At 41.2% G+C, this 57671-nt stretch carries 30 protein-coding genes and 7 pseudogenes (2 of these 37 only partly in view); 20 read left to right on the top strand and 17 right to left on the bottom strand.

All coding sequences use genetic code 11. The features are described from left to right. Window positions 1–2225, top strand: partial view of a beta strand repeat-containing protein gene (locus ANSO36C_RS29420; protein ID WP_251957636.1) — the 3' portion only. Its footprint begins 445 nt before the window's first position; 2225 of the gene's 2670 nt are visible here — the last part of the coding sequence; its start codon lies off the left edge, out of view; the stop codon is at window positions 2223–2225. Between the two features lie 30 nt (window positions 2226–2255). Here ANSO36C_RS29420 and ANSO36C_RS29415 read toward each other — a convergent pair whose 3' ends face one another. Then, window positions 2256–2399 (bottom strand): hypothetical protein, encoded by a 144-nt coding sequence (locus ANSO36C_RS29415; protein WP_251957635.1) that lies wholly within the window; start codon window positions 2397–2399, stop codon window positions 2256–2258. Window positions 2400–2577: 178 nt separating this feature from the next. Between ANSO36C_RS29415 and ANSO36C_RS29410 the strand changes: the two genes are divergently transcribed. The 3 genes from ANSO36C_RS29410 to ANSO36C_RS29400 all read left to right on the top strand — a co-directional run bounded on the left by ANSO36C_RS29410 (window position 2578) and on the right by ANSO36C_RS29400 (window position 6516). Further along, window positions 2578–3372 (top strand): hypothetical protein, encoded by a 795-nt coding sequence (locus ANSO36C_RS29410; protein WP_251957634.1) that lies wholly within the window; start codon window positions 2578–2580, stop codon window positions 3370–3372. 473 nt (window positions 3373–3845) lie between these two features. Continuing rightward, a complete protein-coding gene (locus tag ANSO36C_RS29405; RefSeq protein WP_251957633.1) occupies window positions 3846–5066 on the top strand; it encodes an MFS transporter in 1221 nt (406 codons plus the stop codon). Window positions 5067–5517: 451 nt separating this feature from the next. Continuing rightward, window positions 5518–6516, top strand: coding sequence for a hypothetical protein (locus tag ANSO36C_RS29400; RefSeq protein ID WP_251957632.1), 999 nt, complete (start codon window positions 5518–5520; stop codon window positions 6514–6516). A 166-nt stretch (window positions 6517–6682) separates the two neighbouring features. Here the strand turns inward: ANSO36C_RS29400 and ANSO36C_RS29395 are convergent, their stop codons facing one another. Continuing rightward, window positions 6683–8902, bottom strand: coding sequence for a bluetail domain-containing putative surface protein (locus ANSO36C_RS29395; RefSeq protein ID WP_251957631.1), 2220 nt, complete (start codon window positions 8900–8902; stop codon window positions 6683–6685). A 528-nt stretch (window positions 8903–9430) separates the two neighbouring features. Further along, window positions 9431–10875 (bottom strand): annotated as a pseudogene (locus ANSO36C_RS29390) (deoxyribodipyrimidine photo-lyase, 8-HDF type). A 203-nt stretch (window positions 10876–11078) separates the two neighbouring features. Between ANSO36C_RS29390 and ANSO36C_RS29385 the strand changes: the two are divergent. Beyond that, a pseudogene (locus ANSO36C_RS29385) lies at window positions 11079–11632 on the top strand (acireductone dioxygenase). Window positions 11633–11716: 84 nt separating this feature from the next. Here ANSO36C_RS29385 and ANSO36C_RS29380 read toward each other — a convergent pair. Further along, the gene (locus ANSO36C_RS29380) at window positions 11717–12514 is read right to left on the bottom strand and encodes a hypothetical protein (protein WP_251957630.1); all 798 of its coding nucleotides are present in this window, start codon (window positions 12512–12514) and stop codon (window positions 11717–11719) included. Window positions 12515–12884: 370 nt separating this feature from the next. Here ANSO36C_RS29380 and ANSO36C_RS29375 point away from each other — a divergent pair, with 370 nt between their 5' ends. Further along, the gene (locus ANSO36C_RS29375) at window positions 12885–13298 is read left to right on the top strand and encodes a TOBE domain-containing protein (protein WP_410174657.1); all 414 of its coding nucleotides are present in this window, start codon (window positions 12885–12887) and stop codon (window positions 13296–13298) included. A gap of 757 nt (window positions 13299–14055) precedes the next feature. Then, the gene (ftsH4, locus tag ANSO36C_RS29370) at window positions 14056–15945 is read left to right on the top strand and encodes an ATP-dependent zinc metalloprotease FtsH4 (RefSeq protein WP_251957629.1); all 1890 of its coding nucleotides are present in this window, start codon (window positions 14056–14058) and stop codon (window positions 15943–15945) included. 194 nt (window positions 15946–16139) lie between these two features. On the opposite strand, the gene moeB is transcribed toward ftsH4, so the two are convergent. After that, a complete protein-coding gene (gene moeB, locus ANSO36C_RS29365; RefSeq protein WP_251957628.1) occupies window positions 16140–17312 on the bottom strand; it encodes a molybdopterin-synthase adenylyltransferase MoeB in 1173 nt (390 codons plus the stop codon). 137 nt (window positions 17313–17449) lie between these two features. Further along, a complete protein-coding gene (locus tag ANSO36C_RS29360) occupies window positions 17450–17908 on the bottom strand; it encodes a M67 family metallopeptidase (protein ID WP_251957627.1) in 459 nt (152 codons plus the stop codon). A 797-nt stretch (window positions 17909–18705) separates the two neighbouring features. Between ANSO36C_RS29360 and ANSO36C_RS34580 the strand changes: the two genes are divergently transcribed. From ANSO36C_RS34580 to ptsP, 8 genes and pseudogenes are all read left to right on the top strand, one after another. Next, on the top strand, window positions 18706–20826 hold the full coding sequence (locus ANSO36C_RS34580; RefSeq protein ID WP_323374534.1) for a beta strand repeat-containing protein: 2121 nt from the start codon (window positions 18706–18708) through the stop codon (window positions 20824–20826). Window positions 20827–20938: 112 nt separating this feature from the next. Continuing rightward, complete coding sequence (locus ANSO36C_RS29345) at window positions 20939–22831, top strand: calcium-binding protein (protein ID WP_251957626.1); 1893 nt, start codon at window positions 20939–20941, stop codon at window positions 22829–22831. A gap of 1131 nt (window positions 22832–23962) precedes the next feature. Continuing rightward, window positions 23963–27577: pseudogene (locus ANSO36C_RS29340) on the top strand (beta strand repeat-containing protein); the annotation flags it as partial. Next, window positions 27574–28272 carry a calcium-binding protein gene (locus tag ANSO36C_RS29335; RefSeq protein ID WP_251957624.1) on the top strand — a complete coding sequence of 233 codons (699 nt, stop codon included), beginning with the start codon at window positions 27574–27576 and terminating at the stop codon, window positions 28270–28272. The pseudogene ANSO36C_RS29340 and the gene ANSO36C_RS29335, both read left to right, overlap by 4 nt. A gap of 1007 nt (window positions 28273–29279) precedes the next feature. Next, a pseudogene (locus tag ANSO36C_RS29330) lies at window positions 29280–31337 on the top strand (beta strand repeat-containing protein); the annotation flags it as partial. A 1192-nt stretch (window positions 31338–32529) separates the two neighbouring features. Then, complete coding sequence (locus tag ANSO36C_RS29325; protein ID WP_251957623.1) at window positions 32530–35145, top strand: beta strand repeat-containing protein; 2616 nt, start codon at window positions 32530–32532, stop codon at window positions 35143–35145. 775 nt (window positions 35146–35920) lie between these two features. After that, window positions 35921–36226: pseudogene (gene dhaM, locus ANSO36C_RS35225) on the top strand (dihydroxyacetone kinase phosphoryl donor subunit DhaM); the annotation flags it as partial. Between the two features lie 60 nt (window positions 36227–36286). Further along, window positions 36287–38512: a phosphoenolpyruvate--protein phosphotransferase gene (ptsP, locus tag ANSO36C_RS29320; RefSeq protein ID WP_410174737.1), complete on the top strand. Its 2226-nt coding sequence runs from the start codon at window positions 36287–36289 to the stop codon at window positions 38510–38512. Here the strand turns inward: ptsP and ANSO36C_RS29315 are convergent. The 3 genes from ANSO36C_RS29315 to ANSO36C_RS29305 all read right to left on the bottom strand — a co-directional run bounded on the left by ANSO36C_RS29315 (window position 38496) and on the right by ANSO36C_RS29305 (window position 39623). Continuing rightward, window positions 38496–38738: a type II toxin-antitoxin system RelE/ParE family toxin gene (locus ANSO36C_RS29315; RefSeq protein ID WP_251960474.1), complete on the bottom strand. Its 243-nt coding sequence runs from the start codon at window positions 38736–38738 to the stop codon at window positions 38496–38498. The genes ptsP and ANSO36C_RS29315 overlap by 17 nt on opposite strands. Window positions 38739–38816: 78 nt before the next feature. Continuing rightward, window positions 38817–39143, bottom strand: a complete 327-nt coding sequence (locus tag ANSO36C_RS29310; RefSeq protein WP_251957622.1) for a type II toxin-antitoxin system Phd/YefM family antitoxin — start codon at window positions 39141–39143, stop codon at window positions 38817–38819. Between the two features lie 90 nt (window positions 39144–39233). Beyond that, window positions 39234–39623 (bottom strand): hypothetical protein, encoded by a 390-nt coding sequence (locus ANSO36C_RS29305; RefSeq protein WP_251957621.1) that lies wholly within the window; start codon window positions 39621–39623, stop codon window positions 39234–39236. Between the two features lie 122 nt (window positions 39624–39745). Here ANSO36C_RS29305 and ANSO36C_RS29300 point away from each other — a divergent pair, with 122 nt between their 5' ends. Further along, complete coding sequence (locus tag ANSO36C_RS29300) at window positions 39746–40048, top strand: hypothetical protein (RefSeq protein WP_251957620.1); 303 nt, start codon at window positions 39746–39748, stop codon at window positions 40046–40048. Here the strand turns inward: ANSO36C_RS29300 and ANSO36C_RS29295 are convergent. Beyond that, the gene (locus ANSO36C_RS29295; protein WP_251957619.1) at window positions 40000–40296 is read right to left on the bottom strand and encodes a hypothetical protein; all 297 of its coding nucleotides are present in this window, start codon (window positions 40294–40296) and stop codon (window positions 40000–40002) included. The two genes, ANSO36C_RS29300 and ANSO36C_RS29295, sit on opposite strands and share 49 nt — an antisense overlap. A 174-nt stretch (window positions 40297–40470) precedes the next feature. After that, window positions 40471–42567 carry a TonB-dependent receptor plug domain-containing protein gene (locus ANSO36C_RS29290; RefSeq protein WP_251957618.1) on the bottom strand — a complete coding sequence of 699 codons (2097 nt, stop codon included), beginning with the start codon at window positions 42565–42567 and terminating at the stop codon, window positions 40471–40473. Between the two features lie 656 nt (window positions 42568–43223). Between ANSO36C_RS29290 and ANSO36C_RS29285 the strand changes: the two genes are divergently transcribed. Further along, window positions 43224–44813: a PstS family phosphate ABC transporter substrate-binding protein gene (locus tag ANSO36C_RS29285; RefSeq protein ID WP_251957617.1), complete on the top strand. Its 1590-nt coding sequence runs from the start codon at window positions 43224–43226 to the stop codon at window positions 44811–44813. A 522-nt stretch (window positions 44814–45335) separates the two neighbouring features. Then, the gene (glgX, locus tag ANSO36C_RS29280) at window positions 45336–47462 is read left to right on the top strand and encodes a glycogen debranching protein GlgX (protein WP_251957616.1); all 2127 of its coding nucleotides are present in this window, start codon (window positions 45336–45338) and stop codon (window positions 47460–47462) included. A gap of 388 nt (window positions 47463–47850) precedes the next feature. Here the strand turns inward: glgX and ANSO36C_RS29275 are convergent, their stop codons facing one another. Further along, complete coding sequence (locus ANSO36C_RS29275; protein WP_251957615.1) at window positions 47851–48333, bottom strand: hypothetical protein; 483 nt, start codon at window positions 48331–48333, stop codon at window positions 47851–47853. A 309-nt stretch (window positions 48334–48642) separates the two neighbouring features. Here ANSO36C_RS29275 and ANSO36C_RS29270 point away from each other — a divergent pair, with 309 nt between their 5' ends. After that, on the top strand, window positions 48643–49269 hold the full coding sequence (locus ANSO36C_RS29270; RefSeq protein WP_251957614.1) for a Uma2 family endonuclease: 627 nt from the start codon (window positions 48643–48645) through the stop codon (window positions 49267–49269). A 211-nt stretch (window positions 49270–49480) separates the two neighbouring features. Here the strand turns inward: ANSO36C_RS29270 and petJ are convergent, their stop codons facing one another. The 3 genes from petJ to ANSO36C_RS29255 all read right to left on the bottom strand — a co-directional run bounded on the left by petJ (window position 49481) and on the right by ANSO36C_RS29255 (window position 52157). After that, on the bottom strand, window positions 49481–49816 hold the full coding sequence (petJ, locus tag ANSO36C_RS29265; protein ID WP_251960473.1) for a cytochrome c6 PetJ: 336 nt from the start codon (window positions 49814–49816) through the stop codon (window positions 49481–49483). Between the two features lie 383 nt (window positions 49817–50199). Beyond that, window positions 50200–50694, bottom strand: a complete 495-nt coding sequence (locus ANSO36C_RS29260; RefSeq protein WP_251960472.1) for a GNAT family N-acetyltransferase — start codon at window positions 50692–50694, stop codon at window positions 50200–50202. A 290-nt stretch (window positions 50695–50984) separates the two neighbouring features. Beyond that, a complete protein-coding gene (locus tag ANSO36C_RS29255; RefSeq protein ID WP_251960471.1) occupies window positions 50985–52157 on the bottom strand; it encodes an RpoD/SigA family RNA polymerase sigma factor in 1173 nt (390 codons plus the stop codon). A 796-nt stretch (window positions 52158–52953) separates the two neighbouring features. Between ANSO36C_RS29255 and priA the strand changes: the two are divergent. After that, window positions 52954–55476 (top strand): annotated as a pseudogene (priA, locus tag ANSO36C_RS29250) (primosomal protein N'). 170 nt (window positions 55477–55646) lie between these two features. On the opposite strand, the gene ANSO36C_RS29245 reads toward priA, so the two are convergent. Both ANSO36C_RS29245 and ANSO36C_RS29240 read right to left on the bottom strand, forming a co-directional pair. Further along, on the bottom strand, window positions 55647–56768 hold the full coding sequence (locus ANSO36C_RS29245) for a THUMP domain-containing class I SAM-dependent RNA methyltransferase (RefSeq protein ID WP_251957613.1): 1122 nt from the start codon (window positions 56766–56768) through the stop codon (window positions 55647–55649). 101 nt (window positions 56769–56869) lie between these two features. Beyond that, window positions 56870–57671 (bottom strand): annotated as a pseudogene (locus ANSO36C_RS29240) (sugar phosphate nucleotidyltransferase) (it continues 87 nt past the right edge of the window).

Below are 57671 nucleotides of genomic sequence, written 5' to 3'. Positions count from 1 at the left end.
GGACATTGACATTTAATGTAATCAACTTCGATAACGTCATCGGCACAATTAACAACGACAGCATTAAGGGCGATGGACAAAATAATCAATTATCTGGTCTGGATGGGGATGACCTAATTGATGGTCGAGGTGGCAATGACCTGATTGATGGTGGTGCTGGTAGTGACGCATTGTTCGGTGGTGCAGGTGATGACACCTTTAAGGGTGGCCAGGGCAACGACAGCATTGATGGTGGAGATGGCACGGATACAGCAGACTATAGCAAACTAGGTAAAACCATTACCCTCTTAGGCGTAGGAACAGTTATCAAAGCCGATGGATTGGGGCAAGACCAACTATTGAAAGTAGAAACGGTAATTGCTGATGCAAAAGTTTCTAACAATACGATAGATGCGTCTCAATCTTTGTCTGGAGTAGCAGCGATCGCTGACTTGCAAGCCCAAACCATCTCTGCCATCAATGTTCCTGTTTTGGGAACATTAACATTTAACGTAGTCAACTTTGATAATGTCATCGGCACCAATGAAGATGACACCGTTAAAGGTGACGGCCAAAATAATCAATTAACTGGTCTGGATGGGGATGACCTAATTGATGGTCGAGATGGCAATGACCTGATTGATGGTGGCGCTGGTAGTGACGCATTGTTCGGTGGTGCAGGTAATGACACCTTTAAGGGTGGTCAAGGTAACGACAACATTGATGGTGGAGTTGGCACAGATACCGCAGACTATAGCAAACTAGGCAAAACGATCGTTCTCTCTGAAGTAGGGACAGTTACAAAAGCTGGTGGATTGGGGCAAGACCAACTCTTAAAAGTAGAAAAAGTTATTGCCGATGCTAGTGTTGCTAACAACACTATAGATGCTTCCGAATCTTTAGCTGGTGTATCGATCACCATTAACCTACAAAGCCAAACTTTGACAGCCAATAACGTTCCTGTTTTGGGAACATTGCCATTTACTGTAGTCAACTTTGATAATGTCATCGGCACCAATGAAGATGACACTATTATTGGTGATAATCAAAGTAATAAATTAATAGGTAATGGTGGCGATGACACATTTAGGGGAAGTCGAGGTAACGACAGCATTGATGGTGGAGATGGCTTTGATGTCGCAGACTACAGCAGCTTAGGTCGAAAAATAACTCTATCAGGTGTAGGATCAATTACTAAAGCTGGTGGTTTCGGAACAGACACAGTATTTAAAGTAGAAAAGGTAATTGCTGATAGCAGTGTCGCCAACAATACTATAGATGCTTCTCAATCTTTGCTTGGGGTCGTTGCCGTTGCTGATTTAGAAGCCCAAACTATCTCTGCCCTGAATGTTCCTGATTTGGGAATGTTGACATTTAATGTAGTCAACTTTGCCAATGTTATCGGCACAATTAACAATGACAGTATTAACGGTGACGGACGAGATAATCAATTAACTGGTCTTGCTGGTGATGACCTAATCGATGGTAGAGGTGGCAATGACCTGATAGACGGTGGACAAGGCAATGACAATTTGTTTGGTGGTGCAGGCGATGACACCTTCAAGGGCAGTCGAGGCAACGACAGCATTGATGGTGGAGATGGTTTTGATATCGCAGACTACGGTAAGCTAGGCAAAAGCATTACACTGTCAGGCGTAGGTAAAATCACCAAATCTGGCGGCTTCGGCACAGATACAGTCTTTAAAGTAGAAACAGTTATTGCTGATGCTAGTGTTGCTAATAACACTATAGATTCATCCCAATCTGTTGCTGGTGTGTCTGTCATCGCTAACTTACAGGAACAAACTATTTCTGCCTTTAACGTTCCTGTTCTGGAGACAATAACATTTAATGTACTTAACTTCGATAATCTCATTGGTACAAATGCAAGTGACAATATTACTGGCGATAGTCAAGATAACCGATTAGAAGGTAGAGATGGTGATGACACTATCTCTGGTGGTTTCGGTAATGACTCCATCATCGGTGGACTAGGTAAGGATACTCTTATCGGTGGACTAGGTGCAGATAAGTTTATTTTCAACAGTTTTAGCGAAGGTATTGACACCATCAAAGATTACAACTTTGGTCAAAGTGACATAATCCAAGTTTCTAAAGTAGGGTTTGGTACTACTAACAGTGGCGACTTTTTCTACGACACTTCTAGTGGTAACTTGTCTTTCTTAGGAAATCAATTCGCCTTCCTTGAAAACTTATCATCTAATGTAAGTATTCAGTTAGTCTAAAATAACTACGAGTTACAACTCCATTACAAATTAAAGCTTTTTACATACAGTTTGTTGTGGAAGCAGTAGCTCGTAGTTTAAAAATAACAAATCTGGTTTGGTACAAACACAAGCAATTGTGTCAGCAATTCCGGCTAATTTTGTGTTGTAAAAGCGGTTTAAAACCAGTAGCATTTTGAATTAAATCGATTATCGCTAGCTAGTAATAGACAAGTTTTTACAACATAAATACTAAATAAAAATATTCTAAGTATTCCAATACATATTAATAGCTATATGTAGAAGTATTGCATTAAACAATACTGAATGATAAATACTGAATATTATTTCAATAATTTAAGGAGGAATTCTTGTGGCATTTGAAATCAATAAATTGTTTAAGTCATCTGTAAAATATCTACCAGCAATTACAGCTATAATCACGGTTCTTCCATTACCAGTAAAAGCGGCTACGTTTTTAGTAACTGAACGCGCTGCTTTGGGAGGGAATGATGAAGTTAATTGGGGAAGTTTAGGTAAAGTATTTAATCCACTGGCTCCTGACTTTTCTGTTTTTTTACCTAACTCTTTTTCCATCACATCCCAAGATGGTTTAAGTTTAGATGTAAATATAGCTCCAAGTAATAACCCTCGCGTTACTCCGCCCTTTGTCTTTCAAACATTACCTTCTCCTGGCATTCGGACTAACTTTGCACTTGGAGATTTTATTCTCTTTGGAGGTATAGACCCAACAGGTTTTATCCCTCTCCCCCCTGGTACTCCTGATCCTGGTACTAAGGGGAACGGCAGTCCTTTGACCATTAATTTTGCCCAACCTGTTTTTGGCGCTGGTACTCAGATAGCTGTAGACACTAGTCAGTTAAAAATTGAAACTTTTATCAGCGCTTTTGATAATGCCGATAACTTATTAGGTAGTTTCTCAATTCCAAATATTTCGTCTTTAGCATTAGATAATTCAGCAGCATTTTTGGGGATTCGTAGTGACACTGCCAACATCTCGCGACTCGTTTTTAGTAGTTCTAATGAGCAATTCGGCTTGGCCATTAATCAGGTAAGCATTTTTGCAGTTCCAGAACCAAGTTATACCTTGGCGATATTAGCTTTTGGTATTTCCGGTGCTGTTTTAAAATTACGCCAACGCACTTGACACTTTCCCTGCGCCGAAAGATTTTTCATTTAATAAGTTAGAGGTTTCGGCAGGGCAAATGTATATAAAGTAGAAGAAATCTTTAATAGCAAAGGTTTAAAAAATTATGTGCGTTTGCCCTGGGGTTTTCGGACATACTCAAACTTATGCAAGTACGTAAATTCCACATAATCCTAGTCCTTAGTCAAATTGAAGTCAATGTTATACAAAGAATTTGAAGTAATCATAGACACTAAAATACAAAAAGCTATACGAAAGCACGAAATGATGGTTTCTTTAATTAGTAGTATTACTGGCTTAATTTTTATCATGGGTTTGTTCCATGCTATTATGCTCAACCACATTGAAATTCAAACGCTTTGCTCGTACTAATTAGTGGTTGCATTCAATGGGTTTTGATGATTAACCATTTCCCGAAGCCCATAAAAATCAATCGAAGGTACACATATTTTTTATTAATGGAAATTGTATTTATGGAGAGTAAAAATAATAGCAGGGCTATATTCGTCTTATTTTTGACTGTATTTATAGACTTGCTCGGCTTCGGAATTATCTTGCCGATATTGCCTTTATATGCTGAACAATTCGGTGCAAAACCTAATGAAGCGACTCTACTTGTAGCTGTTTATTCTTTAATGCAGTTCTTATTTGCACCATTATGGGGCAGCTTTAGCGATCGCTACGGTCGCCGTCCAATTTTGTTACTCACTTTATTCGGTTCTGTAATTGCATACGCAGGCTTAGGCTTTGCCAACTCATTATGGATTTTATTTATTGCTCGTAGTCTTGCGGGTATTATGGCAGGGAATATTTCTACTGCTCAGGCGTACATAGCAGATATTACCACGCCAATTAATCGAGCCCGTGGTATGGGCATGATAGGAGCAGCCTTTGGTCTTGGTTTCATTCTTGGCCCAGCAATTGGCGGTCTTCTGATCGGGTCAGATCCAGACAACGCTAACTTTCATCTACCGTCGTTGTTCGCCGCCGGATTATCTTTATTGGCATTGCTTTGTGCTTTGGTGCTACTTCCAGAATCTCTAAATTCTGAGACTAAAGCCAAAATACAAGTTCATCGCCACCGTCAGCGACGGCTGAACTTGCTACAACTATCACAGCGTCCACAGTTTTGTGTGCTTGTTGGCATCTACTTTTTAGTAACCTTTGCTGTTGCGGCTATGGACTCTACATTGGCTTTATGGTCTAAGCAGCAATTAAACTGGGGCCCTCAACAAACTAGTTATCTTTTTGCCTTCATGGGGATTGTCAGCACAATCATTCAAGGAGGACTGATCGGATTCCTCAAGAAAGAATTGGGTGAAATCAAGTTACTGACTTTGGGGATATTAGGGTTAGGTTTGGGATTACTACTAATTGGATTCTCACAAAGCTTAATTTTATTGTTGGTCGCAACTACACTTGTGGCGTTTGGAATTAGTGTCAGCCAACCCATATTGAACAGCCTGATTTCCCAGATGACAGCCCCAGAAGAGCAAGGGCAAATATTAGGAATTGCCAGTTCTTGCTCTGCGTTGGCACGCATCGGTGGGCCAACGTGGGCAGGGGCTAGTTTTATGAAATTTGGCAGTTCTGCTCCTTTTCTGAGTGGATTTTTAGTAATGCTGATAGCTTTGACTCTTAGTTTGCGAGTGACTAAAACTGCATCTGAAGCAAAGACAGAACGTGTTGCCTGAAATCTAGGACTTAGAGAATGTTTGAAAAGTCCTCTTGACGGTATCAAAAATTTTAGATCCCCCTAAATCCACGCCACGTGCTTCTCCTGTCGGAGACGCTGCGCGAACAAGTCGGCAGAGCCGCCCAACGCAGTGGCTCCCCTTAAAAAAGGGGGACTTTGATTCTGGTTCCCCCCTTAAAAAGCTAGGGCAGGGTGGTTTCATACAACCAGAGAAAAAAACTAAAACTGGGTTTCAAAGCCTCTCCCCCCGTGGGGGAGAGGAATGGAAGTGAGGGAAAAAGCCATGCCACAAAACGAGAAATCAATACTTATGTATTTTTCTTTTTTCGTATGAAACCACCCTGCCCCCTTAAAAAACTAGGGGGTATCTAAAAGTGCCTAAAGTCACAGCGAAACACTTTTTAAACAACTTCTGAATAGTATTGTCTTTTAATTAGGAATTACGAATTATGACAGGTCGCCGAGTATTATTTTTAGGCATATTTATAAGCATCCTCCTCACCTACGCAATTTGGATTGGTGGCAGCATTCCTGCAAGCATAATTAAACTTCCTGATCAAGGATTAAATTGGTACTACTGGAAGCTTCCCAACCCGACCTTTTGGAGTCGAGCGACGGCTTGGGGTATGTACCTTGGGCATCAGTTTAGTATCTGGGGGTGTATTTTGTGGGCGCAGCGATGGCTACGCCCGCCGCAGGCATCGCAGTTGAAATATAAATCAGCGTTGCACCCAATTAATTACCTCATGCTTGCCATTAATGCTACATTCATCGCTTTACACTTTCTCCAGACCTATATTTGGTACGATGCTCTAGCTCAAGATACTTCAATTTGGGCTTCTCAAGGTGCGGTTGTCCTTTTACTGGTATTCGTACTGATTTTAGAAACACCTCGACGCGGCTTGTTTTTTGGCAATTCTGTTCCATTCCATCAACAGTTTTTGCAAATTATCAAGCTGTACCACGGCTACTTTTTCTCCTTCGCTGCTATCTACACCTTTTGGTATCATCCAATGGAAGCGACTCCGGGGCACTTAATTGGTTTTCTCTATATGTTCTTGCTTCTGCTCCAATCGTCGTTAATATTTAACCGCAGCCATGTAAACCATTGGTGGACATTCACTTTGGAAATTACAGTGGTTTTACATAGTGTAGTTGTATCTTTGATGTTAGGACAAAGCAAGTGGCCAACATTTCTCTTTGGTTTTCTTGGCATTCTAGTGCTTACTCAACTCCACGGTTTACCTGTGGGTATTTTGACTAAACGTACTATCTACGGAGCCTTTTTGGTGAGTGTACTGGCCGTTTATGGACTGACAGAACGCGGCTTGGGGAGAATTTACGAAGTAACCTATATTCCTCTGATTGAGTTTGGGCTAGTTGGCGTAATTTACTTAATCTTCCTGCTCATTTTATGGACAATTTCTCGTTTACCTATCAAGACGTAATAAGCTGAAAAAGATCTAATATCAAGTTCGGATAATTAGTTATGATTCCTACAGTGCCCGCCCTAATTATGCAATTTAAATGCACAACAGCTTATGATGTCCGTTAATATAAATTCAAATTTGGACAAAGGTACGAACCAACGCTCTAGTTTTGGTCAGCATGAAGTTAGACAACTGCTAAATTATTCAAGCTGCCTTTATAGCCACTAATCTCAATCACAGCATCCGTAAGGGCAGAGAATCCATTAGTATTATCGTTGAGTGCCAGAAAAGTCTGCCCCTTATTACCTGTACCAAGGGTAAAAGTTGCCGCACCTTTAGCGACAAAAGCAGTTGCAGTCAATATCTGTTGTACATCGAAAAGATTTAGACTCGCAACAGTGCCAAGTTGAACTAAATTAGCAGCGCTAACTGCATACAGTCCATCAATTTTATCTTGAGAAATATTCAAGTCAGTTATTTTATCAAAGCTAGATAGCAGCGAATCACTCAGACTGTTAAACACAAATTTATCAGCGCCAGAACCGCCTGTGAGAATATCACGCCCAGCGCCACCATTGAGGATGTCATTACCATTACCACCAACTAGTTTGTCATTTCCGGCTAATCCAAGAAGTTTATCGTTGCCGTTGTTGCCGGAAATTTGATCGTTACCAGCTTTACCACTGAGTTCATCTGCACCGTTACCTCCGTTTAAGGTAATGTTTGGCACATTTCCGTCTTTGGTGGTTTTGCTAGTTAATTGACCATTGGTATCATACAGATAAGTGGCAACTGCATCAGTAATGCCATCACTGTTGTTGTCAATATCTGCGGAAATTAGTTTGCCATTGCGATCGTAGTTGAAAGTGGTAATCTCATCAGGGATGCCATCATTATTTTTGTCAGCTACCTGTGCAGTCTGTTTGCCGTTAGCGTCGTAACTATAAGCGGTGACTTCATCAAAGATGCCATCATCATTATTGTCAATTTTTTGTGATGTCAGCTTGCCGTTAAAATCGTAGCTGTAGATGCCAACTGCATCAATTACACCATCATTGTTGAAGTCATAGCTGGCGGATGCGCGTTCAGAAGTAGAGGTTTGGACTTCATCAAGTTTGCCGTCGCCGTTGTAGTCTATCCTCAAGGATGTCCTGTTGCCCTTGGCATCAAAAGTAGAGGTGTAGACATAATCCAGTATGCCGTCTGCTTGGTAGTCACGGCTAAAGTGTGTCAGGTTGTCCTTGGCATCATAAGTAGAGATTTCGACATAATCAACTTTGCCGTCTCCTTGGGAGTCTGCCCTCAAGGATGCAAACTTGCCATTGGCATCATAAGTATAGGTTTCGACATAATCAACTTTGCCGTCTCCGTTGTCGTCACGGCTCCGGGATGTCTGGTTGCCCTTGGCATCATAAGTAGAGGTTTCGACTCTATCAACTTTGCCGTCGGCCTTGTCGTCATAACTTATGGATGTCCTGTTGCCATTGTCATCATAAGTATAGGTTTCGACATAATCCAGTATGCCGTCTCCGTTCTCGTCACGGCTATCGGATGTCCGGTTGCCCTTGACATCATAAGTAAAGGTGGAGACATAATCCAGTCTGCCGTCGCTGTTGTTGTAACGGGTTTCAGATGTCCTGTTGCCCTTGGCATCATAAGTATAGCTGTAGACATAATCCGGTATGCCGTCGCCGTTGTAGTCACGGCTATCGGATGTCAGGTTGCCCTTAGCATCATAAGTAGAGGTTTTGACAGAATCAACTTTACCGTCGGCCTTTTCGTCATAGCTCACTGATGTCAGGTTGCCCTTGGCATCATAAGTATAGCTATAGACATAATCAACTTTGCCGTCGCCGTTGCTGTCAGGGCTATCGGATGTCAGGTTGCCCTTGGCATCATAAGTATAGCTATAGACAGAATCAACTTTGCCGTCACCGTTGCTGTCAGAGCTCACTGATGTCTTGTTGCCCTTGGCATCATAAGTATAGGTGGAGACATAATCAACTTTGCCGTCGCCGTTGTCGTCACGGCTCTCGAATGTCAGGTTGCCCTTGGCATCATAACTATAGCTGTAGACATAACTCGGTAAGCCGGCGTCGTCGTCTTTGACGTCACGACTCTCGGATGTCAGGTTGCCCTTGGCATCATAACTATAGCTGTAGACATAATCAATTTTGCCGTTGCTGTAGTTGTAATGGGTTTCAGATGTCTTGTTGCCCTTGGCATCATAAGTATAGGTCGAGACATAATCAGGTATGCCGTCGCCGTTGTTGTCATAATTTATGGATGTCTGATCATAGCGGTAGGTAATAACTGAGTCTATTATCCTATCACCGTTGTTGTCTGTCCTCTCAGATATCACTTTGCCATCGATATCGTAAGTGTAAGTTGTGGTTGAGGTCATAAACTTGTCTTGTGTTCCTTATCTGTTTCATTCCAGTTGTGTACTGCTAAGTATTTTCTTCAAATCGCTATGCTCTGCAAAATTTTTTTATACTTACTTATTGTAGATTGTTAGATGTCTTTTTGCTGCATCAGTTATGAAAATGATAATAAGTTTTAAGTCAATCTTTTTAATCACATTAACGCCGTGTGCAACTTTCTTTCTCTCAAACCTAACCCCCAACCCCTTCACTACTAGCCTTAGAGAGCAAGAATCAAAGCCTAAAATATTTACAGTCATTGTGAGCGATCGCAATGACATTGTGTAATTAATTCTGTCTGACTACTTATTTAGATGCGATCGCCCTATAGCAAGATTATTCTTATGATACGGCGTTGCTGATTAGATGTATGAATCTTGGTGTAGAGACGTTGCAATGCAACTTCTCTACAAGGGTTTTGAAATCACGCAAAATCATTTTTATACCTGAATTCAGCAACGCCTATGATATAATATCAATTCTAAACAAACATTAAAAAATTCACAATTTTACTCACCACTACTAAGAAGTTTTTGCTGTTGATAACGCAGTTTAAATTGCTGTTGTTGTATTTTATGATCCACAATAGGTTCAGGATAGCCAACAGCATGACGTTCTAAAGATGGAATTTTCCCAGTAACTAAATATTCTGTATCTACAGACCGCAATTCTGATACCCATTGCCGAATATATTCCCCTTCTGGATCAAATTTTTGTGTTTGACTAGCTGGGTTAAAAATCCGCACGGGTTTAGGATCCATGCCGCTAGAAGCACTCCATTGCCAACCGCCATTATTGGCAGATAAATCACCATCAATCAGGTGTTGCATGAAGTATTTTTCTCCCAATTGGGGATTAATTAGCAAATCTTTGGTAAGAAAACTAGCAACAATCATTCGACAACGGTTATGCATCCAGCCGCTTTCATTCATCTGACGCATTGCTGCATCCACAATGGGGTAGCCTGTTCTCCCCTCACACCAAGCTTGGAAGTGTTCTTCGTTAGTTTCCCAAGGAAAGTTTTTGAAAGTGTCGCGGAAAGCACCATCAGCTAATTCGGGAAAATTATACATTGCATGTTGATAAAACTCCCGCCAAGCTAATTCTTGTTGCCATGTGCGAATATTAACTGCTGTTTCTTCACTGCGGCTGTTTTCTAATGCTTCTAGCGTGGCTTGCCAAACGGTGCGAATGCCAATTACACCAAATTTCAAAGCCGCACTCAACTGCGATGTTCCGTCCACTGCGGGAAAATTTCGCTGTTCTTGATATTCAGTAATAGCTTTATTAGTAAATTCTTCTAACCGTTCTTGCGCCGCCGCTTCTCCCGGTGAAATGATCAATTCTCCATCCCAAACAAATCCTAAATCTTTTGCTGAAGGTAGCGTTATCGCTCCTGCAAGTTTGGCAATTTCCTGTTCTGCTTCTGTTAACCCCTCAACATTTTCCAGGGTTTCTACTGGTTGAGCTTTCGGTTTGGTAATCCAATTTTTCCAGAAGGGGGTATAAACCGTATAAGGTTGATTGCCACCAGTGCGGATCTCATCTGGGGAGTTGAGAATTTGATCCCAGTTTTGGTAAGAAATTTAATGCCTTTTTCTTTGAGGGCATTTATAATGGTGCGATCGCGTTCTTGCGAATAAGGTTCTACATCCCAATTCCAAAAAACAGCTTTGGCATTTATTGCTTCTGCTAAAGCTGGTATCGCTTGTACAGGATTGGCGTGGAGTATTAACAACTGGCTACCAACTTGAGCATATCGCTCTTGGAGTTTTTGCAAACAGCCAATCATATAAGTTATTTTCACAGGAGCAACATCATCCCGTTCCAAAATATTCGGATCGAGGCAAAACACGCCCACCACTTTCGGACTCTGCCGTTTTGCCGCAGCCAGTCCCGTATTGTCAGAAATGCGTAAATCGCGCCGATGCCAAAACAGAATTAAGTCAGACATTCCATGCTACATATAGTTCACCCGTACTAGCTTAAATGCTAGTGGTACTAATGATCATCATTCTGGCGATAAATTTATTCTGTGAGTGGGTATCGGGGAAGATGTAACTAAAAAAATAAACCCCGGCTTGTCAATCGGGAATAGTGGCTTGTTAGCTCAAAGTTGAGTATACTCTTCTTAACAGTTAATTAGTCCTTTTGGTCATGGCTAACCTACTACTTGATGACGGTACGATTGAGAGCGATTTAGGCGAAATAGTTCGTGAGCTTGCGCCTCTTGGGATTCAACTCAGACATTACGACCCAGGAACATCGCTTCTCTTCCCCAACCTCCTAGACCAGGACGTTTTAACTGAGTCTGAGAAACGTTATTGCGTAGAACTCCATAACAGCGTTTTTGAATTTCTTCAGCAAGAAAATGGCGCTCTCTGGTGTGACTTGCTAAATGTGCATCCAGGTTCCTTCAATCTTCACCACCTGATAGCAACCTACGGACGTTACCATACTCATCCTGCGGCTGAACCCCTCTACGTGTTGGCAGGAGAAATGATTTATGGCTTCGTGCAACCTGATGGCAGTCAAGTACAGCTTTTAGTTCAGGCACAAGACTATCTCTACATCCCCGCAGACGTTGAGCATTGGTGCAGCCCAACTGCATCGTTGAATTTTAAAGGTGTACGCTATTTGCAATAGCCGAAGGTTGGGTTCCAAATTATACAGGTACTCAAGTTAGTGATTCGCTCAACAAGCGGCTTTAAGGATCAATATTTTGCGTAGCACTTAAGCTACTTCGGCTGCGCTCAGTACAAGTCAGTGACCATCGCAGGCATCGCAGAATGTATTTAATCAACTTCCTCACAGAGAATTAACAGCGTTTCCATCTCCTTTGCAAGAGAAATTAACTCTGTCCAAGAGGAACCACTAACTAGATTTTGAGCGTGAGCTAATCGGTTTCGCAACTGTTCAGCAGACTTGAGAAAACGTTCGCCAAACCGTTTTGATTTTAGTCCTAATTGCTGGAGAAGTTCTGGTTGATTTAAAATCAACTCTCGCTTATCACAGAATTGCAGATAATCTAACAAATCGGTGGCTTCGTTTCTTTCCTGACTTTCTCGCCATAGTCGTTGAGCAACTTCTAACCGCTCAGGTTTAAGGACTTTTTGCCAAGAATTTTGAGGATAGTAAATCCGCACCAGCCGCAGCAAATTCATTTCTAGCAACGTTACCAAGCCAAACAGTAGCATTCGCGCGGGTGCTTTCTGCAAGTCGCCACAGGTAACAATACCACTTACCTGATTGCAATCTAAAACAAACAATCGCGGAGTTTGTTGCAAAATAGGGAGCAACTTCATCAGTGGGGTAGAAATAGCAATTAGTTCTTTGGGATGAAACACCCTTTGATAGTCGCCACACTTGCCTTCTTTGCCTTGAATCAAACTAGAGCGTTCTACATAACCGCTAATAATATCTCCCGTCTCAACGCCGATAACATCAAAATTCTGTGCCTGCATCCAATGCAGCACTTCTTTTGCCTCCGCATCAGCTGGCATAGCTTTCAGGGGTTCTGCCACGTATTCAATAGTGATATTATTCTCAAATAAACTCCGCAGGTCTTGAGAACGCGATTTTAGGTGTTTCATCCCCCGGCTGTGAACTCACGTTAAATAATCCTACGGCACTCATGCGATGTCTGCGACGGGCTACGCCTACGCTAGCAGATTTTTCTACCAGATTAACCCTGCGTAAGCATCGCTATTCTAACAAGTACCATAAATCAATATTATACCATTTTAGTTGGTAATAATTTAGACAATCCCAAGTAACGAAATATTTCATATCTAGAAAAAAATAAATATATATATAGTTAACTATATGAGATTAGTTGATTAATTTGCGATAAGATGCCAAAAACGCTGACAAAAAAACGTTATTACTACGACATATCGAATTGAGACTTGGTAAAATTTTACCAAGATAAGCAGATAACCAAAATTGATAATATTATTTATTATGCCAAGAAAAGAACAAGGATGGGTTACATTTCAAACCTCTGAGGACGAGCGGAAGATTCTGGAGGAATTCTGCGAACAGTCTCAACGCACTAAGACTGAGATTCTGCGGGAACTCGTGCGTAGCCTGAATCAGCACTCGTCAGCGCCAATATTACCAATAACTCAGCAGGAAAAACAGGAAGAGACTTATGCTCCAAAACCTGATATGGAAAGTAATATTCAAAAGAAATCATTAAAAGTTAGCTCTCGAAATATTCTTAAAGGTGTTGTTAAACGAGTCATTTATGGAGCAGTTAATAGTGAGGTCACTCTGGAGATTATTCATAAAGTAGAATTAACTTCGATTATCACCAGAGCTTCCGCAGAAGGAATTAGAACTATCAGAGGGAAAAGAAGCTTATGCAGTTATTAAGTCTAACGATATTGTCATTGCTAGAGAATAGGAATAATTTATTTTGGGTGTTAGATATTAATGGAATTAATTAGCATCAATTTTTTGATTTTATAAGGCTACAAAATAAATCGAAAATATAATTGATGCGATGTTTTCTCTGCGAGACGCTACGCGTAGCTTGCTTCCACAAAGTGGTAGGACGGTCTATGCCTACGCAGATGCAAAGTAGACATCTCCAGAAATTAAATATGCATCATCCATAATCCTTGTAGAGAAGTAGCAGTGCTACGTCTCTACATTCATTTTCGGAGATGTAAGGGCGTAAGGCTTTGCGTTCTTAGTATACACTTGCACCACTGATAAAAGTATAATTAGTTCTCTGATTTCAAGTGCTGCTAATCATTTGAGTACGGTAAACCGTATTTACTCGTTAGTTCCCAAAGATTAATTTAATTGTTAAGTTTAGTTACATAAATAAAAAAATGCTGCAAGCATTGCTAGACGGGAGAAATTATGAGATGTGGTATTATCGTTGATGAACAAGACAAACTGAACAACTTTGCGTAGGCGTAGCCTGTCGTAGACATCGCTTAGATTGGGCGAGTATACCAGCATTTTTGACCAGTCTTTAATCAAGTTTCTCAAATTGTTAAGAAAGATGAGGGCGATGAGGGAGCAAAAGGGTAGGGAAAGCAGGGGATAATAACCAATACCCCATTCCCCATCCCTCATTCCTCTGCCCATTTAGTTTTCATTTTAAGGATTAGTAAAATCTATGGCAATTAAAGAACAGCCTAAGTCACCTCGGTTTCGGATCATTGCAAATATATTATTGGGAGTATCAGGTTTATTCCTACTCTTAAATTTATTTTTGCCTGGTTTATTCGCTTCTGGCCCTGCTGGTGTTCCCTATAGCTTATTTATTCATCAAGTACAAGAAGGGGAAGTCAGCCGCGTTTCCGTTGGTCAAAACCAAATTATCTACCAACTAAAAGCAGAAAATGCCGAGCCGCCCCAGGTGTTTGCAACGACACCAATTTTTGATTTAGAGTTGCCCAAACTGCTAGAAGAAAAGGGAGTTGAGTTCGCGGCTACACCTCCACCCAAAAATACTTGGTTTACAACCCTCTTAAGTTGGGTGATTCCACCACTGATTTTTATTGGCATTTGGCAGTTCTTTCTCGCCCGTGGTGGTGGTGGCGGTGGCCCCCAAGGTGCGCTTTCTATTGGTAAGAGCAAAGCTAAGGTTTATGTCGAAGGTGAATCAGCTAAAATCACCTTTGCAGATGTGGCTGGGGTAGAAGAAGCGAAAACTGAGTTAGTGGAAATTGTCGATTTCCTCAAGACTCCAGGGCGCTTTACGCAAATTGGCGCGAGGATTCCCAAAGGTGTGCTATTGGTAGGTCCTCCTGGTACTGGTAAGACACTTTTAGCGAAAGCCGTAGCAGGAGAAGCAGGAGTTCCATTCTTCAGCATCTCTGGTTCTGAGTTTGTAGAATTGTTTGTCGGTGTCGGTTCTTCCAGAGTGCGGGATTTGTTTGAGCAAGCAAAGAAACAGGCTCCTTGTATTGTATTCATTGATGAATTGGATGCGATCGGTAAGTCTCGTAGCAGTAATGGCTTCTACGGTGGTAACGATGAGCGAGAACAGACTCTCAACCAATTACTCACGGAAATGGATGGATTTGCGGCTGGTGATGCAACAGTAATTGTACTAGCAGCTACTAACCGCCCCGAAAGCCTTGACTCCGCATTGCTGCGTCCAGGTCGCTTTGACCGCCAAGTATTGGTAGACCGTCCTGATTTATCTGGTCGTGAAGCAATTCTCAAAATTCACGCTCAAAAGGTAAAATTAGGAAATGATGTAGATTTAAGAGCGATCGCAACTCGTACCCCCGGTTTTGCTGGCGCAGATTTGGCAAACTTGGTGAACGAAGCGGCATTACTAGCAGCTCGCAATCTCCGTGAAAGTGTTGCTCAAGAAGACTTTGCCGAAGCAATTGAGCGGGTAGTTGCCGGTTTAGAAAAGAAGAGTCGCGTGATGAACGAGACTGAGAAAAAGATTGTTGCATACCATGAAGTTGGTCACGCAATGGTCGGGGCGTTAACCACAGGAAACGGTCGTGTAGAAAAGATTTCGATTATTCCCCGTGGGATGGCTGCTTTGGGCTATACTCTGCAATTACCAACTGAAGACCGCTTTTTGATGAATGAAGAGGAACTGCGGGGTCAGATTGCAACTTTGTTGGGTGGACGTTCTGCCGAAGAGGTTGTGTTTAACAGTATTACAACAGGTGCTTCCAACGATTTGCAACGAGCAACTGACTTGGCAGAACGGATGGTAACATCTTATGGTATGAGCAAAGTCTTAGGGCCATTGGCTTACCAACAAGGACAACAATCGATGTTTTTGGGTAATGGCGGGGCTAATCCCCGACGGGCGGTGAGTGAAGACACATCCAAAGCTATTGATAGCGAAGTCAAGGAAATCGTGGAAACAGCTCACGAACAAGCCCTAGAGATTCTCAGACAGAATCGAGACTTGCTAGAAGCGATCGCTACTCAACTCTTAGAAACAGAAGTCATTGAAGGCGAAAAACTGCACGATTTGTTAAGTCAAGTTAAACCTGTAGCTAAGACAACTGCTGATTCTGTTGCATCTTAGAGAGTTGGAATTTTAAACGCAGAGTAACGCAAAGGAAAGCGCAGAGGAACGCAGAAAATAATTTTGCGTTCCTTTGCGTTTAACTTTGATTTTGGTAGGGTACTTAACACCGCAAACTCGCTTTGGTTGCGGCAAGAAACAGAGCGCCGACAGCATTCCTCCTGCCTCCTGCCTCCTGCCTCCTACCTTTCTTGTTAATACTCTGGAACTGAAGGATCTATTTCTCGACTCCAAGCGGTAATTCCGCCTTTAACATTTGTCCCAACAATCCCAGCTTCTTTGAGAATGGTGAGGGCTTTTGCTGATCGCCCGCCCATCTTACAATGAGCAATTAAACGGTGACCATTTAATATTTCCTTCACCTTAGCAACGCCATTGCCATTTTCAATGTCTGGTAAGGGCACTAACACTGAACCCGGAATTTTAGCAATGTCGTACTCATTGGGGTTGCGGACATCTAGCAGTACAAAATCCTTCGCACCACTATCGAGCAACTCCTTTAAATCCTTAACGGTGATTTCTTGCATTTCCATCTGCTGTTTAGCCTCCTCTGCCTTAGCTTGGGGAATTCCGCAGAATTGTTCGTAGTCTATCAGTTTTTCAATCACAGGGCGAATTGGGTTAGGACGCAACTTCAACTCCCGGAATTTCATATCTAAGGCGTTGTATAACAGCAATCGTCCACTTAACGTATTACCTTGTCCCAGGATAATTTTGACAGTTTCCGTTGCTTGAATTAAACCAATAATTCCTGGCAAAATTCCCAATACACCACCTTCTGCACAAGAGGGAACCATCCCTGGTGGTGGTGGTTCTGGGAAAAGGTCACGATAATTTGGCCCACCTTGGTAGTTAAATACAGTAGCTTGCCCTTCAAAGCGTAAAATTGAACCGTAGACGTTAGGCTTATTCAGCAATACGCAAGCGTCGTTAACTAGATATCTAGTGGGGAAGTTATCAGTACCATCCACGACGATATCGTAAGGTTCAAGGATTTCCAAGGCGTTTTCGGAAGTTAGGCGGGTTTCGTATAAATCAACCTGACAATAGGGGTTAATCTCGTGAATGCGGTTTTTTGCCGATTCAATCTTAGGTTTACCTACCCAGGATGTACCGTGAATGACTTGGCGTTGTAAGTTGGAAGTATCGACAACATCGAAATCGACAATCCCGATACGTCCAATACCCGCCGCCGCCAGATATAAAAGTAGTGGTGCACCTAGTCCACCTGTACCGATACACTGGACGCTGGCAGCTTTCAGGCGCTTCTGTCCTTCTAATCCTACTTCCGGCAAAATCAGGTGTCGGGAGAAGCGTTCGTAATCGTCTTTGGTCAACTGGATTTCATCCAGATTGGGATTGAGCATAGCAGTTATGATCTGGGACGGAATATTAATCCTATCGAAAAACTGTATCTCATATAGAGATGGGGAGTAGGGAAGACGGATTTTCATCCGTGGTGGCGGCTAAAACCGCTACGAGTGAGTGTCTTTAAAGTAAATCGTTAAATTATATTTTCAATTGCCTCTACTTGAAACTTATGAGTATCATCAAGGCTCCAGCTTCGGAGTTCTCCAGCTTTGCCGTTTTGGACAGTAACTATTATATATGAGTATCCTTGCCAAGCGTATAGGCGATCGCATTCTGAAGGGATAGCAGGATGATCTGGGTGAGAGTGAAAAATGCCAATAATATTCAATGAGCGATCGCGTGCTTGCTTTTGTGTTTTTAGCATAACTTCGGGTGCGATCGTATATTGTCGTCTTTTACTTTCTGTTGTCCGTTCCCCTGGAAACTGAGCTGCCGCTTGTGTATTCCAAGCATTTTCTGTTGGCATGACTTCTACCACAGTTTTGCCCTCATTAGCAAGATAGCCCAAAATTATACCACAGCACTCATCTGGATAGGTGCTTTCGGCATGGGTGCGGATAGTTTGCAAGTGTTCTTGGCTAAATTTGATCATGTCTGCGTTTAGATTTTTGGCACACATATAAGATATTGCCACACGTAGGCGTAGCCCGCCCCAGGCGATCGCAGCAATCAAAAAAGAAAATATCTATTTTTTGGAGCAGTCTTTCAAGCATCTTTAAAATTTGACTGTCAACTCGAAAAATGTAAAGTTTTTACAAAGTGAAGTATTCATGTACACATTTATTGGTGAGTAACGTGAAGAATATATAAAGATACTTCTTTAAGTATAGACTTCTAAGTAATTATTCAGTATATAGTTATTATCAAGTTATTTAGGTGTTGTTTATTTTCAAACTAAATACCTACAGATAACAGATGACAACAAAAGTGGAGAAAAGTCTTTCTGTATTTTCTAGACAGCAGGGCTTACCCATTGACAAAAAATTAAATATCAAGTCTGATTCTCAGGCATTTTAGCTTTATCTTAGATATTTTTCAGCGCTTTCTATTGAATTAAGAGTGATTACAACAAGCCTGAAATTTCTTTTTGTCGTTAGTTAATAGATACACTGATGAATTCCTACAACACCTAAAACCGTAAAGGAGCATCCCAAATGTATAAAAACATAATTTGTCATTGCAAGCGGTGTTCTATATAGATAGATAAGTGCTACTTGCAAGTTGGATAACAGAGTGAATTTTGAAATAAAAATTGCTTTTTCTCAAGACTGAGATGAAAGTATACCGAAAACGTCAAATTTTCGATGAGTTATTTGTACTGTTTGATGGCACAAATAACAAATTGATAGCTGAAGTTACTGAAAAATCGATTTAGGCAGGTAGAAAGTTATGGCAAATATTAATGGCACCAACGGTAATGATGTCCTTTATGGGACAACAGACGATGACCTGATTAATGGTTTACAAGGCGACGATAAATTAGATGGTAAGGGAGGCAATGATAATCTTGTTGGTGGTTTTGGCAATGATACTCTCTTAGCCTCTAGTACTAAAGGTAATAACACCCTCGATGGTGGGGCTAGTGACGATTACTTAGATGCTAACTATTCATCAGGCAACAACCTGCTTTCTGGGGGCGATGGTAATGATTCTCTCTTTGCCTCTTACGACGACACCGCATCTAACAGCAGCGAGCTGAGAGCATCTGGCAATAACACCCTCAAAGGTGGCGCTGGTGACGATTACTTAAATGTTGACTCTTCATCAGGCGATAACCTGCTCTCTGGAGGCGATGGCAATGATTCTCTCTTTGCCTCTTACGACTACGACGCATCTTTCAGTAGCAATCTGAGAGCATCTGGCAATAACACCCTTGAAGGTGGCGCTGGTAACGATTATTTGAGTGCTGCCAATTCAACAGGTAATAGCTTACTCTCTGGGGGCGATGGCAATGATACTCTCGTTGGCTATGGCGAAGTCTACGCAGGCAATGCTATCTTGACTGGTGGCAGCGGCAAGGATAAATTTCTTTTCGAGGCTAACCCGATCAGTACTACCGTTACCATCACCGATTTCAGTGGCATTGGTAAAGGCTCAAACCCATCAGCGGCGGTGATTGCCGAATTAGAGACCTTGCAATTTACAGGTTCTGAGCAATTAGCTGCAAGAAATCTGCTATTAACTCAAAATGGTAACAACTTAGAAATCACCTTTGACAGATGGCCAGATTCCAAAGTTGTCCTGCAAAACTTTGCCCTGGAAAACCTAGACAATTTAGCCCAGGTTGGCAATATCCTATTTGATGGGCAAACTAGCATCACGGACAGCTTTGATGTCTTCAATGCCAACTCCACTCAAAGCACTATCTTCAACAAAAACACAGTCACCTTCCTTAACGACCTCTCCAACAGTGTCAATGGTTTTGAGAATTCAGACGATGTAATTAATGGTCAGGGAGGTGATGACATCATCGACGGCTTGAGTGGCAACGACATGCTGAGAGGTAATGCCGGCAATGATACTCTCATTGGTGGTATTGGTGACGATATTCTATTGGATAATTCTAATTCTGATTTAACAGGTAATAATCTGCTTGTTGGGGGCGATGGCAATGATAATCTTTCCACCTCTGGCTTATTATTCTCATTCGGCGGCCCCTACTATTACATCTTTTATGGCTATGCCTCTGGCAATAATACCCTCGACGGTGGCGCTGGTGACGATAACTTGAGTGTCAACTTTTCATCAGGTAATAACCTGCTGTCTGGCGGCGATGACAATGATTATCTCTCTGCCTCTGGCTTGTACAACTTTGAACTTCCATTCCCTCGTTATACTATCTTTGGGAATAATACCCTCGACGGTGGCGCTGGTAACGATTCCTTATTTACAGACCATTCATCAGGCAATAACCTGCTCTCTGGGGGCGATGGCAATGATTATCTCTCTGCCTCTGGCACATCATTAGATTACGACTACGGAGCCTATGCTGCCTCTGGTAATAACACTCTCAACGGTGATGCTGGTAACGATTCCTTGATTGTCGACTATTCATCAGGCGATAACCTGCTCTTTGGGGGCAATGGCAATGATTTGCTCTCCGCCATAGATGCTTTAGGGAATAATACCTTTGATGGTGGCAATGGCAATGACATCCTCATAGGTGGCAAAGGTAATGATAGCCTTTATGGAGGGAATGGTAATGATGTCTTTGTTTTCAATAGTTACAATCAAGGCATTGACACTATTTATGACTTCAACGCCACCAATGAACTGATTCAGGTATCAGCTGCTGGTTTTGGTGGCAGCTTATCACGAAGTTCACTTCAGACAAGTCAGTTCACTATTGGCACATCTGCAACGACAAGCAATCAACGATTTATCTATGAATTTAATACAGGTGCATTGTACTTTGACCAAGATGGCAGTGCGGCTGGTTTTACTCAGGTAAAATTTGCACAACTATCTTCTGGATTGTCACTAACCGAAAATAACTTCCTGGTTGTTTAATCTTTATTAGCGTGCCATTACTAAACGGTAGGGAATGGCAGTTGCTATTCTAAACACTTTCCATTCGATTGAAAATTTAAGTGACTAAAAAAATCGATTTAGGTAGAAAATTATGGCAAATATCAATGGCACTAACGGTAATGATAGCCTCACTGGGACAACGAGTGATGACCTCATTAATGGTTTAGCAGGTGACGACACTCTAGATGGAAACGGAGGCAACGATACTCTAGATGGTGGTTTTGGTAACGATCGGCTTTATGTTTTCTCTTCTACTGGGAATAACAGCCTTAGTGGGGATGCAGGGAATGACGACCTTGATATTAACTACTCTAGTGGCAACAATACACTTTCAGGCGGAGATGGGGCTGATTCCTTTTATGCCATTGAAGTCCAGGGTACAAACATCTTGGATGGAGGGAATGGTGATGACATCTTCTATTTGAGCAATTTAAAGCCTGCCCCCTCTTCCTTATTAGTAACTCAAACGGTAAATGGGGGTACAGGTAAAGATACGTTGTTTGGCTATTACGGCAATTTTACTAGAAAAATCACTTCGACTTTCAATGCCACCACTAACATTGGCTCGATTACGGTTGGCACGAATCAAATTAACTACAAAAATATCGAACGATTACAGATCACAGGTACAGCCTACGATGACTATCTAGTAGGTACTAATGGTGACGATTCTTTGTCCGGGGGGGATGGTGGCAATGATACGATTATTGGAGGTGCAGGTAATGATAACTTGAATGCTTTTGATTCAGGAGGCTCAACAGACAATTATCTGCTGGATGGTGGTGCAGGTAACGATTACTTGAATGCCTCTGGTGGCTATTACTTTGTCTTAGGCAATAACACCCTCTATGGTGGCGCTGGTAACGATACTTTGAATATTGACGGTTCAACAGGTGATAACCTACTCTTTGGCGGTGATGGCAATGATTCTCTTACCGCCTCTAGCGACGGCCCCGGCTTCGGAGGATATCCTTATTATAACACCACTGGCAATAATACCCTAAACGGCGGCGCTGGTAGCGATCGCTTGATTGTTGACTATTCAACAGGTGATAACCTACTCTTTGGAGAAAATGGCAATGATTTGCTCTCCGCCATAACCGCCTTAGGCAATAATACTTTTTATGGTGGCAATGGCAACGATACTCTCATTGGTGGTGTTGGCAATGATACTCTCATTGGTGGCGATAACAATGATGCTCTCATTGGTGGCGCTGGTGACGATTACTTGGGTACTTATAATTCAGGAGGCAATGATACTCTCATTGGCGATGCAGGTAACGATTACTTGAATACTTATGATTCAGGAGGCGATAATCTGCTCTCTGGTGGCGATGGCAATGATAGCTTGAATGCCTCTGCTTATTACATTGGCAACAGATCGGGCAATAACACCCTTAACGGTGGCGCTGGTGACGATTACTTGAGTGCTTACTTTTCAACAGGCAATAACCTATTCAATGGGGGCGATGGCAATGATTATCTCTCCATCTCTGGCTCCCTCGAAGATTACGGGTACTATGCTGCGTCTGGCAATAACACCCTCAACGGTGGTGCTGGTAACGATACCTTACTTGCTGACGATTCAATAGGCGAGAATCTACTCTCTGGAGGGGATGGTAATGACATCCTCACAAGTGGCAACGTTAATGATAGCCTAATTGGAGGGGCTGGTACTGATACCTTTGTTTTCAATACTTACAACGATGGTGTTGACAGTATTTATGACTTTAACGCCACTAATGAATTGATTCAGGTATCGGCTACTGGTTTTGGCGGTGGGTTATCACCAAGTTCACTTCAGAAAAGTCAGTTCACCATCGGCACATCTGCAACGACAACAAATCAACGATTTATCTACGACAACAGCACAGGTGGGCTGTATTTTGACCTTGATGGCAGTGCATCTGGGTTTACTCAGGTAAAATTTGCACAACTTTTGGGTGGTGTGACACTAACCGAAAACAACTTTGTGGTTGTTTAATTGTGACTAGCGTTCTGCGGCTCTAAGTATTAGCTTGCGAGGTGTCCAAAAGAGCGCCTCGCATTCCATTCATCAATGCAATGTGTTAACAGGAGTATCTGTTAGATTCTGTTCTTCAACTTTCGGCATAGGTGCGGATGGTTTGCAAAATTTCTCGGTTAAGTCTGATTATGTCTGCATTTGTAATTTTAGTAACATATAGCAATTACTGCACAAATATTACGGCAAATTGCAATCAAACGTGCCACAGATAAAAGTACTGAAAGCAATACTGGGCTTTGTTTTAGGATTTATTTTGTGGTGGGTTTGATCAAAAACTGCTGTAAGATAATGGCAGGCATAGGCGATCGCAGTATTTGGAAATGAAAAATACGGATTTCAAGTTTGTGAATTGCATGATTTAAGTCTGAAAGCTAGGTATGAAGACTGTTTACCTTCTAAATTCTGCTGTATGTCTTTTTCCTCACTTATTTAAATATATGTATTATCTTATACTTTTATTGTTCAAATACGAGAAAAATATAAAGAATGTAAAAGCTCAGTATTTGTATATACATTTACAGTAAATAATGTGAAGAATATGCAAAGATAGTTATTTAACATAGACATCTAAGTAAAATACTATTGACTATAACTATGTAGTTATTTTGAGGCATCAAGATATTCTCTAATTTCAAGCTCACACACCCAAGAAGAATAGTTCACAAGGAGGAGATAAAAATCTCGTTCTCGATCAAGAATTAACTCTTGACTATTTTCTCTTCTAGTAAGACTTAAGCACTGGCAAAAAAATATCAAGGCTATGTTTTAGGCATTCAGTTGTCAGGTTTTTAGATGCTTGCAAGAGTGATTTCTACTCAACAAGGATGATTTATTTAGCCTGGAATGACCGATTATCGTGAATGCAGACGCTCATTAACTTGTATAGTGCTTAAGATTTAGATAGTTGGATAGATGTTACGTAAAACCTACTTAACAAGTAAATATTCCAGAAATATTACTGATCCTCAAGGGTAAAGTCAAAACTATCCCGAACACGTGAAATTTCGGTGAATTGTTTGTGCCCTCAAACGCCGTAAACAGCGGCTTGAGAACTGAAGTTACTGAAAAAATCGATTTAGGTAGAAAATTATGGCAAATATCATTGGAACTAACGGTAATGATACCCTACGGGGTAATTATGATGAAGCGGATACGATTAACGGTCTTGCAGGCAACGATACCATATATATTGAGCGTGGCAACGACACCTTAACAGGTGGAGGCGGCAATGATAAATTTGCTACCTACTACAACGCTTACAACAATACTACTACTGCTATCATTACCGATTTTGGTGGCGTAGGTAAGGGGACAAACCCGACAGCAGCAGTCATTGCCGAAGTGGACACTCTAGAATTTCAGGGTGAAGGTTCTACTGCCCGAAATTTGCTGTTGACCCAAAAAGGCAACAATCTAGAAATCAGTTTTGAAAACGATGCTAATACAACGAGAGTTTTTGATGTCCCAGTTATCCTGCAAAACTTTGCCCTGGAAAACTTAGATAACCTGAGCAAATCTACAGGAGCCACTGTACATTTGGGCAATATCCTGTTTTCTGACCAAATTAGCATCACAGATAGCTTTGATGTCTTCAATGCCAACTCCACCCAAAGCACTATCTTCAACTTGAACACAGTTACTTTTCTTAACGACCTGAACAATAATGTTAGCGGCTTTGACAACTCAGATGATGTAATTAATGGCCAAGAGGGTGATGACATCATTGATGGCTTGAGTGGGAACGACATGCTCAGAGGCGGTGCGGGCAATGACTCTCTCATTGGTGGTGCTGGAAATGATACTCTCCTTGGGGCTACGGGCAATGAATCCTCCACAGGCAATGACTCCCTTGTTGGTGGTACTGGTGATGATATCTTAAATGTTGAATTTTCAACAGCCAATAACACCCTCAACGGTGGCATTGGTGACGATCGCTTAAATGCTGGGGCAACATCTGGCAATAACTTACTTTTTGGGGACGATGGCAATGATTTTCTCTCCACCTCTGGTATTTCTCCTCAGTTTTCATACAACTATTTCCCCTCCTTAGGTAATAACACCCTAGAAGGAGGCGCTGGTGACGATACCTTAAAGGCTCAGTCTCCATCCGGCAATAACTTACTCTCTGGGGGCGATGGTAATGATTCTCTCTCCACCTCGGGAATTACAACTTATAGAGGAAGCCCTAATTTTAAGGACTCAGGCAATAACACCCTCAACGGTGGTGCTGGTAACGATACCTTGAATGCTGGCATTTCAACAGGCGATAACTTGCTATTTGGGGGCGATGGCAATGATTCTCTCTCCATATCTGGCGATGTTATCAACTATAGCGGTTTTGACGCTTATTACCTTTCTTCAGGCAATAACACCCTCAATGGTGGTGCTGGTGACGATACATTGACTGCTTATCATTCAACAGGTAATAACTTCTTCTCTGGGGACGATGGCAATGATTCCTTCTATCTAGACTACAGAATTCCAGATTCTCTTTCCTCTGGTTTGGTGACTCAAACAATAGACGGGGGTAAGGGTGACGATTTCTTGTCTGTCAATTACAGCTTTGCTTCTAGCGGTATCACAACAACATTCAATGCCACTACAAACAAGGGAGAAATTACGACTGGCACATCTCAGGTTGATTACAATAATATTGAGCGATTAAATATTTCAGGTACAAGCTATGATGACTTGATTGTTGGCAATGATGGGAATGATACGCTCTCCACTGGTTCGGGTGGCAATGATACGATCAACGGGGGAGCAGGTGACGATGTATTGTCCATCGATTACACCTATAATTTTGAGGGTATCACATCGACATTCAGTGCCAATGATCTGATCGATGGGGGAGCAGGTAACGATGTGTTGTCTGTCGATTACACCTATCCTTCTGGGGGTATCACAACAACATTCAATGCCACCATAAACATTGGGGCAATTACGGCAGGTACATATCGGGTTGACTACAAGAATATCGAACAATTAAATATTTTAGGTACAGCCTACGACGATAACATTGTTGGCAATGATGGGAACGATACGCTCTCTACGGGTTCTGGTGGCAAAGATACAATCGATGGGGGAGCAGGTGATGATGTGTTGTCCGTCAATTACTATGGTTCTAAGGGGATCGCAACGACATTCAATGCCACTACAAATACGGGAGAAATTACGGCTGGGACATCTCAAGTTGACTACAAGAATATCGAGCGATTAAATATCTCAGGTACAAGCTATGATGACTTGATTGTTGGCAATGATGGGAAAGATACGCTCTCTGGGGGCAGTGGCAAAGATGCGATTATTGGCGGTGCAGGTAATGATATCCTGACAGGTGGGAGTGGTGACGACACCCTAACTGGTGGCGTAGGCAATGATAAATTTGTTTACAACTTGAGCGACAGCTACTACTCTGACGAGAGTAACACTGATATTATCACCGATTTCGGTGGCGTTGGTAAAGGCTCAACTCCCTCTGCGGCGGTAATTGCCTCCTCAGACACCTTGCAATTTGATAGTGTATTCGCTACAGGTAGTATTTTCACTGTTCAAAATCTGCAATTAACTCAAAATGATAACAACTTAGAAATTACCTTTGAAGGTCAGGCTAATAACAACAAAGTCATTCTGCAAAACTTCAACTTAGAAAACCTGGATAATCTGCCAGCAACTTCTTCACGACCAGCTATTGGCAATATCTTGTTTTCTGGACAAACCAGCATTACCGACAGCTTTGATGTGTTTGATGCCAATTCCACTCAAACTAACCTGTTCAACAAGAACACTGTTACCTTCCTCAATGACCTCGACAACAACATCACGGGTTTTGACAACTCCAATGATGTCATCAATGGTCAGGGTGGTGATGACACCATCGACGGCAAAAGTGGTAATGACTTTTTGAGAGGTGATGCGGGAAATGATAGCCTCTATGGCGGTGCGGATAATGATACTCTCGTTGCCAGTGTAGGCAATGATACCCTTGATGGTGGTACTGGTAACGATAGCTTGAATGCTGGTGGTTCAAAAGGCGATAACCTGATCTCTGGAGGCGATGGTAACGATAGCTTGAATGCTGGTGGTTCAAAAGGCGATAACCTGATCTCTGGGGGTGATGGCAATGATTCTCTTGACATCTCTGGCAGCTACAACACCTACCCCTCCTCCTACGGCTTGAGCAACTCATCCCCCTCCGACTCTCGCTCATCTGGCAATAACACCCTCAACGGTGGTATGGGTGACGATATCTTGAATGCTAGCGGTTCAACAGGCGATAACCTGCTCTCTGGGGTTGATGGCAATGATTTTCTTTATATCTCTGGCTACAACTCCTTCGCCTCCTTCTCTGACTCTCGGTCATCTGGCAATAACACCCTCAACGGTGGTGTGGGTGACGATACCTTGAATGGTAGTGGTTCAACAGGCGATAACCTGCTTTCTGGGGGCGATGGCAATGATTTTCTTGACATCTCTGGCTCCTACAGCCCCGATTACTCCTACTACTCCTCAGACTCTCGGTCATCTGGCAATAACACTCTCAACGGTGCTGCAGGTGACGATAGCTTGAGTGCTGGCGGTTCAACGGCGATAACCTGCTTTCTGGGGAAGATGGCAATGATTCTCTTAACATCTCTGGCTACTTTGACTCTCGGTCATCTGGTAATAACACTCTCAACGGAGGTGCAGGTGACGATACCTTGAGTGCTGGCGGTTCAACAGGCGATAACCTGCTTTCTGGGGACGATGGCAATGATTCTCTTAACATCTCTGGCGGCTACTCCGACTCTCGTTCATCTGGTAATAACACTCTTAACGGAGGTGCAGGTGACGATACCTTGAGTGCTGGCGGTTCAACAGGCGATAACCTGCTCTCTGGGGGTGATGGCAATGATTCTCTTGATATCTCCGGCAATAGCAACTACTCCTATGACACTCGCTCATCTGGCAAAAACACCCTCAATGGAGGTGCTGGTAGCGACACGTTGAATGCTAGCGGTTCAACAGGCGAGAATCTACTCTCTGGAGGGGATGGTAATGACATTCTCACAGGTGGCAACGGTAATGATAGCCTTTACGGAGGAGATGGTACTGATACTTTTGCTTTCAATAGTTATAACGAAGGTGTTGACAGTATTTATGACTTTAATGCCACTAATGAATTAATTCAGGTATCGGCTACTGGTTTTGGCGGTGGGTTATCACCAAGTTCACTTCAGACAAGTCAGTTCACCATTGGCACATCTGCGACCACAAGCGAACAACGATTTATCTATGACAACAGCACAGGTGGACTGTATTTTGACCTAGATGGCAGTGCATCTGGGTTTACTCAGGTAAAATTTGCACAACTTTTGGGTGGTGTGACACTAACCGAAAATAATTTTGTGGTTGTTTAATTGTGATTAGCGTTCTGCGGCTCTAAGTATAGCTTGCGAGGTGCCCAAAAGAGCGCCTCGCATTCCATTCATCAATGCAATGTGTTAAGAGAAAATATGTGTTGGACTTTGTTTCTTAATTTTGGGTATGGGTGCAGATGCTTTGCAAGCGTTTTTGGCAAAGTTACATTATGTATGCGTTTGTAATTTTAGTAACATATAGCGATTTTTGCACAAATATTCAGATATTGGCAGGCGTAGATGTAGCCCGCCGCAGGCATCGCTAAAGAAAATATATATTTTTTATTCTTTCTTCAAGCATTCCTAAAGTTAGCTTTTTGGAAGCCTCCACTCAAACTTCTTTGTCAGTGCCGCTTTCTACGAATCAATTCTTGACCATAAACTCTAAAAATGTGAAGAACATACTAAGATAATTTCTTGCCAGATGATTTATCGGCATATAATATAAAGAGTATGCAAAGATAGTTCTTCAGCTATGGACATCTAAGTAAATATTCAGTATTTAGTTAGTATCAGGTTATTTAGATGTTCTCTATTTTAAGCTAGATATTCAGAGGCAATAGCCCACAACAAGGGTGTAAAAATCCCTTTCCTTATCAAGAGTTAACTATTCCCTATTTTTAAAATAGTAGGACTAGCCCTTTGAAGGTGTTGTGTGAGTTTCAGGCATTTAAGCTTGATTTGGCAAAGCTTTTTCAGCGATGCCTCGATTGAGATATGCCTACACTATTCTATAAAGGATGGTTAGAAAAAACCTAAAACGACCTATTTGAGTTCATCCCCTCGTCCATGAATTTGTACATTGCATGAGGTTTTGATACTTAAATAGGTGCTAATTGCAAGCTGGTAAAGAAAGTAGATTTCAAAGAAAGACTACTGTCCTTGAATAGTGACATAAGAGTATGCCGAAAGCGTCAAATTTCGGTGACTTATTGTGTTATGAAACACCACTAATCTAGGGCTGAGAGTTTAAGTTACTGAAAAACTGATTTAGGAAGGTAAAAGTTATGGCAAATATCATTGGAACCAAGGGTAATGATACTTTACTGGGCAGTAACGACGCGGACACAATCAATAGTAAAGCAGGCAACGATATCATCATAGCCAAGGGGGGTAATGACTTGCTGACTGGTGGCGGTGGCAAGGACAAATTTGTTTATAACTTAGGCGACGGTACTGATACCATCACCGATTTTGGTGGCATAGGCAAAGGCGTAAATCCCTCGGCAGCAGTCATTGCCGAAGTGGATACCATCGAATTCCAAGGTGCTGGCTTGAGTGCCCAAAATTTGCTGCTTACCCAGAATGGCAGCAATCTGGAAATCACCTTTGAAGGGGTAGCTGATGCCGAAGTTATCCTAAAAAACTTCAAACTAGAAAACTTGGAGAATCTGAAGGCTTCTGGTAAAAGACTAGCTATTGGCAATATCCTGTTTAATGGCCAAACTAGCATCACCGACAGCTTTAATGTCCTTGATGCCAATTCCACTGATACCAGTCTGGGCATCAAAAACACTGTCACATTCCTCAATGACCTCGACAATAACATTACGGGTTTAGACCACTCAAATGATGTCATCAATGGTCAAGGAGGTAATGACAAAATTGATGGCAAAAGTGGCAACGACTTGCTGCGCGGTGGTGCGGGGAATGACACTCTCATTGGTGGCGCGGGTAATAATACTCTCAACGGTGGCGCTGATGACGATAACTTAAGCGCTAACAGTTTAACAGGGGATAATCTATTAAATGGTGGCGATGGTAATGATTATCTCTCCGTCTCTAGTGACGGCTACAGTGAGGCATCTGGTGGTAATAATACCCTCAATGGTGGTGCTGGTAACGATAGCTTGATTGCTGACATTTCAACAGGGTCTAACCTACTGAATGGCGACGATGGCAATGATTATCTCTCCGTCTCTAATGACTACTACAATCCTGTAGAATCTGGTAATAACACCCTCAATGGTGGTGTTGGTAACGATACCTTAAGCACTGTATTTTCAAAAGGCGATAACTTATTGGATGGTGGTCATGGCAACGATCATCTTTCCGTCAATCTTGCCCTTGGTAATAACACCCTTAAGGGTGGCGCTGGTGACGATTACTTAAGTGCTAACATTTCAACAGGTAATAATCTGCTCTCTGGTGGTGATGGCAATGATTCTCTTTTTGCCTCTAATTTCGAGGGCTATAGGTTTGATAACACTAGTGGCAATAACACCCTCAACGGTGGGGCTGATGACGATTACTTGAATGTTGACTATTCATCAGGCGCTAACTTACTTAATGGGGGCGATGGTAATGATTCTCTCTCCGGTTCTAGCTACGGTTACGGCTACGGAGGGTCTTTTTATAACACCACTGGCAAGAACACCCTTAACGGTGGTGCTGGTGACGATAACTTAAAAGTTGACTATTCATCAGGCGCTAACCTACTTAATGGCGACGATGGCAATGATTATCTTTCCGCTTCTGGCTACGAGTTCGACGATTACAGCAACCAGTACGGCAACGAGTACGGCAGCGAAGCAGTCTATCGCAGGGCATCAGGGGATAACACCCTCAATGGTGGCGCTGGTGACGATAAATTGATTGTTGATTATTCAACAGGTAATAATCTGCTCTCTGGTGGTGATGGCAATGATACTCTCTCCGCATATAGCGCATTAGGTCATAACACTCTTTATGGTGGTTTTGGCAACGATGTTTTAACAGGTGGTTTTGGTAATGACACCTTCTATGGAAATGATGGTACTGATACATTTGTTTTCAATAGTTACAAAGAAGGAATTGATCATCTTTATGACTTCAATGCTACTAATGAATTGATTCAGGTATCGGCTGCTGGTTTTGCTGGTGGGTTATCAGTAGGTTTACTTGAGAAAAGTCAGTTTACCCTCGGAATATCTGCAACGGCAAGCAATCAACGATTTATCCATGACAAAAGCACGGGTGAACTTTACTTTGACCAAGATGGCAGTGCAGGTGCATTTACTCAGGTCAAATTTGCACAACTTTTGGGTGGTGTGACACTAACCGAAAACAATTTCGTGATTGTTTAATTGTGATTAGCATTCTTCTATTACTCTAGACACAGAATGGGAGGTTCTATTTTAACCACCTCCCATTCGATTTTTCAATACAAGATACATCTTCCATAATGAATGTAGAGAGGTGATATGTAGCGTCTCTCCAGGGTTTTCAGGTAACGCATCATTAATTTCTGGAGGTGTCTAATTACTGTTAGGGAGAGTAGATAGTGAGTTTAGTTACTTAACTTACGGTATAAGTGCAGATAATTTGCAAGTGTCTTTGGATTAGTTTAGCCATATCTGCGTTCGTGATTCTGGGCTTAGATACAATATATCACCCAATACGGTTCAGTTAAGCGCTACTTGTACACAATTGTGGGGTTTTGAGACGCGATAAATCGCCGTCTCTACAAGTTGGCTTTGTGAAAAATAGTAGTAGCGCGGCAAGCTTAAAATATTGGGTTCAAACAATCTAGAAAATCCACCAACAATAAAAATATTCTCTGATGACTCAACCCGACAAATGGTTGATAATGTTGGGTTTTGTTCCTCAACACAACCCACACCACTTTTAGTTTTTACCCTTAACCCAAGCGTATTGGAATATAAAGAATATAAAAAGTTCAGTATTTATATATACATTTATTGGCAAATAATGTGAAGACTATATAAAGATAATTATTTAAGTATAGACATCTAAGTAAAATATTGACTATGTAGTTATTTTGAGGTGTTGAGGTATTTTCTAATTTCAAGCTGAGACACCCACGAAGAATAGCTCATAAGGAGGACATGAAAATCTCGTTCTCTATCAAGAGTAAACTTTTGACTATTTTCGACCTAGTAGGACTTATACGCTGGAAAAAAACCAAATATAAAGGGTAAATCTTAGGCATTCAATTGTCAGATTTTTCGATGCTTGTTTAGTAATTTCTACTTAACAAGAATGATTAAAAAGCTTGAAATGACCAATTATCCTGAATGCACACGCTATCAATTTGTACAGTGCCTAAGGCTTAGATAGTCCGAGATAGTTATACAAGTGTCATGTAAAAGCTTGTGAAAGGGTGAATCTTCAATAAAAATTGCTGATTCTCATAGGTGATGTATAAAGTATCTCGAAAACCCTAAATTTCGGTGAGTTGTTTGTGCCTGAAAATGGCACAAACAACTGGTTGAAAACTAAAGTTACTGAAAAAATCTCTTAAGGTAGGTAAAAGTTATGGCAAATATCATTGGAACCGATGGTAACGATACTCTAGTAGGCAGTTACGAGGCGGATACGATTAATGGTAAAGCAGGCGATGATACTATCACAACTTTTGTTGGCAATGACACTTTAACTGGTGGAATCGGCAAGGATAAATTTGTTTTTGACTACGATAGTAACGGTACTAAAATCATCACTGATTTTGGTGGGGTAGGTAAAGGGACAAACCCGACAGCAGAAGTCATTGCCAAAGTGGACACTCTAGAATTCAAGCAAGGCACTGCCAAATATTTACTGCTGACTCAGAATGGCAGCGATTTGGAAATCACCTTTGAACAGGGAAGTTATACCCCAGTTATCCTGCAAAACTTTGCTCTGGAAAACCTGGATAACCTCAGCAAATCTACAGGAGCTACTGTAGACTTAGGCAATATACTGTTTTATGAGCAAACTAGCACCACAGATAGCTTTGATGTCTTCAATGCCAACTCCACCCAAAGCAGTATCTTCAACTTGAACACAGTTACTTTTCTTAACGACCTGAACAATAATGTTAGCGGCTTTGACAACTCAGATGATGTAATCAATGGTCAAGAGGGTGATGACATTATTGATGGCTTGAGTGGGAACGATATGCTGAGAGGCGGTGCTGGCAATGACTCCCTCGTTGGTGGTGCGGGAAATGATACTCTCATTGACGGTACGGGGAATGATACTCTGGTTGGTGGTACTGGTGACGATCGCTTGAATGTTGACTCATCAACAGGCAATAACCTACTTAATGGTGGCGATGACAATGATTATTTATCCGCCTCTGACTCCTTGTACGCAGGATTCGCCGCTTCAGGTAATAACACTCTCAATGGTGGTGCTGGTAACGATACATTGAATATTGACTATTCAACAGGCAATAGCTTACTCAATGGTGACGACGGCAATGATCTTCTCTCTCTTTCTGGCTTCGATTACTACAGTTACTTTGGTGCTTCAGGTAATAACACCCTTAACGGTGGCGTTGGTAATGATAGGTTGACTGCTGACTATTCAGCAGGCAATAACTTACTGGATGGTGGCGTTGGTAGCGATAGCTTGAATGTTGGCTCATCAACAGGCAATAACCTACTTAATGGTGGCGATGGCAATGATTATCTATTCGCCTCTGGCACAACTACCAGATACGGCACCGATCGCTCTTTAGGCGATAACACCCTCAACGGTGGTGCTGGTAACGATACATTTAATATTGACTTTTCAGAAGGCGATAACCTACTCAATGGTGGCGACGGCAATGATTCTCTTAGTGCTTCTGGCAACACGGTTTACTACTACGGAGGATTCTTCGCTTCTGGCAATAATACCCTCAACGGTGGCGCTGGTGATGATACATTGAATGTTAACTATACGCCAGGCAATAACCTTCTGGATGGAGGTGATGGTAATGATTTTCTTAGTGCTTCTGGCTATTACCAAGGGGGGTTAGGGTACACCGAAATTATTTATCCTTTCACATCAGGCAATAACACCCTCAACGGTGGTAGTGGTGAAGATACATTAAATATTGACTATTCAACAGGCAATAACCTTCTGGATGGTGGCGATGGCAATGATTATCTTTCCGGCTCAGGCATCCTCTATAATGACTCCGAAGGGGAAGATATCGTTACATCAGGCAAGAATACCCTCAACGGTGGCGCTGGTGACGATACATTGAATGTTGACTCTTCAACAGGCAATAATCTTTTAAATGGTGGCGATGGCAATGACTATCTCTCTGCTTTTGATGCCTTAGGTAACAATACTCTCAATGGTGGTGCGGGGAATAATACTCTCATTGGTGGTATAAGCAATGACTACCTCAATGATGGTATTGGTAACGACCTGCTGCGGGGTAATGCTGGAAATGATACTCTCATTGGTAGCGTGGGTTTTAATATACTTAATGGTGGCGCTGGTGACGATTACTTGAGTGTTAACTCTGTTAATAGCAATTACATCTTAAGCGGTAACAACCTTAACGGTGGCGTTGGTGACGATTACTTACTTGTTAATAGTTTTACTGGTAATAACACCCTTAGCGGCGGTGATGGCAATGATACTTTGTCTGCCTCTACCACCTCTGATGTTTCTGAATATGGTTATTTTGAAAATTTCCTCAACGGTGGTACTGGTGACGATCGCTTGAATGTTAATTTTTCACTAGCCGATAATAAGCTATTTGGGGACGATGGTAATGATACTCTATCGGCGGATGGTGCATTAGGCAACAACACTCTTTATGGTGGAAATGGTGATGATATCCTCATAGGTGGTCTTGGTCAAGATACCTTTGCTTTCAATAGTTACAATGAAGGCATTGATATTATTGATAACTTCAACATCACTAATGAATTTATTCAAGTATCGGCTTATGGTTTTAATCGCGAGTTATCAATAGGTACACTTCAGAAAAGTCAGTTTACAATTGGGACATCTGCAACGACAATCGATCAAAGATTTATTTATAACAACATTACGGGTGCAGTGTCTTTTGACCAAGATGGCAGTGCTGACGCATTTACTCAGGTAACATTTGCACAAGTATCAGATGGATTGTCACTAACTCAAAACAATTTTGTGGTTTTTTATTAATCGTAATTGTAGACATCGCTACTTACTAATACAGCGACCATCCAGCGAAAGTATTAGCTCAAAACCAAGCGAATAAGTATCAAGTCATTGGTACTCTGAACAAAGATGTTAGGGAAAGGTTAAAGGGAAAGGGAAAAATTCCAGGGAGCATCCCAAATGTGTAAGTTATATCAAACTCAGGTTATAAATTGTCATTGCGATCGCAATGTAGTCGAGCGAAGCAATCCCATATCTTGCGATTGCTTCACTACGCTGTCGCTTCGTACCCTACGGGTTCCGCCCTTGGCGGTACGCAATGACAAATGTATTCTTGCAAAATTGAGATGCTCCCAAATTCCATTTCTTTCCCCTTTCTCTTTTACTCTTTCCCACTTCTGCAAGAAAATCCTACTTCCCGCCACTTATCTCGTTATCTGGGATTCCGTAAGAAAAGCAAAAATCAGGTTGCGTCAAAAATCTTAATCACTCAGCCAACGGCTGGCTAAAGTACTTCCCAAGAAAGATCAGCCTTTTTTAATATTGTGGCGGGATAATTTTGACGGCGATGTCTCGATTAAGTTGTACGATGGAGACAAAATTATCCAAGACATTTTTTCCCCTACTGCTAGCGATGGAGTTTATGAGTGGACACCACGTATTTCCGTTATAGAAGGCTATTTAATTCGTATTTCTAGCTGCAAAGAGCGGAATATTTGCGGGCAATTGCAATTGTAGCAGAATGGGAAAATGAAATGGATAACTAGCTAAACGCAAACCTCTCAACAAGGTTGACGGTGTGGCAGTGATTGGAATTGTTATCGTTTCTCACAGTAAACAACTAGCTTTGGGTGTGCGGGAACTCGCCGCGCAGATGGTTCAGAACCAAGTTCCCATTGCTGTTGCAGCAGGTATTGAAGATCCGGAAAACCCATTGGGTACAGATCCTATTCAGGTTTTATGAAGCGATCTCGCTTCTGTCTATTCTGATAATGGTGTTTTGGTGTTAATGGATTTGGGTAGTGCTTTGCTGAGTGCAGAAATGGCAATTGAGTTTCTACCAGAAGCACAACAGCAAAAAGTGTATTTATGTGAAGCACCTCTAGTAGAAGGCGCGATCGCTGCTGTAGTCGCGGCGGCGGCTGGTAGAGATATTCACCAAGTTATGGCGAAAGCACGCGGCGCACTTTTAGCAAAAGCAACTCAATTAGGTGTTGTTAGTAGGCCGTTGTCACTTGTCACCTCAACAACCGATGTAGAATCACCAACCAGAGAAATCCGGCTGATTGTCAGCAATCGCTTAGGATTACAGGCCCGTCCCGCAGCGCAGTTTGTGGTGACAGCAACCCGGTTTCAATCGCAAATTTTGGTGCGGAATTTAACGAGAAATACTGAGTTTGTCAGAGGTGACAGTATTAACCAAGTTACAACTTTAGGGGTGCGTCAAGGACACGAACTGCTGATTACTGCTACTGGTGCAGATGCAGATGAGGCACTGGCGGCATTACAGGCATTATTCGCTAATAACTTTGGTGAGGCAGCCCGGTCTTGTTGTTCCAACAAAGAGGGACTGCCGAACCCGGAGGGTGAAGATAATGTTGCTTTGAATTCTCCACCAGCATTTCATCATGAATTTACTCCAGCAACTCATGGCGAACTTTCGGGAATTGCAGCTTCTCCAGGAGTAGCGATGTCTACGACGGGCTTCGCCTACGCACCCGTTGTTCATTATCAACCCACTCACATTTCGATTACTGAATATCACGTAGAGGATGTAAAGTTAGAGTGGCAAAGATTAGAAGCGGCAATTCACACCGCTAGACAAGAAATTCAAGCAGTTTTCTCACAAGCATCTCTGCAAATTGGTGACGCTGAAGCCGCCATTTTTGATGCCCAATTACTATTTTTAGAAGATCCAGTATTGTTGGAAGCGGTTAAAGAGCGCATCTTCAAAAACCATCTAAATGCTGAAGCCGCTTGGCAAGCCGTAGTTGATGAAGTAGCAACTTCTTACCGCACACTTGAGGATTCTTACCTGCAAGAGCGAGTTGATGATGTTGTAGATGTGGGGCAAAGAGTGCTGCGATTACTAGTTGGAAATGCAGATGCTAACCTACATCTAGAGGAACCAGCGATTTTAGTGGCGACTGATTTAAGCCCATCAGATACCGCTAGACTAGATCCGAAAAAGGTTTTGGGAATTTGTACTACTTCTGGTAGCGCCACCTCCCACAGTGCAATTATCGCCCGGACGTTGGGTATTCCCGCAGTTTTGGGAATAGATGCCCAAGTGTTGCACTTGGCAGACGGTACACTTATGGCACTTGATGGCGAAAGTGGCAGAGCTTGGATAGAACCAGAATCACATATCCTAGATTTACTGGCAGCAAAGCAAGAAGCTTGGCAAACTGCCCAACAACAAGCACAAGCAACGGCACACCAGCCAGCAATTACTCTTGATGGTCGGCAAGTTAGCGTCTTTGCCAACATTGGTAGTATAAAAGATGTTCAAGTTGCTGTAGCTAATGGTGCAGAAGGTGTGGGACTACTCCGCACTGAGTTTCTTTATCTTGACCGGACAAGCGCCCCGACTGAAGAAGAACAATTAGCAGTGTATCAGGCGATCGCTCAAGTTTTAGATCATCGTCCGTTAATTATACGTACCTTAGATGTCGGTGGTGATAAGCCGCTTCCTTATTTGAGAGTAGGTTTTCCTGAAGCGAACCCTTTTTTAGGCTGGCGGGGAATTCGTTTCTGTTTAGATCATTTGGATTTGTTCAAAACTCAGTTACGGGCAATTTTGAGAGCTAGTGTTGGACACCAAATTAAGATTATGTTGCCGATGATTGCTAGTGTAACTGAGGTACGTGCAACTAAAGTAATTTTGGGTGAAGTGCAGGCTGAACTAAATCAAGCTGGTATTTCCTTTGATGCCGCGATGAAAGTAGGAATTATGGTAGAGGTTCCGGCAGCAGTTGCGATCGCAGATCAGTTAGCAGATGAAGTAGACTTCTTTAGTATCGGGACTAACGATCTGAGTCAGTACGTTATGGCTAGCGATCGCACTAATCCCCGCATCGCAAATTTAGTTGATGCGCTACATCCAGCCGTGTTGCGAATGGTGCAGCAAACGATCCAAGCTGCTCATTCGGGGGGAATTTCGGTAGGATTATGTGGAGAATTGGCAGCAGATATTTTAGCAACACCAATTTTATTAGGTTTAGGGTTGGATGAGTTGAGCGTGAATCCTCAAAGTATACCGGGAGTGAAACAAGCGATCGCTCGGTTGAGTATAGTTGAAAGTGAAGCGATCGTAGTATCAGCATTACAACAAGATTCCGCAGAGGATGTCAGAGAGCTAATCTCAACTTCAGTTACTCCTCCTGCGTAAATTCGGTATCTTGAGCAAATATCTTCTCGATATCCCGCGCCCCGTGCAAGACACGCATAATTTGAATACCTCCTTCAACCGTGCGGTAAAAGATGACATAATTTCCAGAAGGAAAGCTCCTGATACCTTCCCCTAACTCAGGGCGGTTACGATCAATTCCAGGCATAGCAGCAAGTTTCCGAAACAATTGAGCAAAGCGGTTAAGCAATCGTCCCACTATTGCCAGATCATTCGTAGCTATGTATTCATAGATGTTATCAAGGTCGCTGACTGCTAACGGTGTAATAAGTGTAACTACTCATTATCAAGTCTCAGTCAAAGCAGCCTGGTAGCGAGACTGGAGCCGTGCCATCACTTCCTCCCCATTTAAGAGTTCGCCCCTGTCAGCTTGGTCAATACCCTTTTGAATTTCCTGTTGCAAGCTTTCTAGCTTCAGTTGATTTAGTTCCTCTTCAAGCTGCTGCAATCGATTAAGCATCTGTTGGAAAGCACGGGCATCTTGAACCACCACTGCCGCTTCGCCATTCACTGTTAAAACCAGTGGAGCTTTCGTTTCTTTGATTTGCTCAACATAGTTGCTAGCATTGCGCCGGAAGTCCGTTAACGAGTGGATATTTTCAATGTTAACCATACAAGCACCTAATTAAGTACCTGATTCGATACTATTTTCTTTTGTCCTACGCGTCAACAAGAAAAACAATTAATGTTTTTCTCAACACTGTTAAAATCTGATTCCCAGTTGCCCGTTAAAGCCACGAATAGAATTGTAACCAGCACCAACAAAAACGTTATCAGTAGCACCTACCTGAACACCACCGGAAACTGCAACACCTTTATCCTCTGAATAAAGTCCAACTCCTACATAAGGTGAAATGACAGGCAAACTGATAAATTTCAAAACATCTACTCCCGTAGCACCATCAGGCCCAACTCCTAGCTCTACGCCAAAATTTAAAGCCCTAGCTCCTACAGCATAAGTTACATCACCATCTTTTCCACCGACTGAAACCCAAGGTTGCGGTATAAGTTGAGCCGATGCTTGACTTGGGGCAAATAAAGCTAGCAAAACGATGGATGTAATGAATGTTTTCGTAATAATCGCTATTTTCACGTTATTCTCCTCCACTAACTGCTGCATTTTAATTTTTTTCTCACAACTACCCTTGCTTCAGCACTATTCTTAACTAGGGTTTGTCTATGATGGCTAATCGTGACGCATTGAACGTCATTTGAGTGCCCGATGATGTCGCCAAACAAGCAAATGCGATCGCTCAACAAGCAAATGGAGTCGCCAAACAAGCAAATGCGATCGCCCAACAAGCAAATGGAGTCGCCAAACAAGCAAATGGAGTCGCCCAACAAGCAAATGGAGTCGCCAAACAAGCAAATGGAGTCGCCAAACAAGCAAATGTTGTCGCTAAACAAGCAAATGGAGTCGCCAAACAAGCAAATGCGAATGAGAAAGATATGATTAAATTATTAAAAACTTACTCAAAAGTGGATACGTCCCGCAGCAAACTAGGAATTTCCCCTTGAGAGAAAGGAAACTCCAGCAAGGTTTCTCTAAGACCTAGATATCCAGATTCAGCAAACGACAAAAGCATTCGTGAAAGCGCTAGCCAAACCTCCGGTTCGTATTCCCAATCACGATAACGCGAAGCTTTACCAGCAATTGAACGTAGCGCCCAGAAATAAGAGTTCCGCACCACCGAGCCACCCTTCTTAAACTCTGGTACATCTTCGTGGTGGATAAAAAGTATTTTATTTTCTATTTTAGCTCTCATGTCAAGTAGGGTACATTTAGGCTTTAGCCTAACGCACCATCTTGAACGGCAGTGCATCGTCTTTGCCAAAAAGATCCTCTTTTCTCTGTGTTCTCCGTGCCTCTGCGGTTTAAAAGTTTTTTATTGAACCACAGAGGCGCAGAGAACACAGAGAGAAAATAAGAGATTTTACACCTAAAAATTGGCGTTTAAGCCCACACGGAAAGTAAATCCAGGGCTATATATGCGATTAACTCGCTCATATTGCTCACCCAGTAGATTTTCTAAGTAAACTGTCAATCCTAAATTGCTAGTTAAAGGTACACGACCGCTCAAATCTAAATTCACGAAAGATGGAGCAAAATCTGTAGCCTTGTCAGTAGAGTTAGCGAAGATGGATCTACGAGCGCCACTATTGTAGGTAACATACAAGTTAGCTTGCCACCCCGCATTTTCATAACCTACACCGCTTTGAAGTACAGAGTAAGGAATCAAGCCTAACTGCAAACCCCTCTCTGTACCTGTTTTTATTTGAGCATCTGTATAAGTGTAGTTAAGAAAAGTTGACCAGCCTGAAGCAATTCTTAATTGCAATGCTGCCTCTAAACCATTGGTATCCACTAGTCCAATGTTTTCCCATTTGCCGCCGATGACTCCCAAGCGATCGCCTATACTACTACCAAAGTAAGTAAACTGTCCAATTAGATTTTCTGAAAAATTGACATCTACTCCTGCACTCCAAGTAGAGCCAGTTTCCGGGTTTAAATCAGGATTAGGTCTCCAACCATGAACCGTATCATAAACATACAACTGATCTAACCCAGGATTACGTTGTGCCCCTGCCCAACTTCCACGCACTGCTATTATTGGTGTGACAGCATAACGTAACCCAAAACTAGGGTTGAGATAATTTCCAAACTGGCTATCGAAGGTTTGCCTTAGTCCTAAATCTATCAGAAAATCATCGCTAATATTCCAAGTATTGACAGCAAATAAAGCTGTATTGAACAAACTCCTATCTTCCTTTTCGTTTTCGGCAATCCTAGTAGGATCTGTACTCAAAACATCACCGATTAAATCGGTATTTTTCAAATCTAATCCCCAACGCAATTTATTATTAGAAGTAATTTTCCACTCATGATCTACCCTGGCTGTAAGTTGTTGTGTATCTAAAGACCCTCTACGATAAAATGATGCTCCTGTAGGGCCATAAGTGCTGAAATAATCTCGGTTATAACCAATTGAAGTTGTAAGATTAGAGCTTTCGCCATTACCTAGCCGAGTTTTCCAAGATAAGCCAATGTTTAAACCATCGTGGTCTAATCTATCTCTTTGCAGAGGGAAACCGAAATAAATTAAACCGCGACGGCTGCTGAGTGCAGTAACATCTAGATTCAAAGAATTTTTCTGATCTAAATCTACTCCAATGCTACCAAAGTAAGTACTTGTCGCTGTGTCTGCATTGAATAAAAATCCTTTTTCATCACGATTAGCAGCACCAACAGGAACGGGATAACGGTTATCTATAAAGAATCTTTCAAAGCTAAAGTTATACTTGACCTTATCGGCTGAACCAGCATAGGTCACTTGTTGATTATTTAAGCTCAATGAGCCAAATTCTGCACTACCACTCAATTTAGGTTTGCCATAACCTTCTTTGGTGATGATATTTACAACTCCCCCAAAAGCTGAAGAACCAAATAAAGCGGAGGCTGTACCGCTATATAATTCCACTCGTTCAATTGCCTCTACAGGAATACTATTTAAATCAGTTCCACCATGATAAGTGTTGACATTATTGTTAATTGGTCTGCCATTAATCAAAAATACAGATTGATTAATTGAAGCTCCCCGATAGTATGTACCTGTGTGAATATCTGCACCATGACCTACATCATTGATGGCAAAACCAGGCATTCGTTTCAAAATATCGGCTAAACTTGCAGCACCCTGCTTTTTAATTTCTTCTTGATCAATTACGTAAGTTGGAGTAGATTGAGGTAGGTTATCTGGTTCTGCGATCGCTTCTATAGTAATGTCTGAATCATCTGTAGAATCTGGTGTTTCTCCCTGAGTTTCTTCTGGATTAACTTCAATCGGTACAGATTCTTGAGTTAATAATTCGGCATTCGTAGCAGGTAGCTCAACTTCACTCAAACTCGGAATATTTAAAATGACTTCGGTCAATTTATTAGTATTTCTCTGCTCAATTTCCCTCTCAGCAGCATAACTAGGAAAAGCTATCAGTAAACTCGGTAAAGCAACTGTTAGCAACAAAAAATCTTTTTTCACGTTCTCTTTCACACCAAGTAAAAACAGCTACTACGTAGCATTGTTGCTGTAATAGTAAAATCGTGTCAAAAGACACGCTGTCATATTTCCCCAGTTCAGATGAGAGTGTTGGTCAATTCACTACGTGTTAAACACCAGCAGCATTTGAAGAAAGCAGAAGGCGGGAGAGAATTTGACCGTGGATGAATTGGAGCCATCTAAACCTCGGCAAGGAAGGGTACGGTACTTCCTGCCTTACCGGGATGGTTGGGGGAAAAGGGAATTGCGGAGATAATTAAGGGGGTATTGAACCTTCTTAATTACTAGGACTTTCCGCCCTTCTCTCCCGAAACCGGGAATGTCATCAACAAAAAACCAAAAAGTGTGAAAAATGTCAAGTAGTAGGGCAATTGATTCAAACTAAGCAATGTTTAACGATTGCTACAATGTTTACTATGTCTGCTTTCTGGACTAGAGTAAATTATTGCACAGATGCTACTCGAATGCCTTTAACAGAAAATTTCTGCCTAAATTTTTATTAAACGGTAAAGTCTCGTAAAGAAGTAGTTGAAGAGGTATCTGTGAGGTTTTTTAACTGTTTAGTTAAATTTTTCCGTAATTGCTGCATAGCAAGGTGATTTATTAAATATGAGACAAATTAATCTGGAGGTTTTTATATGGCAGGTACTCAAGTTTTGACAGCAGCGATAGTTGTTATGGGTTACCTTAATCAGATGTATATTAATGAAAGTAATATTCTACAGTTACATATAAAAGAAATTCATAAAGAAATCGATATTTTTAATCAAGAAATATTGAATCTGATACAACAAAAATCTACAGAGATTAAAGATATTAGACAAGGTAAATCTATCAATAAGAGCCATAATTTTAATTTAGATGTTTATCAATACCTAAACATAGATGATTTTGCACAAGAAACAGAAAATCTTGTTTTAAAACTAACTGAAAATTCACGGAAGATTAAAAAACAATCTACGGATTCAGAAGAGCTATTATCTTATTTAAAAGCTATTGAAAAATATTTTCAGCTATTTAAAGAAGAGGCATTTAAAAAAAGCCAGAATAATCAACCAGTGAGGAAAACAATGTTAACAATATTATTTAGTTTGAATAAACAAGGACTTACAGAACAAGAGCAATCTGAAGCCATACAAACTATAAACGTATTGAATAGCTTTAAGAATACCGTACAGAAGCATTATATAGATATAAAGATTAAGTATATAGATTTAGATAACGATTTGTCAAAGCATTGGACATCAAGAACATCAAAAAAAATATTTTATAAAATCAAAAAAAATCCGCTTCAAATGACTGCTTTATTACTAGGAGCAACAACTGTATTGACTGGTTCTACTATATTTACTATTAAGAATTATTCTAATATGGAATTATATATTAAATATATTAATTTACCTAAAAAAGAGTTTTTATATTCCCCTGTTGGAACATGGGATGATATAAATAAAGAAATAATTAGTAGTAAAGAGTTAGCTCAACTTAAATTAAATCCTGCAACCTATGATCCGAGAACAGCCGTTTCTAGGCTAATCAGAGGTGAGATTGATTTTGTTCAATCAATAAGTCCTCCAACCTCGGAACAAAACAAAGAAGCTAGGGAAATAGGAATAAAACTCAAAGCAGTGTCTGTGGGTTATTATTTAATTGCTATAGCTGTTAATCAAGAACTAAAACTTCAAACTATAACATTTCCTGAACTCAAGAAAATTTATAAAGGTGAAATAAATAATTGGAAAGAACTCGGTGGACAAGACTTAGAAATCACACCATATAAATTAAGAGACAAGCATCCAAATACTATATTTTTTAAGGATTCTGTTTTGAGCGGAAGGGATTTTAGCGAAGGGGTAGTTACCGTAGATACAAACACGGAAGCGCTTAAAAGATTAAAACAAAAAGACCTTGGTGGCATTTATTTTGGTAGTGCATCTGAAATAGTTGATCAATGCTTAATAAATACATTATCACTTAGCTATACAAAGCAAGAAAAGCCTGTTTCTTCATATCAACAAAATGGTACATACAATCATGAATGCTCAAGAAACACAAGAAAACAATCTATAGATGGAATTCGTAATAACTATGCTTTTAAAAGACAAATATTTGTAATCTATAGAGAAGATGAGAAAAATAATAGCATAGGAGATTTCTATACTAGTTGGCTTCTTTCAGAGAAAGGTCAAAAACTCATAAAAAATGCAAATTTTATTCCTATTAAGTAAAACATTGAGTGCCCATAATTGATAATAGGAGCCGAGCGGCGCTCGGCTCCTTCCTCTACCTCTTACAGGATTATCATTTTTAGTAAAATGCTTTATCTTAGCATCGAGTGATCAGTGGTGATCTAGAGTTTTCTTTTTTAGGCTAAAGTTGCAATTAGCGCTGAGAATTGTCACCTAAAAAGCCTTATCCTGTGGGAAGCTGACGCAACAGTTAGGGTCTTAAACCCTTACTTTTTAGCGTTAGCGCATCCTGCCGTAGGTATCGTTAAAGCAGATCGCCTGCCTAGCATGTCGCAAACAGGAAAATTTTCCTTCAGTCTGTTGCCCTCTGCATTAGTTTTTCCAACTAAAGGAATAGAGATTGATATTACTCTTGATAGAGAAAATAACATTATTTATTAGGTTAGATTATAATGTTAGTGATTTTAATTGAATTATTAGTAACTCTAAATTGTAACTAATTATTCAAGATAAAATCGAAGTTAAGTATTTACCGAAAACCTAATTATTTAAAATTGACTTATGTATGTAGCTTTATGGCCGGGGAATGTATATCCTTTAGGTGCAACTTGGGATGGTAAAGGAACAAACTTTGCTTTATTTTCGGAAAATGCAACAGGGGTAGAACTTTGTTTATTTGATAACGATGACGAAGAAATTCGTATACCTTTGACAGAAAAAAACAATTTTGTTTGGCACGGTTACTTACCAGGAGTTGGCCCAGGTCAAAAGTATGGGTTTAGAGTGCATGGGACGTGGGCACCGGAGGCAGGTCATCGATTTAATCCAAACAAACTATTAATTGACCCCTACACCAAAGCAATTGATGGTGAGTTTAGTAATGATCCATCTGTCTTTGGCTACTCTCTAGACGCTGAGGGAAAAGACTTAGTTTTTTCTGAACTAGATGATGCCAAAATAATGCCTAAGTGTGTTGTGGTTGATCAATCTTTTGATTGGGAAGGGGATAAACTGCTTTCTACACCTTGGCATACAACTGTTATTTATGAAACTCACGTCAAAGGTTTTACTAAATTACATCCAGCTATTCCAGAAGAGTTGCGGGGAACTTATGCTGGGTTAGCGCATCCGGCTGCAATTCAACACTTACTGCAATTAGGAATTACAGCAGTTGAGTTGATGCCAGTACATCATTTTCTATCTCATCCGGGACATTTAGAAGATAAAGAATTAAAGAATTACTGGGGTTACGATTCCATCAATTATTTTGCCCCCTATTCTAGTTACAGTGCTAGTGGAACTGTGGGACAACAAGTTACTGAATTCAAGCAAATGGTCAAGGCACTACATTTTGCTGGAATTGAAGTGATCTTAGATGTAGTTTATAACCACACAGGCGAAGGAAATCATTTCGGGCCAACGCTATCTTTGCGAGGTATTGATAATTCTGTATATTACCGTTTGGTAAAGGATGATCCTCGCTACTACATGGACTTTACAGGCTGCGGTAACTCTCTAAATGTGCGTCATGCTCAAGTTTTGAAGTTAATCATGGATAGCCTGCGCTATTGGGTAACAGAAATGCATGTAGATGGCTTCCGATTTGATTTAGCCTCGGCATTAGCAAGGGAATTATATGAAGTAGATAACCTATCAGCTTTCTTTGATATTATTCATCAAGACCCAATCTTAGCAGATGTGAAACTAATTGCTGAACCTTGGGACTTAGGAGAAGGCGGCTATCAAGTCGGGAACTTTCCACTGCGTTGGTCTGAGTGGAATGGTAGATATCGGGATACAGTTAGAGATTTTTGGCGCGGTGTCGATGATAGTTTAGGACAATTTGCTTACTGTTTTACGGGTAGCCCTGACTTGTATCAAACAAACGGGCGCAACCCAAATGCAAGTATTAATTTTATAACTGCTCATGATGGTTTTACGTTAAATGATTTGGTCAGTTACAACGAAAAGCATAACGAGGCAAACGGGGAAGATAGTAGAGATGGTGAAAGCCATAATAGATCCTGGAATTGTGGTGTAGAAGGTGAAACCGACGATCCAGAAGTAATACGTTTGCGCCAACGGCAGCGACGAAACTTTTTAGCAACCCTAATGCTATCTCAAGGTGTCCCAATGTTATTAGAGGGAGATGAAATTGGCTGTAGTCAACAGGGAAATAATAATGTCTACTGCCAAGACAATGAGATTTCCTGGCGACATTGGGACTTGCATAAAGCGAACGCGGATTTACTAGACTTTACCCGTGAACTAATTTCTTTTCGCCATCAGCATCCAGTATTCCGACGGCGTAAGTGGTTTCAAGGTCGCTCCATCCACGGTTTAGGCATTAATGATATTGCTTGGTTTAATGCTGATGGTAGCAAAATGACTGAAAAGCAGTGGCTAGTTAGTTATGCCAAAGTAATGGAGATTTTTTTGAATGGGCAGGGAATTGCTACTCCAGGCGATCGCGGTGAGCGGATTATCGATGAAAGTTTTCTGCTATTTTTTAATGCTCACTATGAGTTAATTGAGTTTGCTTTACCTGATGAATTTAAAGAAAAAGTATGGGAGATAGTAATTGACACTAATGAGTCTCGCTTCTTAGATCGGGGAAAATTAGTTTCAGGCTCTCAAACTGTGCCAGTCACAGATCGCTCTCTAATGGTGTTACGCCTTATTAGTTAAGTCAATGGGCGTAAACAAATAAATATAATATGTTCTGTCATTGCGAGTGAAACGAAGCAATCGCAAAGTCTCTGGGATTGCTTCGTTTCACTCGCAATGAAATGTTATATTTAACAAACTTTGGGGGTTTAAGTCCCCAGCAAGACAGGCAGCCCGTTTTGTGACGGGGATTTAGACCCCGACACAAAATTGCGAATTGCGAATTGCGAATTGCGAATTGTTTTAATCATGTCTACTTACTTAACTTGTATGACTAGAAAACGCTATGACAATTTTTAGCCGTAACTCTAATTAGAAAACGCAGAGCCTCATTTACTGCTTTTCCCAGCCTCGCTTTACCTTGTTTTTGCATGGCTGGTAGTGATTTTTTGCTCATGAGTATGCTTATTTATTTAGAAAGTATGTCTTTAATTACCAGCCAGATGCGTTTAAACTTTTGTACCAAACCCATAGGATTGTTAGTTGTTTCTTCATCCACCGAATCAACTAGAGATTGAATCCGATCAGCTTTTTCTTCGTTATAAAGGTAGAGCGTCTTTTTATGATTTCTTTGCTCATCACTACAGAAGAGATAATTTTGATTTACACGCTCTTTTAGCTCATTAGCCTCAATTTGGTAAGTTTGAATCTTTTGCTGAACATGAATCAGTTGCAATGCAGCTTCTTTTGCACGTTGTTCTGCTTCATAGCGTTGAGATGCAGCTTCCTCATTATGTTTCGCAAGTTTTTGCACCTCCTCAAGATTGGCGCGAACAGTCATTAATGAAAAGTTAAGCTCATGATAAAATGCTGGTTCTTTCTGCCGTGAGCAAGGATTATTAATAGCGTTGTCATAATTAAAATCTTTGCGATCGCCTCTCCTCATTGTCATAATTTAAGTTCCTATATGAGTATTTGTTATACTTAAGTATAAATATTGAGTTTAGCCGAAGTGAACTCATTGAAGTGTGATCTCGGTTCTACTGGTAATATGATCTCAATCTGGGTTGAGATATTTTTTAGTCTGCTTCAAACGCTCAAATTCCTATATGTGCGATCTCAAAGGGCAAGAAATATTGCACTTTATAAGCAAACTAGCCTTTAAAAGGCGAAGGGGAATAAGCCTCAAAGCTTCTTCTGTTGTAGTAATTACGAATTACGTTAGCATTGGGAAAACTCGAAGCTTCGCAAACACAATAGAATGATTCAAACCTTACGCAAACTAGTTACATTCGATGAATTCGTTGCTAAATATCCTGACAACACGGGTAAACGTTATGAATTGCATGATGGAGTAATTGTAGAGATGCCGCAACCTACAGGCGAACATGAAGAAATTATTGTATTTTTAGTCCAAAAATTTATTTTAGAATATAGCCGCATCAGTCTACGATACGGCATCCCGAAAACAGTACTAGTAAAACCACTCGAAAGTGAATCGGCTTATTCACCAGATGTACTGATATTAAATCTCCCTAATTTGGTAAACGAACCTCTGTGGAAAAAAGAATCTACTGTCAGTCAAGCGGAATCAATACCCTTAGTAGTTGAGGTAGTGAGTAGTAATTGGCGTGATGATTATTTAAAAAAAGCTGCTGACTATGAAGCTGTAGGCATTCCAGAATACTGGATTGTAGACTATGCGGCTTTAGGCGGTAGGCGATTTATTGGCAATCCCAAACAAGCAACTGTCTCGCTTTACACTTTAATTGAGGGAGAATACCAAGTTAGCCAGTTTCAAGGTAGTGATCGCATTATCTCACCAACTTTCCCCGAATTAAATCTAACCGCCGAACAGATTTTTCAAGCCGGTGTATACTCTATATAGCTTTGACAGTTATAGACGATATTTGTAATCGCAACTTCTTCAGTAAATTAAAACTTTTTTCGTCGGCAAATCTCTTTCCTTGGCTCTCATTTTGCAAAGATTCTTAATCGAAAATCAGTATATCAGCATCCTATTTGATAATTTCAACAGATATAAAATTAGCGGGACAAAAAGCCCCGCTAATTGTTAATTTTTGAAACTAGATTTTAGTCTACTTCCAGTCCTTATCTGCTTGTGAAAGCACATAAGCAGTTACATCTTCAATTTGGTTAGCTTTTAAACGACTTCCAAAAGCAGGCATAGCATTTTTACCTTTTGTAACTTGGGCGATAATCGCCTCCTCTGAGTACATACCATACTTTTCTAAAGCGTCCTTCTTCAGGTTTTTCGCAGCTTGAACCAGATTTTTACCTCCTGCGTGACAAGAGGCACAATTAGCACTAAATACTTTAGCTCCACTAACAGCATCTGCTGCCAATGCGGGACTACTGAAGGCAAAGGTGAAGATTGCTATGCCTAACAGCATGATTGTAATCATTTTTTTCATTTCGTGTTCTCTCTGCAATAACAATAACAGCTTATTCAGTGCAATATCCTCCATAATTGTGAGTTGACTTGTTGCCATAGTCAAATGACAAGCTGTCAAACTTTGCTTTTTTAAATAAAGTTTTTGGATTTTGAATTTTTGGGGTTTTAAATTTAGTGTTGTTACTCAGCAGCAATATCTGAGAAAATGCTTCTCTACAAAATATTAAGCCTAGATTGCTTATTTGCATAAATATGCATTTACGCTGATGATGAAAATATAAATTTATGTAAATTTGAATATTTTATAAAGAATTTTAGAAAAAATAAATAATCAAAATTTAAGGATGAAATATTAAAGAATGAAATTGTCCTGTTTCGTTCTTTATACTTCATCCTTTGTTTTTATTTAACAGTTCCTAATTGAATAAGCGCATCTTCTGTAACGCGACAAATTCGCCAATCATCTAATATTGATGCTCCCATACTACGGTAAAATTCTTGGGCTGACTCGTTCCAATCCAAGACACTCCACTCTAACCGCCCACAATCACGTTCTACAGCTATCTGAGCTAATCTAGTCAGGATAGCTTTACCAATACCTTGCCTGCGATATTCTGGTAAAACAAATAAATCTTCTAGATAAATTCCTGGCTTAGTCAGAAATGTTGAATAATTATGAAAAAATAGGGCAAAACCAACAGCTTGACCTTCAGATTCTGCTAAGATTGCTTCTACATACCTCCGTGAACCAAATAAATGCTCCTTAAGTGCTAGAGCATTACCTGCGATCGCGTGAGATAATTTTTCATACTCTGCAAGCCCCTCGATTAATTTAAACAGTACGCTGTAATCGGCTGGTTCAGCAAAACGCACAATCAAATTGCTACCCGAAGTCATTAGTCTATAGTCCATAGTTTATAGTCCATAGTCTATAGGTAACTGGGCAATTTTTTTTGAGAATGACTAAACTAAAGCCGAAACAAAGTACAAAACGTCCAGCTTTTGCAAATTGCAAAGCTAATTAAATCAACGAATTATACCAATTTTGGATTTCAGATCGCACTTGGATGCGCTAAAAGCACAATTTGGATTTTGGATTAAAAGCCTTTGCTCAAGACTGTTCCATAAATCTCAAACAATACTAATTATCCTAATTTGGTATTATCAGTGATTGTGGGGTTAACTTTTTAGATTAACCAACCTTTTAAACGTTTAGCTATGTGAGGACGACGCAATTTCCGCATGGCTTTGCTTTGAATTTGACGAACTCGCTCACGAGAAAGATTGAACATATTGCCAACTTCCTCTAAGGTACAGGGTTCGCTGGTTGTCAAACCATAGCGTAGAGAAATCACATCTTTCTCTCTTGGAGTTAACACGTCACCCAAGACTTCCCAAATCTCCTGACGCATCATGTTTTCATTCATTTTTGCTTCTGGAGACAAGTTGTCTTCATCTTCTAGCAAATCCATCAATTCTGTGTCTTCTTCTTTACCGACACGGTGATTGAGAGAAAGTGCTTGCCGCCGTAATTGTTGCAGCTGACGTAGTTGTTGCACACTAATTTCCAAAGTTTCTGCCATTTCACCTTCGGTAGGATTGCGACAGAGTTTTTGTTTGAGTTCCCGTTGGGCTTTTTTCAGCTTGTTAAGCTTTTCAACAATATGAATAGGTAGCCGAATTGTCCGCGCATCGTTGGCTATAGCTCTGGTAATGGCTTGTCTAATCCACCAATAAGCGTAAGTAGAAAACTTATATCCTTTATCGGGATCAAACTTTTCGGAAGCGCGATTTAAACCCATTGCTCCTTCCTGAATTAAATCCAGAAAAGGCACTCCCCGATTCAGATAGCGCTTGGCAATAGATACTACCAATCTCAGGTTCGAGCGAATCATTTTGCGTTTCGCTACTCTGCCTTGATACAAGCGACTTTCTAGTTGCTTTTCTGTCATTTCTAGCTCAGAAGCGACTTCTAGTTTACTGGGTTCCTGTCCCAGTTTTAACTCTAAAGCAGCTTGTATTTCTCTGACTTCTTCTACAAACCTGACTCGCCGCGCTAACTCTACTTCTTCATCAGCTTTGAGCAACGGATAACGTGCCATTTCCTTAAAAAATGCGCCGACAGCATCATCATGTTCGGTTTTGTTATATCCTGAAGGACGAGCCGCCGCCATGTGATCTCCATCACGTTCGTCTGATTCCAGGTTTTCTACTACAATTGGAGCTTCTTCTTCTGCTACTGCATTTAGAATATCGAGTGATGGTTCTTCAATATCAGCAGCATTCTCCAGTATTTCCATTTTTCCGAATTCAACAATATTCATAGCTTCCTTTAGGGATTGTTGCTTTGTTTGGTAAATAATTTAGTTGCACCTACTCGTTTGAGGCTTGGTAGTTTTCCCTAATGGATGATGCACTGGTTTATATAGCGAAATACAGGCTGAGACTAATTTATCTACATAAAAAATTGGCATCTACCTAGGATATATGGGTTGCGATTAGATACAACCTATAATGAAACTGGTTTTAGCACCTAACAAAACTTTATTCTCAGACTCCCAACAGATATATTCTTCATTTTTTTCTGAATTATCAAATATGTCAAATCCCCCTCAACCTTTCTCAACCTTAACAAATATAAAAATCTCAGCTAATCATCGCTTTTTCTTAAACTTTCATATATTTTTCTAAATATTTATAATCTCTTAGGTGTTAGAAATCACTAATTAAAACTAAAACTTGCTACTGCGGTTATGCATTTCTAATTTAAAATTATCGACATAATACAAATTACAAGAATAGCAGCTTAATTTCAGGATGTTCTTATTTGTATAAAAGCATCTCATATACCGAAAGGGTTGAATATCTACCGATAGGCGGAAAAAGGCTACTCCCTATTTAGTAGATAGAGTAACTGTTACAGCAAGAGCTGACATCCTTTTATTTGTATAGTGGCTACCAAATATTTATTGCATTTATAGTTGATACGAATTTGTCTAGTAGATTACATAAGAGGAAAATTATCAAGTATTATGAAGGATAACAGTATTGAGAAATACCATTTAAGTCTAAAGAAGCAAAAAATTAGAGTTTAGTTAGCTAGGCTCATATTGACCAGCTTGGTGAGGGAAATATCTAATTATAAAGTCAGAAACTATGTATATTAATGACGTAAATTTATCTCCTTTAGTGGTAGCCCAAGCTAGTGAATCATACCATTTAGGTACAAATCTTAATCGGTGGGTTGAAGTACTGGTAGACTGTCCAGGAAGTACAGGACTATTTACTTATCGGTTGCCAGCCCAGTTAGAAATAAAACCAGGGGATATTTTAAGCGTGCCATTTGGGGCACAACAATTAGGAGCGATCGCTATTCGGTTACTGGCACAACCAAATCTCGATTTACCACCAGAAAAAATCCGGGAAGTAGAAGATATAGTCAGCGTTGGGTTTTTTCCTAGTGCTTATTGGGAATTACTCAATCGAGTTGCTGCATATTACTATACGCCCCTGATTCAAGTAATCCGGGTTGCGCTGCCACCAGGGTTGTTGGGGCGATCGCAGCGTCGTATTCGCCTTGTTAGAGGTGGAGGGGCAGGGGGAAATAGTTATTTGTTGGCATCTCCTGATCCTTCCGCTTTTTTGACTCCAACTGCGCGGCAAGTTTGGGAACTTTTGCAAGGGCAGGCGGCGGGGGATTACAGTTTTATCTATCTCCAACAAAAAGTTAAATCTGCTTATCGGGGAATTCGAGAGTTATTGCGATTTGGTTTAGTAGAAAGCTATTTAGAACCGCCACGACTAACTCGGCCAAAGCTACAAAAAGCAGTTACCCTCACAGGTACAATTGATGACAACTTAACTACTCGCCAACGAGAGATTTTAGAAGTGCTGCGACGACATAATGGGGAGTTGTGGCAAACTGAATTGTTGCAAATTTGCAATGCTAGTTCTTCTATCCTGAAAACGTTGGCACAAAAGGGTTACATCGTTGTTGAAGAAAGGGAAGTATTGCGAACAGAACAAGGGCCAGCTTTAGTAGGTGATGGTGCTAAATCTTTAACTACTGCTCAAGCTAGCGCCTTAGAAACAATCCAGACACTAGATGGATTTGCTCAAGTTTTATTGCATGGGGTGACAGGTTCAGGAAAAACCGAAGTATATTTGCAAGCGATCGCACCCCTCCTTAATCAAGGCAAATCCGCCCTAGTTTTAGTCCCAGAAATTGGACTCACACCTCAGCTAACCGATCGTTTTCGCGCCCGTTTTGGCAATAAAGTCAGCGTTTATCACAGCGCCCTCTCCGATGGTGAACGTTACGACACTTGGCGGCTTATGCTCACGGGAGAACCCCAAGTTGTAATTGGTACTCGCAGCGCCGTTTTCGCCCCTTGCCAAACTTGGGTTTAATTATTTTAGATGAAGAGCACGATAGCAGCTTTAAACAAGATTCACCCATACCCACCTACCACGCCCGCACCGTTGCCCAGTGGCGAGCAGAATTAGAAAATTGCCCCTTGGTGTTGGGTTCGGCTACACCTTCGTTAGAAAGTTTGGTAAGTGTGAGGGAGTCGGGGAGAGAAGGGGCAGGGGGCGTATTATTTAAGTTTGCCTGAGCGTGTCAACTCCCGCCCTTTACCGCCCGTGGAAATAGTCGATATGCGGCAAGAGTTGCAGCACGGAAATCGTTCTATATTTAGTAGATCGCTGCAAGCAGCTTTACAAGAGTTGCGAGAAAGAAAACAACAGGGAATTTTATTTATTCATCGCCGGGGACACAGTACTTTTGTATCTTGCCGTAGTTGTGGATATGTGCTGGAATGTCCGCACTGTGACGTATCGCTGGCGTATCACCACACCGAAGAAAAAGCACCGGAATTATTGCGGTGTCATTATTGTAATTATGCGCGATCGCACCCCAAATTCTGCCCTGATTGTAGTTCCCCTTACCTGAAATTTTTTGGTAGCGGTACTCAACGAGTCACACAGGAACTAGCGCGACAGTTTCCAGAATTGCGCTTGATTCGTTTTGATAGTGATACCACCCGCAACAAAGGCTCACACCGGACTCTACTCACCCAGTTTGCCAATGGTGAAGCAGATTTATTAGTCGGTACGCAAATGCTCACCAAAGGTTTAGATTTACCACAAGTGACACTTGTGGGCGTTGTCGCTGCCGATGGATTGCTAAATTTATCAGATTATCGCGCCAGTGAACGGGCATTTCAAACCTTGACTCAAGTCGCTGGACGTGCTGGTAGAGGCGACGATCCAGGTAGGGTGATTGTGCAGACTTATACTACAGAGCATGCAGTAATTGCCGCAGTGCGATCGCACGATTATCAGTCTTTTTCTCAAGCCGAGTTAGAACAACGCCAAGCACTCAATTATCCCCCTTATGGGCGGTTAATTTTATTGCGTTTAAGTAGTCTCGACCCCATTCAAGTGCAAAATACGGCGCAAATTATTGCTACAGCCTTGAGTACAGAAGAAGAATTTGAGATATTGGGCCCAGCACCAGCGAGTATTTTACGGGTAGCCAATCGTTATCGCTGGCAGATATTGATTAAATTTGCCCCCGACGCATTGCCACAATTGCCAGATTGGGAAGAAGTGCGATCGCTTTGTCCTTCGTCTGTAAGCTTGACTATTGATGTAGACCCTATCAACATTATGTAACGCCTAGTGGTCTATCGCATTAATTTTGCGGGTTAAGAAAACGAACCGCATTCGCGTAGCGTCTCGCAGAGAAGGACGCAAAGAGCGCTAAGGAAAAAGGAAAGAAGAGAATTTTAAAACTGATTCACCTATTAAAATTAATGGGACAGACGACTATGAGTGATTTTGTTTTAGTACAACTCATATTTCATTAACTGACAGGGTAGAGTTCCGTTGTAAACTGCAATTCGCTTTGATGATTTTAATCCAATCGATTGAGATAGTTCCTTGTTGCCACTTAGAACAAATGCAGTCCAGCCTTTGAAGCGTTGTTTTAGCACATCACCCAAAAGTTTATAGAACGCCCCTAAATCAATATCTTGTCCCAGTCGTTCACCATAAGGTGGATTGCAGAATAAAACCCCACTGTCTGCGGGGGCGACAACATCGGCAAGTTCCATTTGAGAAAACCATACATGATTATCAACGCCGCAGTTTTGAGCATTGTTAATCGCTTGCTCAATTATATTTTCATCGCGATCGCTTCCCCAAATAGGTGCGGGTAGGGTATCTAGTTGAGTATCCTTAGCTTCTTGGAGCAGCTTTTCTAAAAGTGGCAGATCAAAATCAAGCCAATTTTCAAATCCAAAGGACTCACGAAACAGCCCTGGTGCTATGTTAAGTGCTTTTAAGCTAGCTTCTAGAGGTAACGTGCCAGATCCACAAAGAGGATCGTAAAACATTTGGTCAGGTTGCCAGCCCGAAAGTTGAATAAGCGCAGCAGCCAGAGATTCCTTTAGAGGCGCGGCTCCAACCGCAGGGCGGTAGCCTCGGCGGTGCAGACTATTTCCAGAACTGTCGAGTTTAACGGTACAAAAGTCGCGTTCAATATGAACATTGACCCGCACATCTGGTTCATGAAGCTCTACATTTGAACGTTCACCCAGATTTTCCTGCTGCTGATCAACGATCGCATTTTTGACTCGGAGAGATGTGAAGTGGGTGTGATTGAGGTGATCGTTTTTGCCCGTGGTATTCACCGCCAGCGTCATGTCTGGCGTGAGATAGTTTGCCCAATCGATGGTTTGAATGCCGCGATAGAGATCCTTAGCATCAAGGCATGGAAACTCATGGATATGCACCAAAATTCGGAACGGTAGCCTAGCCCAGATGTTGACGCGATAAAGTAAGGTGCGATCGCCCTCAAAGGCGACACCACAAAACCCTGGCTCTACAGAACCGGCTCCCAATTGCTCTAACTCCTGAGCCGCGAGGGTTTCTAATCCACGAGCAACCGTTGCAAAATAATTCATAATTCGTAATTCGTAATTCGTAATTAAAGGCTACTGAGACGCTCAGATCCCCGACTTCTTGAATAAGTCGGGGATCTTTTTGTTTTGAAACTTAGATTAATCTAAAAATTTCTAAAATCAATCATCGTCTGGCGATAAGTATCTGGTAAACCTGTATCAAAACACTTCCCTTTAACAACATATCCTGTAATTCCCTCTTCCTGACACAATCTATCAAGAGAAGATGTTAATTGAAATTCGCCTCGTTCTCCGCAAATTTTGGTTGATGTGTTCTGCTAAAAAGTCAAAGATTTTCGGACTAAGTAAATACAAACCAAATATACATAAAAACTCATTTTCTGCCATTCCCTCTACACGCAAATGTTGTTTTGCATACTCAATGGTAGGCTTTTCATAGAGTTGTGTAACTTCTAAAATCGAGTTTAACTCTTGCCAAACTCCTGTTACACACCCAGATGTATGAAGATTTTCTGCTGGCGTTGTAGTTAAGCTAACAACGCTTCGATTAACTTGTTCATAGACATCTAAAATTTGACTAGCACAAGATTTTTCAATATCAGATGCATAAACATGATCGCCCAACATTAGCAAAAATGGCTCATCTTGTACCCAATCCTTAGCACAAAATACCGCATGACCATAACCTAACTGTTCCTCTTGCAATAAGATAGTAACTTTGCTGCCTAAATCTTCGAGATATCGGCTATATTCTTTATTTTCTAGTGAAAGTTTATCAAAAAGTTCTTTTTTAGGTGGATTTTTAAATAAATCTACAAATACTTCTTTATCATCCGGTTGTACCACAATCCCGACTTCTGTAATTCCAGCACTAATTGCTTCTTCAATAATTGCGATAATCACAGGTTTTGCCCGACCATCTCGATCAATAATCGGGAAAAGTTC

The sequence above is a fragment of the Nostoc cf. commune SO-36 genome (genome assembly GCF_023734775.1).
Classification (GTDB): Bacteria; Cyanobacteriota; Cyanobacteriia; order Cyanobacteriales; family Nostocaceae; genus Nostoc; species Nostoc commune_A.
The sequence above is the reverse complement of the archived record's forward strand: the minus strand, read 5'-3'. Positions and strand labels throughout refer to the sequence as shown.

What these genes read in the sequence shown, in the direction of transcription:
- ANSO36C_RS29270 (WP_251957614.1), top strand. Translation starts at nt 48,643, where the DNA reads ATGATTCAAACCTTACGCAAACTAGTTACATTCGATGAATTCGTTGCT.
- ANSO36C_RS29285 (WP_251957617.1), top strand. Translation starts at nt 43,224, where the DNA reads ATGGCAGGTACTCAAGTTTTGACAGCAGCGATAGTTGTTATGGGTTAC.
- ftsH4 (WP_251957629.1), top strand. Translation starts at nt 14,056, where the DNA reads ATGGCAATTAAAGAACAGCCTAAGTCACCTCGGTTTCGGATCATTGCA.
- ANSO36C_RS29360 (WP_251957627.1), bottom strand. Translation starts at nt 17,908, where the DNA reads ATGATCAAATTTAGCCAAGAACACTTGCAAACTATCCGCACCCATGCC.
- ANSO36C_RS34580 (WP_323374534.1), top strand. Translation starts at nt 18,706, where the DNA reads ATGGCAAATATTAATGGCACCAACGGTAATGATGTCCTTTATGGGACA.
- ANSO36C_RS29310 (WP_251957622.1), bottom strand. Translation starts at nt 39,143, where the DNA reads ATGGTTAACATTGAAAATATCCACTCGTTAACGGACTTCCGGCGCAAT.
- ANSO36C_RS29380 (WP_251957630.1), bottom strand. Translation starts at nt 12,514, where the DNA reads ATGAAACACCTAAAATCGCGTTCTCAAGACCTGCGGAGTTTATTTGAG.
- ANSO36C_RS29260 (WP_251960472.1), bottom strand. Translation starts at nt 50,694, where the DNA reads ATGACTTCGGGTAGCAATTTGATTGTGCGTTTTGCTGAACCAGCCGAT.
- ANSO36C_RS29345 (WP_251957626.1), top strand. Translation starts at nt 20,939, where the DNA reads ATGGCAAATATCAATGGCACTAACGGTAATGATAGCCTCACTGGGACA.
- petJ (WP_251960473.1), bottom strand. Translation starts at nt 49,816, where the DNA reads ATGAAAAAAATGATTACAATCATGCTGTTAGGCATAGCAATCTTCACC.
- ANSO36C_RS29400 (WP_251957632.1), top strand. Translation starts at nt 5,518, where the DNA reads ATGACAGGTCGCCGAGTATTATTTTTAGGCATATTTATAAGCATCCTC.
- ANSO36C_RS29395 (WP_251957631.1), bottom strand. Translation starts at nt 8,902, where the DNA reads ATGACCTCAACCACAACTTACACTTACGATATCGATGGCAAAGTGATA.
- ANSO36C_RS29275 (WP_251957615.1), bottom strand. Translation starts at nt 48,333, where the DNA reads ATGACAATGAGGAGAGGCGATCGCAAAGATTTTAATTATGACAACGCT.
- ANSO36C_RS29245 (WP_251957613.1), bottom strand. Translation starts at nt 56,768, where the DNA reads ATGAATTATTTTGCAACGGTTGCTCGTGGATTAGAAACCCTCGCGGCT.
- ptsP (WP_410174737.1), top strand. Translation starts at nt 36,287, where the DNA reads ATGGCGAAAGCACGCGGCGCACTTTTAGCAAAAGCAACTCAATTAGGT.
- moeB (WP_251957628.1), bottom strand. Translation starts at nt 17,312, where the DNA reads ATGCTCAATCCCAATCTGGATGAAATCCAGTTGACCAAAGACGATTAC.
- ANSO36C_RS29325 (WP_251957623.1), top strand. Translation starts at nt 32,530, where the DNA reads ATGGCAAATATCATTGGAACCGATGGTAACGATACTCTAGTAGGCAGT.
- ANSO36C_RS29405 (WP_251957633.1), top strand. Translation starts at nt 3,846, where the DNA reads ATGGAGAGTAAAAATAATAGCAGGGCTATATTCGTCTTATTTTTGACT.
- ANSO36C_RS29375 (WP_410174657.1), top strand. Translation starts at nt 12,885, where the DNA reads ATGCCAAGAAAAGAACAAGGATGGGTTACATTTCAAACCTCTGAGGAC.
- ANSO36C_RS29295 (WP_251957619.1), bottom strand. Translation starts at nt 40,296, where the DNA reads ATGAGAGCTAAAATAGAAAATAAAATACTTTTTATCCACCACGAAGAT.
- ANSO36C_RS29415 (WP_251957635.1), bottom strand. Translation starts at nt 2,399, where the DNA reads ATGCTACTGGTTTTAAACCGCTTTTACAACACAAAATTAGCCGGAATT.
- glgX (WP_251957616.1), top strand. Translation starts at nt 45,336, where the DNA reads ATGTATGTAGCTTTATGGCCGGGGAATGTATATCCTTTAGGTGCAACT.